Origin of the sequence: Thalassotalea marina (assembly GCF_014656435.1) — a bacterium.
GTDB classification, from domain to species: domain Bacteria; phylum Pseudomonadota; class Gammaproteobacteria; order Enterobacterales; family Alteromonadaceae; genus Thalassotalea_C; species Thalassotalea_C marina.
The window spans coordinates 1-57,671 of the sequence record NZ_BNCK01000007.1 but is presented as its reverse complement, the minus strand read 5'-3'; the positions used below and the strand labels follow the sequence as shown (position 1 = coordinate 57,671).

General features: G+C 38.6%; 48 protein-coding genes (2 of these 48 only partly in view). 29 read left to right on the top strand and 19 right to left on the bottom strand.

The window, feature by feature from the left end; all coding sequences use genetic code 11:
• On the top strand, nt 1-6 hold the 3' end of the coding sequence (locus IE199_RS15050) for a GNAT family N-acetyltransferase (RefSeq protein WP_189772128.1). The gene continues 1,041 nt to the left of window position 1, outside the view; 6 of the gene's 1,047 nt are visible here — the last part of the coding sequence; its start codon lies off the left edge, out of view; it ends in the stop codon at nt 4-6.
• Nucleotides 1-247, top strand: partial view of an acyl carrier protein gene (locus tag IE199_RS15045; RefSeq protein WP_229854754.1) — the 3' portion only. It extends 2 nt beyond the left edge of the window; 247 of the gene's 249 nt are visible here — the last part of the coding sequence; the start codon is cut by the window's left edge — 1 of its three bases falls inside, at nt 1; the stop codon is at nt 245-247. The genes IE199_RS15050 and IE199_RS15045 overlap by 8 nt, the downstream gene beginning before the upstream one ends.
• Nucleotides 247-1,011, top strand: coding sequence for an alpha/beta hydrolase family protein (locus IE199_RS15040; RefSeq protein ID WP_189772125.1), 765 nt, complete (start codon nt 247-249; stop codon nt 1,009-1,011). Before IE199_RS15045 ends, IE199_RS15040 begins: the two co-directional genes overlap by 1 nt.
• Nucleotides 995-1,816, top strand: a complete 822-nt coding sequence (locus IE199_RS15035; protein WP_189772123.1) for a hydrolase 1, exosortase A system-associated — start codon at nt 995-997, stop codon at nt 1,814-1,816. Before IE199_RS15040 ends, IE199_RS15035 begins: the two co-directional genes overlap by 17 nt.
• Before the next feature lie 115 nt (nt 1,817-1,931).
• Entirely contained in the window at nt 1,932-3,209 is a 1,278-nt protein-coding gene (tviB, locus tag IE199_RS15030; protein ID WP_189772121.1) for a Vi polysaccharide biosynthesis UDP-N-acetylglucosamine C-6 dehydrogenase TviB, read from the top strand.
• Nucleotides 3,210-3,229: 20 nt separating this feature from the next.
• A complete protein-coding gene (locus IE199_RS15025; RefSeq protein WP_189772120.1) occupies nt 3,230-4,249 on the top strand; it encodes an NAD-dependent epimerase/dehydratase family protein in 1,020 nt (339 codons plus the stop codon).
• A 32-nt stretch (nt 4,250-4,281) separates the two neighbouring features.
• The gene (wecB, locus tag IE199_RS15020) at nt 4,282-6,543 is read left to right on the top strand and encodes a non-hydrolyzing UDP-N-acetylglucosamine 2-epimerase (protein ID WP_189772118.1); all 2,262 of its coding nucleotides are present in this window, start codon (nt 4,282-4,284) and stop codon (nt 6,541-6,543) included.
• A 111-nt stretch (nt 6,544-6,654) separates the two neighbouring features.
• Entirely contained in the window at nt 6,655-9,396 is a 2,742-nt protein-coding gene (prsT, locus tag IE199_RS15015; RefSeq protein ID WP_189772116.1) for an XrtA/PEP-CTERM system TPR-repeat protein PrsT, read from the top strand.
• 16 nt (nt 9,397-9,412) lie between these two features.
• A complete protein-coding gene (gene prsT / locus IE199_RS15010; protein WP_189772114.1) occupies nt 9,413-12,163 on the top strand; it encodes an XrtA/PEP-CTERM system TPR-repeat protein PrsT in 2,751 nt (916 codons plus the stop codon).
• A 398-nt stretch (nt 12,164-12,561) separates the two neighbouring features.
• Here the strand turns inward: prsT (IE199_RS15010) and IE199_RS15005 are convergent, their stop codons facing one another.
• From IE199_RS15005 to IE199_RS14980, 6 genes are all read right to left on the bottom strand, one after another.
• Nucleotides 12,562-13,287, bottom strand: a complete 726-nt coding sequence (locus tag IE199_RS15005; protein WP_189772112.1) for a PEP-CTERM sorting domain-containing protein — start codon at nt 13,285-13,287, stop codon at nt 12,562-12,564.
• 280 nt (nt 13,288-13,567) lie between these two features.
• Entirely contained in the window at nt 13,568-14,293 is a 726-nt protein-coding gene (locus tag IE199_RS15000; RefSeq protein ID WP_189772110.1) for a PEP-CTERM sorting domain-containing protein, read from the bottom strand.
• Nucleotides 14,294-14,573: 280 nt separating this feature from the next.
• Nucleotides 14,574-15,299 (bottom strand): PEP-CTERM sorting domain-containing protein, encoded by a 726-nt coding sequence (locus tag IE199_RS14995; protein ID WP_189772109.1) that lies wholly within the window; start codon nt 15,297-15,299, stop codon nt 14,574-14,576.
• Between the two features lie 378 nt (nt 15,300-15,677).
• Complete coding sequence (locus tag IE199_RS14990) at nt 15,678-16,409, bottom strand: PEP-CTERM sorting domain-containing protein (protein WP_189772107.1); 732 nt, start codon at nt 16,407-16,409, stop codon at nt 15,678-15,680.
• 215 nt (nt 16,410-16,624) lie between these two features.
• On the bottom strand, nt 16,625-17,587 hold the full coding sequence (locus IE199_RS14985) for an FHA domain-containing protein (RefSeq protein WP_189772105.1): 963 nt from the start codon (nt 17,585-17,587) through the stop codon (nt 16,625-16,627).
• On the bottom strand, nt 17,578-18,831 hold the full coding sequence (locus IE199_RS14980) for a S1 family peptidase (protein WP_189772103.1): 1,254 nt from the start codon (nt 18,829-18,831) through the stop codon (nt 17,578-17,580). Before IE199_RS14980 ends, IE199_RS14985 begins: the two co-directional genes overlap by 10 nt.
• Before the next feature lie 247 nt (nt 18,832-19,078).
• Here IE199_RS14980 and IE199_RS14975 point away from each other — a divergent pair, with 247 nt between their 5' ends.
• Nucleotides 19,079-19,471: an MmcQ/YjbR family DNA-binding protein gene (locus IE199_RS14975; RefSeq protein WP_189772101.1), complete on the top strand. Its 393-nt coding sequence runs from the start codon at nt 19,079-19,081 to the stop codon at nt 19,469-19,471.
• 14 nt (nt 19,472-19,485) lie between these two features.
• On the opposite strand, the gene IE199_RS14970 is transcribed toward IE199_RS14975, so the two are convergent.
• The 3 genes from IE199_RS14970 to IE199_RS14960 form a co-directional block, all read right to left on the bottom strand.
• Complete coding sequence (locus tag IE199_RS14970; protein WP_189772099.1) at nt 19,486-20,016, bottom strand: hypothetical protein; 531 nt, start codon at nt 20,014-20,016, stop codon at nt 19,486-19,488.
• Between the two features lie 397 nt (nt 20,017-20,413).
• Nucleotides 20,414-21,058 carry an outer membrane protein gene (locus tag IE199_RS14965; protein ID WP_189772097.1) on the bottom strand — a complete coding sequence of 215 codons (645 nt, stop codon included), beginning with the start codon at nt 21,056-21,058 and terminating at the stop codon, nt 20,414-20,416.
• A 79-nt stretch (nt 21,059-21,137) separates the two neighbouring features.
• The gene (locus IE199_RS14960) at nt 21,138-21,590 is read right to left on the bottom strand and encodes an Lrp/AsnC family transcriptional regulator (RefSeq protein WP_189772095.1); all 453 of its coding nucleotides are present in this window, start codon (nt 21,588-21,590) and stop codon (nt 21,138-21,140) included.
• Nucleotides 21,591-21,687: 97 nt separating this feature from the next.
• On the opposite strand from IE199_RS14960, the gene IE199_RS14955 reads away from it, so the two are divergent.
• Entirely contained in the window at nt 21,688-22,278 is a 591-nt protein-coding gene (locus IE199_RS14955) for a LysE family translocator (RefSeq protein ID WP_189772093.1), read from the top strand.
• Between the two features lie 3 nt (nt 22,279-22,281).
• On the opposite strand, the gene IE199_RS14950 is transcribed toward IE199_RS14955, so the two are convergent.
• Nucleotides 22,282-24,030 (bottom strand): RluA family pseudouridine synthase, encoded by a 1,749-nt coding sequence (locus IE199_RS14950; protein WP_229854753.1) that lies wholly within the window; start codon nt 24,028-24,030, stop codon nt 22,282-22,284.
• A gap of 89 nt (nt 24,031-24,119) precedes the next feature.
• Here IE199_RS14950 and IE199_RS14945 point away from each other — a divergent pair, with 89 nt between their 5' ends.
• On the top strand, nt 24,120-24,920 hold the full coding sequence (locus tag IE199_RS14945) for a sulfite exporter TauE/SafE family protein (RefSeq protein ID WP_189772091.1): 801 nt from the start codon (nt 24,120-24,122) through the stop codon (nt 24,918-24,920).
• Nucleotides 24,921-24,926: 6 nt separating this feature from the next.
• Here the strand turns inward: IE199_RS14945 and IE199_RS14940 are convergent, their stop codons facing one another.
• The 3 genes from IE199_RS14940 to IE199_RS14930 form a co-directional block, all read right to left on the bottom strand.
• Nucleotides 24,927-25,475 (bottom strand): hypothetical protein, encoded by a 549-nt coding sequence (locus IE199_RS14940; RefSeq protein WP_189772089.1) that lies wholly within the window; start codon nt 25,473-25,475, stop codon nt 24,927-24,929.
• A gap of 87 nt (nt 25,476-25,562) precedes the next feature.
• Nucleotides 25,563-26,618: an SPM autocatalytic domain-containing protein gene (locus IE199_RS14935; protein WP_189772087.1), complete on the bottom strand. Its 1,056-nt coding sequence runs from the start codon at nt 26,616-26,618 to the stop codon at nt 25,563-25,565.
• Between the two features lie 163 nt (nt 26,619-26,781).
• Nucleotides 26,782-29,085, bottom strand: a complete 2,304-nt coding sequence (locus IE199_RS14930; RefSeq protein WP_189772085.1) for a CocE/NonD family hydrolase — start codon at nt 29,083-29,085, stop codon at nt 26,782-26,784.
• Nucleotides 29,086-29,235: 150 nt separating this feature from the next.
• Between IE199_RS14930 and IE199_RS14925 the strand changes: the two genes are divergently transcribed.
• Nucleotides 29,236-31,359 (top strand): winged helix-turn-helix domain-containing protein, encoded by a 2,124-nt coding sequence (locus IE199_RS14925; protein WP_189772083.1) that lies wholly within the window; start codon nt 29,236-29,238, stop codon nt 31,357-31,359.
• Between the two features lie 32 nt (nt 31,360-31,391).
• On the opposite strand, the gene IE199_RS14920 is transcribed toward IE199_RS14925, so the two are convergent.
• Nucleotides 31,392-32,408, bottom strand: coding sequence for a helix-turn-helix transcriptional regulator (locus tag IE199_RS14920; RefSeq protein ID WP_189772081.1), 1,017 nt, complete (start codon nt 32,406-32,408; stop codon nt 31,392-31,394).
• A 182-nt stretch (nt 32,409-32,590) separates the two neighbouring features.
• On the opposite strand from IE199_RS14920, the gene IE199_RS14915 reads away from it, so the two are divergent.
• The 6 genes from IE199_RS14915 (at nt 32,591) to IE199_RS14890 (ending at nt 38,578) form a co-directional block, all read left to right on the top strand.
• Nucleotides 32,591-34,708, top strand: a complete 2,118-nt coding sequence (locus IE199_RS14915; protein WP_189772079.1) for a TonB-dependent receptor domain-containing protein — start codon at nt 32,591-32,593, stop codon at nt 34,706-34,708.
• 177 nt (nt 34,709-34,885) lie between these two features.
• Nucleotides 34,886-35,554, top strand: coding sequence for a class I SAM-dependent methyltransferase (locus IE199_RS14910; RefSeq protein WP_189772077.1), 669 nt, complete (start codon nt 34,886-34,888; stop codon nt 35,552-35,554).
• A 380-nt stretch (nt 35,555-35,934) separates the two neighbouring features.
• Nucleotides 35,935-36,468, top strand: a complete 534-nt coding sequence (locus IE199_RS14905) for a MotA/TolQ/ExbB proton channel family protein (protein WP_189772075.1) — start codon at nt 35,935-35,937, stop codon at nt 36,466-36,468.
• A gap of 2 nt (nt 36,469-36,470) precedes the next feature.
• Nucleotides 36,471-36,821 carry a DUF2149 domain-containing protein gene (locus IE199_RS14900; protein WP_189772073.1) on the top strand — a complete coding sequence of 117 codons (351 nt, stop codon included), beginning with the start codon at nt 36,471-36,473 and terminating at the stop codon, nt 36,819-36,821.
• A 129-nt stretch (nt 36,822-36,950) separates the two neighbouring features.
• Entirely contained in the window at nt 36,951-38,246 is a 1,296-nt protein-coding gene (locus IE199_RS14895; protein WP_229854752.1) for a sensor domain-containing diguanylate cyclase, read from the top strand.
• 20 nt (nt 38,247-38,266) lie between these two features.
• Nucleotides 38,267-38,578 carry a DUF2834 domain-containing protein gene (locus IE199_RS14890; RefSeq protein ID WP_189772071.1) on the top strand — a complete coding sequence of 104 codons (312 nt, stop codon included), beginning with the start codon at nt 38,267-38,269 and terminating at the stop codon, nt 38,576-38,578.
• A 30-nt stretch (nt 38,579-38,608) separates the two neighbouring features.
• Here the strand turns inward: IE199_RS14890 and IE199_RS14885 are convergent, their stop codons facing one another.
• Both IE199_RS14885 and IE199_RS14880 read right to left on the bottom strand, forming a co-directional pair.
• Entirely contained in the window at nt 38,609-39,850 is a 1,242-nt protein-coding gene (locus IE199_RS14885; protein ID WP_189772069.1) for a sensor histidine kinase, read from the bottom strand.
• The gene (locus tag IE199_RS14880; protein WP_229854751.1) at nt 39,847-40,518 is read right to left on the bottom strand and encodes a response regulator transcription factor; all 672 of its coding nucleotides are present in this window, start codon (nt 40,516-40,518) and stop codon (nt 39,847-39,849) included. The genes IE199_RS14885 and IE199_RS14880 overlap by 4 nt, the downstream gene beginning before the upstream one ends.
• Nucleotides 40,519-40,760: 242 nt before the next feature.
• On the opposite strand from IE199_RS14880, the gene IE199_RS14875 reads away from it, so the two are divergent.
• The 4 genes from IE199_RS14875 to IE199_RS14860 all read left to right on the top strand — a co-directional run bounded on the left by IE199_RS14875 (nt 40,761) and on the right by IE199_RS14860 (nt 47,549).
• Nucleotides 40,761-42,347: an alkaline phosphatase gene (locus IE199_RS14875; RefSeq protein ID WP_189772067.1), complete on the top strand. Its 1,587-nt coding sequence runs from the start codon at nt 40,761-40,763 to the stop codon at nt 42,345-42,347.
• Between the two features lie 11 nt (nt 42,348-42,358).
• Complete coding sequence (locus tag IE199_RS14870) at nt 42,359-44,167, top strand: alkaline phosphatase family protein (protein WP_189772065.1); 1,809 nt, start codon at nt 42,359-42,361, stop codon at nt 44,165-44,167.
• Nucleotides 44,168-44,298: 131 nt separating this feature from the next.
• Entirely contained in the window at nt 44,299-45,015 is a 717-nt protein-coding gene (locus IE199_RS14865; protein WP_189772063.1) for a hypothetical protein, read from the top strand.
• A gap of 365 nt (nt 45,016-45,380) precedes the next feature.
• Nucleotides 45,381-47,549, top strand: a complete 2,169-nt coding sequence (locus tag IE199_RS14860) for a TonB-dependent receptor family protein (protein WP_189772061.1) — start codon at nt 45,381-45,383, stop codon at nt 47,547-47,549.
• A 362-nt stretch (nt 47,550-47,911) separates the two neighbouring features.
• Here IE199_RS14860 and IE199_RS14855 read toward each other — a convergent pair whose 3' ends face one another.
• On the bottom strand, nt 47,912-48,883 hold the full coding sequence (locus IE199_RS14855) for a siroheme synthase (protein ID WP_189772059.1): 972 nt from the start codon (nt 48,881-48,883) through the stop codon (nt 47,912-47,914).
• Nucleotides 48,884-48,895: 12 nt separating this feature from the next.
• Complete coding sequence (locus tag IE199_RS14850; RefSeq protein ID WP_189772058.1) at nt 48,896-49,639, bottom strand: substrate-binding periplasmic protein; 744 nt, start codon at nt 49,637-49,639, stop codon at nt 48,896-48,898.
• A gap of 254 nt (nt 49,640-49,893) precedes the next feature.
• Between IE199_RS14850 and prmA the strand changes: the two genes are divergently transcribed.
• From prmA to purD, 6 genes are all read left to right on the top strand, one after another.
• Nucleotides 49,894-50,778, top strand: coding sequence for a 50S ribosomal protein L11 methyltransferase (gene prmA, locus IE199_RS14845; RefSeq protein ID WP_189772057.1), 885 nt, complete (start codon nt 49,894-49,896; stop codon nt 50,776-50,778).
• Between the two features lie 201 nt (nt 50,779-50,979).
• The gene (gene dusB / locus IE199_RS14840) at nt 50,980-51,945 is read left to right on the top strand and encodes a tRNA dihydrouridine synthase DusB (RefSeq protein ID WP_189772056.1); all 966 of its coding nucleotides are present in this window, start codon (nt 50,980-50,982) and stop codon (nt 51,943-51,945) included.
• Nucleotides 51,946-51,962: 17 nt separating this feature from the next.
• Nucleotides 51,963-52,250, top strand: a complete 288-nt coding sequence (gene fis / locus IE199_RS14835) for a DNA-binding transcriptional regulator Fis (RefSeq protein WP_189772055.1) — start codon at nt 51,963-51,965, stop codon at nt 52,248-52,250.
• Between the two features lie 161 nt (nt 52,251-52,411).
• Entirely contained in the window at nt 52,412-54,013 is a 1,602-nt protein-coding gene (gene purH / locus IE199_RS14830; protein WP_189772054.1) for a bifunctional phosphoribosylaminoimidazolecarboxamide formyltransferase/IMP cyclohydrolase, read from the top strand.
• Nucleotides 54,014-54,229: 216 nt separating this feature from the next.
• Complete coding sequence (locus IE199_RS14825; protein WP_189772053.1) at nt 54,230-55,075, top strand: class I SAM-dependent methyltransferase; 846 nt, start codon at nt 54,230-54,232, stop codon at nt 55,073-55,075.
• Between the two features lie 51 nt (nt 55,076-55,126).
• Complete coding sequence (purD, locus tag IE199_RS14820) at nt 55,127-56,410, top strand: phosphoribosylamine--glycine ligase (RefSeq protein WP_189772052.1); 1,284 nt, start codon at nt 55,127-55,129, stop codon at nt 56,408-56,410.
• 51 nt (nt 56,411-56,461) lie between these two features.
• Here purD and IE199_RS14815 read toward each other — a convergent pair whose 3' ends face one another.
• Nucleotides 56,462-57,202 (bottom strand): hypothetical protein, encoded by a 741-nt coding sequence (locus IE199_RS14815; protein WP_189772051.1) that lies wholly within the window; start codon nt 57,200-57,202, stop codon nt 56,462-56,464.
• Nucleotides 57,203-57,671 lie beyond the last annotated feature (469 nt).

Genomic DNA, 57,671 nt, shown 5'->3' with positions numbered 1-57,671 from the left:
GACTGAAGAGTCTGTTAAAAGCACTATCATTACGATACTTACACGCTTAATGCCCTCTTATGAGAGCAATTATTGGTCACAGCAACCTGAGTTATTTGGTGCTGTGCCAGAGTTTGATTCAATGACCATAGTTAATTTAATTGGCGAACTAGAAGATAACTTTGATATTGAATTAGATGATGACGACATAACTGCAGAAAACTTCGCTACCGTTGATTCGGTTGCTGCACTTATTATTAATCAATAATGAAAACTCAAACCGCTGCCTGTTTTTGGCAAGGCCCTTATGAGCAACTTTATTTGCTTGAAAGAGTATGCACGCCATGTAAAAAGGTCGTGGTATTTGCTCCCCCGTTGTTTGAAGATGCTAATACCATACGCCATGTATACACTAAATTGGCGATTGGACTGCATCAACAAGGGGTGTCCTCAATTGTTTTTGATTACAGCGGTACAGGCGACAGTCAAGGTTGCTTAACCCAAGCTAAACTAAATGTCTGGCAAAAAGAGCTAGAACAAGTGTGCCAGCATGCTCAAAAAAAACATAATAGTGCCAATGTTACTCTTGTTTGCTGCCACTCCGCATCGTTAATCCTGACAGAAGCTTCGGTCAATTTGGTTGATCAAGTCGTATTTTGGCACCCTGAATTTAGTGGCAAAAAGTACATTAAACAGTTAAAGCGAACGGCGTTGACTCAACAACAAGGCCAACATGCTAGTAACCCAAACTGTCAACTTTTTGCAGGTTATGAAATCCCAACGTTAATGCTTGATTCGCTACAAGATCTACAAATAAAATTTGCTGAAAGTACAAATACTATATGGTTCGAGTTTAGTGTCGATAATGTTATGGCAGTAAGTAGAGAAAAGTACTTACTTGATTGGCAAACTCACACAGGGTTCGCGTTTGAAACGCTAAACGTAGAAAAGTTTTGGCAAGCTACGGAGCTGATTGTGCCTGATGAGTTGATTGAATCAAGCATAAGGGTGATAAATGACAATGCACAGTGAAGAGCTAGCGGTAAGCTTTGAATGTAAAGGCGAATTATTGCAAGGGATAATGCACTGTCATCCTGCCGCAAAACATGGTGTCATCATTGTTGTTGGAGGCCCTCAAACTCGTCATGGCAGTCACCGTAGTTTTGTTCAATTGGCAAGAGAGTTAAACAAAAAGCAGATAAATGTTCTGCGTTTTGATTATCGTGGTGCTGGCGATAGTAGTGGCATTATTCAACCTTTTACCGAAACAGTTAATGACATTGCTAGTGCCGTAGTTTTTTTCAAAGAAATGTATCCGGATATTGAATACCTGTCGTTATGGGGTTTATGTGATGCAGCGTCAGCAATTGCCATGTACTTAGAGCATGCCCCAAACAAAATTTCGCAGGTAACATTAGTAAACCCTTGGGTCAAATCCAGAGCGATAGAAGCCAAAACCTATATCAAGTTTTATTATGTGCAGCGGCTATTGAGCCTGTCTTTTTGGAAGAAGCTGTTTTTAGGTCGAGTTAATGTAAAACAAAGCGCTGCAGATATAGCGCAGTTTCAGCAGAATGCCCAACAAACATCGACAAACAACTTTGTTGATTCAATGTATTCTGGGCTAAGAGGCTTTAAGGGGAACATAGACATTATTCTCAGTGAAAACGATCTAACGGCACAGGAATTTTCGCAACTCATTCAATCGAACGCGTCATGGAAAAAGCTCGATTTTCACTCGTTAGTACTCGTTAAAGAGGCAAACCATACACTTGCATCACCTAACTGGAAAAACCAGTTAGCTAATTTGAGCATTAATGCGATTATATCTAGTTAATTAATGGCATTATCGATACAATGCTATCCATGTTAACATGGCGAAGATATTGGTATTTGCCATTGAATATAATCAAATTTTAAGAACTAAAATTTCAGTTTGCTAGGTATAAAATATGGATTTAATTTCTAAACCTAAGGTTGCAATAATTGGACTTGGATATGTTGGTCTTCCTCTAGCCGTTGAGTTTGGTAAAAAGTTCCAAACGATCGGTTTTGACATAAACGAAGGTCGAGTAAAAGAGCTCAATCAAGGCATTGATAGAACATTGGAAGTAACTAGTGAAGAGTTAGCGCAAGCGACACATCTTTCATGTACCACGGTGCCATCAGATATTTCTTCGTGTGACTTTTATATTGTTACCGTCCCCACACCTATTGATAAACACAAGCAACCTGATTTAACGCCGCTTATAAAAGCTTCTGAATTATTAGGAAAAGTTATCTGTAAAGGGTCAATAGTTGTTTATGAATCGACTGTTTACCCAGGCGCAACAGAAGAAGATTGTGTGCCAATTCTTGAACGAGAATCTCAATTAACCTTTAATGAAGACTTCTTCGTTGGTTATTCCCCAGAGCGTATCAATCCAGGCGACAAAACGCACCGTTTGCCGAGTATTCTAAAAGTAACATCTGGTTCTACACCTGAAGTTGCTGAAAAAGTTGATGCCCTATATCGAGAAATCATCACTGCGGGCACGTATAAAGCTTCTTCAATTAAAGTAGCAGAAGCTGCTAAAGTCATTGAAAATACGCAACGTGATGTCAATATTGCCCTTGTTAATGAGCTTTCTATTATTTTTAATCGACTAGGTATTGATACATTAGAAGTGTTGGAAGCCGCTGGCACTAAATGGAACTTTTTACCATTTAGACCTGGTTTAGTTGGCGGGCACTGTATTGGTGTCGACCCTTATTACTTGACCCACAAGGCTCAGGCGGTAGGTTATCACCCTGAAATGATATTGGCTGGTCGTCGTTTAAACGATGGTATGGGTCAATACGTTGTTTCTCAATTAATTAAAGGTATGTTGCAAAAGAAAATCCAAGTTGACCAAGCAAATGTTTTGGTGATGGGGTTAACTTTTAAAGAAGACTGTCCTGATTTAAGAAATACGCGTGTAGTTGATATTATCGAAGAGTTAAAAGAATACAATGTCAATGTTGATGTCGTAGATCCACTTTGTGAGAGCCAAGAAGCCTTTGAAGAGTATGGCATTGAATTAACGTCGAACCCTGAAAAAGGGCAATATGACGCGGTGATTCTTGCAGTAGCTCATAAAGAATTTAAAGCAATGGACATTGCCGACATTAAAGCGTTTGGCCGTGAAAATCACGTGTTGTACGATTTAAAATGCGCACTCGATAAAAACTACGTAGATATGCGTTTGTAATTAACAAAAAGGAAAGAGAAGTGACACAGTTTGAGCGTGTAAAAGCTGAATTATTACAGTCGCCAAAAACGTGGTTAGTCACCGGTGTGGCTGGTTTTATTGGCTCTAATTTATTAGAAAACTTACTAAAACTAAACCAAACCGTTATTGGTTTAGACAATTTTGCCACGGGTTATCAAAAGAACCTTGATGAAGTTAAAAATTTAGTTTCAGCACAGCAATGGCAAGGTTTTTCTTTTATAGAAGGTGATATTCGAGATTTTGATACTTGCTTAAAGGCAACACAAAATGTGGATTACGTACTTCATCAAGCGGCGTTGGGCTCAGTACCTCGTTCAATTGCTGACCCTATTACTTCAAATGCGGCTAACGTAACTGGTTTCTTGAATATGCTAGAAGCTGCAAAACAAAACCAAGTAGCGAGCTTTGTATATGCCGCGAGCAGTTCAACCTATGGCGACCATCCAGCGTTACCAAAAGTTGAAGAAAATATTGGTAATCCATTGTCGCCGTATGCCGTCACTAAATATGTAAATGAGCTTTATGCAAGTGTTTACGCTCGCACTTATGATTTTAAGTGTATTGGCTTGAGATATTTTAATGTTTTTGGTCGCAGGCAAGATCCTGATGGAGCATACGCTGCCGTTATTCCAAAGTGGACAGCAGCAATGATCAAAGGTGAACAAGTTTTTATTAATGGTGATGGTTTAACTAGCCGTGATTTTTGTTATATCGATAACACAGTGCAGATGAATATTCTTGCTGCAACAGCTTCAGACGACGTCAAAAATGAAGTGTATAACGTTGCTGTTGGCGACCGCACAACTTTAAATGACTTGTATTCATCCATTAAACAAGCATTAACCGAAAATGACGTGTCGGTTGCACTTGATGCTGAATACAGAGATTTTAGAGCAGGAGATGTCAGGCATTCTCAGGCTGATATTTCAAAAGCCAAAAACAACTTAGGTTACCAACCAAGTCACAAAATTCAGCAAGGTATTTTAGAAGCGATGCCTTGGTATTTAAATAACGTTTAGTCAGTTAAAGGCTGTTCAATAAGGAATTAATTATGAAAATTGGGATAGTTGTAGGAACACGTCCTGAAATTATCAAAATGGCACCCGTTATTCGTCAATGCCAAGAGCGTGATATTCCATATTTTATTATTCATTCAAATCAGCATTACTCTGAAGAAATGGATAGTATCTTTTTTAAGGAATTACACCTACCACAACCTCACTATAATCTAGGTGTAGGCTCTGGGTTGCACAGTAACCAAACAGGTAACATTTTAATCAAAATGGAACCTATTTTATTGGAAGAAAAACCTGACGTAGTGTTAGTGCAAGGCGATACCAATACGGTGTTAGCTGGTGCACTTGCGGCATCTAAACTTGGCATTAAAGTTGGTCATATTGAAGCAGGCTTGCGCAGTTATGACAGAACAATGCCAGAAGAAACTAACCGTATTATGACAGATCACATTAGTGACTATTTATTTGCTGTTGGTCCAAACCAGCACAAAATTCTGTCTAAAGAAGGTATTAGTGCCGATAAAATTTTTACTGTTGGTAATACCGTATCTGACTCCTTGTTCCAGCACTTGGAAATATCAGCTGAAAAAAGCACGATATTACAAGAGCTAGGCGTTACGGATAAATCTTACTTTTTGGTGACGGCGCATCGTGCATCAAATGTTGATATTCCCTCAAATCTGAAAGAATTATTAGCGCTATTTGATCAGTTACATGCAAAATATAGCCAAACTATCGTCTGGCCAATTCATCCAAGAACACAAGCTAAATTAAAAGAATTTAACATTGAGGTTCCTAGTTATCTTAAGCTACTACCACCAATAGGCTATTTGGATTTTATTCAGTTACAGAAACATGCCCGTTTAATCTTGACCGATTCAGGTGGTATTCAAGAAGAAGCGTGCTTATTAGGTGTGCCATGTATTACTTTACGTGAAAATACCGAACGTCCTGAGTCTATAGAAGTAGGCGCGAATGTTCTAGTTGGACGAAATGGTGATAAAGCCGTAGCTGCAGCAGAAAAATGGCTTGCAGCTGATAAATTTAGTTGGGAAAATCCGTTTGGTGACGGCCATGTCGCGGAAACCATTTTAGATATTATTACGGGTACTGAAACAGCTAAAGATGAAACCATTATCGCGCGAAATGAGTCAATAGCCGTCATCGGCATGGGCTATATGGGATTACCCATTTCTAGCTTAATTGCACAAGCGGGTTACTCGGTTACTGGTGTAGATTTAAGCCAAGATAAAGTTGATGCAATAAACCGTGGCGAATGTCCATTTGATGAAGTGGGTATGCCTGAATTAGTGAAAAAGGTTGTGTCACAAGGCTTCTTAAAAGCGTCAACCGACATTCCAAGTGCTGATACCTATTTGGTTGCAGTACCAACGCCACATAAAGACAACAGCTGTGATCGCAGCTACGTATTCAGCGCGGTTGATGCCATTGCTAAAGTAGCTAAAAATGGTCAAACCGTTATTGTTGAATCAACCATCTCGCCGCAAACTAGCTTAGCGGTAGAACAACGCTTTGCCGATGCAGGGTTAACTATTGATGTAGTTCATTGCCCTGAGCGCGCAATTCCAGGTCAAACTCTACATGAATTAGTTCATAACGACCGAATTATTGGCGCTTCAAATGAGCAAGCTCAACAAAAGGTTAAACGAATTTACCAAAGTTTTGTTAAAGGAGAAGTGTTCTTAACTGATTTGACAACCGCTGAGTGTGTTAAGTTAGTTGAAAATACCTCTCGTGACGTAGGTATTGCTTTTGCTAACGAGTTAGCAGAAGTTGCACAAGAGCTTGATGTTGACGTATACGAAGTGATCAAATTAGCTAATCGTCATCCTCGTGTGAATGTATTAACACCAGGCCCTGGTGTAGGTGGTCATTGTATTCCAATCGATCCGTGGTTTTTAGTTGAAAACACTAAAGCTGGCGACTTTGTACGTATGGCGCGAAAAATCAATGATGAGCGTCCGGCAAAAGTAGCAGATCAAGCCATTGAATTACTTAAGTCTGTCAATGGCAAAAGAATTGGCATTTTAGGCGTTGCATACAAAGCAAACGTTGATGATTGCCGTGAAACACCTGCTGACGCAATATTGGAACACTTTGTCAAAAATGGTATAGAAGTGAGTTATCACGACCCATTTGTGCCAACTTGGGACTGTACTCGCATAGAGTCAGTGAAAGAGATAGATGAATGGGCCGACGTACTTATTTTAGTAACAGACCATACTTGCTACAGTAAGTTGGATATTAATAAACCTCTCCTAAATACTCGAGGTTAAGAAATAAAAAGCTCACACTTAGTGAGCTTTTGTTTATTTGAAATGTGTGTGTTTAAGTATAAATAGCACGCTGAATGTTTAAAAATAATAAAAAGACACAGGGAAAAATCAATGAACCCAAGAAAACATGCATTAGCCCTAGCTGTTGTATTGTCACTAACTGCTTGTGGTGAAAAACAAACGGTGGAAACTTATTTAGCGCAAGCTGAGCAACTAGAAAAAGAAAACAAATTTAAAGAATCAGAAATCGCTTTCAAAAATGCTGTGCAGTTAGCACCAAATGACGCAAATTTGCGTGTTAAGTTTGGTCAGTTTTATTTATCCCGTGGTGAAAACTTAGGCGCAATAAAAGAATTAGAAAAAGGCCAATCTCTTAAATATGAAGGTCGAGGTTTAATATCTTCACTTGCAAGGGCGTATTTGGTTTCAGATCAGAACGACAGTGTACTTGAGTTAGGTGAGGCTGCAGAAAAGTTAACATTAGAAGAGAAAGTTGAGTACTTCTCTTATCAAACACTTGCTCTGATCAGAAGTAATGAGTTAGACAAAGCAAGAGAATTGGTTAAACGCATTAACGACATGTTACCTGCTAATGCCCATGCGATATTGGCCAACGCATACGTTGCGCTTGCCGAACAAAAGATGGATAAAGCATCGACATTGGTGGAAAAAAGTCTCAGCGTGTTAGCAGATAACCCAGAGGCTGTAATGCTTCAGGGGCAAATATTTGCTGGCCAATCAGATTATGAGTCTGCTGCAAAAAGTTTTAAACATTACCAAAAGTTGCAGCCCCAATCTAAGCTGATTTATTTATTGTTGGCTGACACCTTAGTCAAAACCGATGATTACTTAGAAGCAGAACAATATGCAGATGCCATTTTATCAGCAGTACCAAACCAGCCTGTTGCGTTATATGTAAAAGCTGTCGTCCGGTTTGCTGAAAAAGACTATAAATTAGCCCAAGAAGTTGCTGAAAAGGGTCTACAAAATGGTTACATGGTGCCACATTTAAGACTTGTTGCCGGTGCTAGTGCGTTTTATCAAGCAAACTATGAACAAGCAAATCATCACTTGGGCAGTATCTTACATCAGTTAACACCTGAACACGCTGCGAGAAAAATGTATGCCGTGAGTCAATTTCACTTGGGCTCTATTGAAAACATTGCTGCGGCATTAGAAAACTACCAACCAGTTACTGAAGCAGATCAGGAGTTCATGTCGTCTTTGAGCTTTAATTTACTTTCTGTTGGCGCCACTGAGCAGGCAAAACAGCTAGTAGGCCAAACACCGACAATTGATAGCCCACTGGCTGCAAGTCGCCAAGGTGTACTTAAATTGTTGATGAGTGATCTATCTGGTGTTGAAGATATAGAAAAAGCAGTTCGTGAAAACCCAGAATTGATCGGTGCTGAATTAGCGCTTTCCTACGTTGCATTAGAGCAAGGGGATACAGAAAAAGCATTGTCAATTGCCAAGAATTGGCAAGAAAAAAATCCTGAAAAAGCTGATGGTTATAACATGGCAGCTGCAGTTTATATTCGACTAAAGAACTTAGATGCGGCAAAGAAGGAATTAGAGAAGAGCTTAGAAGTTGTACCCGATAACATTTTTGCCATGACTGAGCTATCAGCGGTATTTAATGCTCAAGGTGACAAAGAAAAAGCGTCTACTTTAGCAAAACAAGCCGTTGAAAAACACCCTAATCATGTTAAAGCGTTGCGTATTCATTATGCTTTGGAAAAGTCAGAACAAGCATTGGGGTTAATTAAGGCGGCATTTGAACAGGCTGAAAATAAAAACACTTATGCAGTGTTGTATATGGAAGCATTAGCAGACCAGAAAAAGTTAAAAGATCTATTAGCTGTTGCAGATCAGTTAACCCTTAATATGCAAACGCCTAAGAAAGTATGGCAGCTACAATTATTTGCTCATCAACGTATGCAAAAAGGCGATTTGATTAGGCAAACGTTAGAAAAGTGGAATGATGTAAACCCTTATCACATTGAGCCTGTGATGTTGTTGGCTGATTATTTTGTAAAAACAAGACAAATTGATCGTGCATTAACTTCTTTGAACAAAGCTATTAACGGTGTTCATAGCGATAACACAGAACTGAAATTAGTGAAAATGCAGTTATTGCTTGATAGCGGGAAAGTTGATGAGGCAAAACGCTTGTTTGCTGACATCGATAAAACACAAATTAATGACAGTATAACCACAGGTATAATTGGCCGAATTGCGTTTTTGGAAAAAGACTTCGCTAAAGCAGTAAAGCATTTAGGCGAGTATTATCAATCGTTTTCATCAAGTCAGAATGCGGTGTTATATGCATTAGCACTGCAAGAAGCTAGTACAATGACTAAAGCGGTCGAGTTTCTAGAAGAGCATATTGAAAAAAATGCTAAAGATGTTAGAGCTAAAGATTTACTGGCCAGTATGTATGCACAAGTTGATCAAAGTAAAGCACTCGTTTCTTATCGAGATATAGTAAAGTCACAGCCATTAAATGTTGTCGCTTTAAATAACCTTGCTTGGTTAGCAATGGAAGATAATTCTTTGGAAGAAGCGTTAACTCATGCTGAAAAAGCTTATGAATTGGCACCTAAGGTGCCTAATGTTGTAGATACCTATGCTCAAGTGCTAAGTAAACTTGACCGTAAACGAGAAGCGTTAAATAAGTCGAAAGAAGCATATGACTTAGTGAATGGTCGCGACATTGATATCAAGTTACATTACATTGAAATATTACTATTAAACAGTCGCACCAATGAAGCTAAAGCACTGTTGTTGGATGTGAAACCTCAAACAGAAAAACAAAAATCAAAAATATCTGAGTTGTTGAACAAAATTTAGATCTTAAGGAATAAAGATGAAAAAACATAACATTATCAATCTGTCATTTGCAGTCGCCATGGGATTAGGACTAGCAGCTTGTAGTGAAAAAACGTCAGATGAATATTTGGCACAAGGAAACAGCTCTCTCGAACAACAAAAAGTCGCTGATGCCATTGTACAGTTCAAAAATGCGGTTCGAGTTGATCCTAAAAACGCGGCAGCACGTTTGAGTTTAGGTTTAGCCTACCTATCACAAGGTGTATATGTCAGTGCAGATAAAGAGCTAGAACAAGCAATAAAACTTGGAACATCAGACGAAAAAGCCGTTTTGAATTTGGCGGTAGCTAGAGCAAAGCTTGGAGATGTAGATGGCATTAAGTTATTGCTCGAAAATCACAGTTCGCTTAGCGACCAAAATTACCAAGGTGTTTTATTTTATGCTGGTGTAAGTTCATTAAATGCTAATGACAATAGCCAAGGGCAAGATTACCTGCAACAAGCAAAGGGTATCAACCCCTCAACAACCTTTGGCAAGCTATCAACAGCCTATTCGACATATGCTAACGGCAATATCGACGAAAGTTTGGCAACTATTAATGATTTGTTAGCTAACGCACCGTTAAACAGAGAAGCATTAATTTTACAAGGACATTTACGATCAGCCAAACAAGACTATGCTGGGGCAAGTGAAAGTTTTGCTAAACACGTAGAAATTGCACCAAAAGATTACGCTATTACGCTGTTTTTAATTCAAGCGCTAATTCGAGATGAACAATACGACAAAGCCGAAACATTAGTAGATGATATCTTGGCTCGATTTAAAGATGCTCCTTTGGCACATCAATATAAATCGCAGATTGAATTTAGTAAGGAAGATTATCGTTCAGCCATCGGACATGCAGAAATAGCGATAAAAAGTGGATTGCAATTTGATGTTGCACGAATGGTCGCGGGTGTAAGTGCATACAAACTTGGCGAATTAGAACAAGCATATTCTCAGTTAAAAAATATAGAAGACAGATTACCCCCGTCACATCCATTGCAAAAAGTGCTTGCTGTTGTAAAAGCTAAGCTTGGCTATACTGATGAGGCGTTAGAAAATTACGCGATACTGGAAGGGTTAACTCAGTCTGATGTTGATATCCTTAAAGAATCAAGCCTAGCTCTTGTTGCTGCAAATGATTTTAATTCGGCACAAACACTTTTGAATAAAGCACAGGCTTTATCTCCAGATGACCCGTCGATTGCTATTCAGAAAGGGGCACTATTATTATCACAAAAAGATTTATCCGGATTACAATCAATCGAATATGCCTTAAAGCTAGATCCATCACTTGAAGATGTAGAGCTTTCATTGGCTTTACAATATTTGCGATTTGGACTAGACGAAAAAGCACAAGCTATTGCTGATAAGTGGTTAAATGATGATAGCCATTTAACCGCAGGGCAGCTTCTTCAGGGCATTATTGCTGTAAAACATGATAATAAAGAGTTGGCGATAAAATCGTTTGAAACAGTCTTATCAAAAGAGCCGGAAAATTTAGCAGCGTTATATAATTTAGCAATTTTAAGTGAAGAGTCGGCACCCGATAAAGCTAATACATTATATGAAAAAATCATTGAATTATCGCCGAACCATTTAGGTGCGCTAAATCGTTATAGCCTTTTAGCACAAAAAACAAACTCGCTAGATAAGTCGATTACTTTTATTGAACAGTTATCTAAAAACGATAAAAGTAACATTGGTTTAATGTTAGGACTAGCGCAGAATTATCGCTTAAATGGTGAAATTAAAGAAGCAATTAAAGTTCTTGAAAGTATCAAAAATGTTGATAGTTTACCCGATTCTTACTGGATCATTTTAGGTGACAGTTATACGCAAAACAGGCAACTGACAAATGCTAAAGACGTTTTTAGCCAAGCTGTTAAACTGTTTCCACAAAACTACATTCTTCACCTACGAATGATTGGCGTATTAGAAATAGAAGAACAATTTGATGAAGCGTTAACTGCAGGAGAGGAGGCGTATAGGCTGTTCCCTAATAATACGCGCCTTGAAATGCTGTTAGCTTATTATGAAATGCTCACTGGTAACGAGAGCAAATCAAACTTTTACCTCACGAAACTCAAAGATAAGAATGTAGTCCATCCCTTCATTGATTCAGTGAAAGGGCAAACTGCTTTAGCAAATAAACAATATGAAAAAGCGATTACTGAGTTTTCAGAAGCATATAACAAACAGCCAACGTCGAAATACGCAATCCACCTTTCGAGAGCGTTACTTTTCTCTGGCAAAAGGTCTGAAGCAGAAAAGGTCTTAGAGCAACATATTGCTAAATATCCTGATGAGAAGACTCGTATGTTATTGGCAAGTCTTTATTCGGGCGATGACCTTGATAAAAGAATAGAGCAGTATAAATTGGTACTGACTGATTCTCCGAATAACATAATTGCACTAAATAACTTGTCGTGGGCTTTATATCAAACAAACCAATTGGATCAAGCCAAAGTTTATAGTGAAAAAGCTTACAAACTTAATAGTAATTTATTACCTATTTTAGAAACACATGGTGTGATTTTGTCGGAGCTAAATGACAGCGGTAGTTTTGACGTACTAGAAAAGGCGATAAATGCAGGGAGTAAGGATGCCAAAACTAAACTAGCCTTTGCTAATCAATTAATTAATAAAGGTAGCTTGGAGAAAGCCAAAAGAGTTATCGAGGGTATTGAAATTGATAGTAAAGATACGCAAAGGGAAGTTTTAAAGCTTAAAGAACGTTTATAGGATCTTAGGCTAGTCCGATAACCACATAGAGTTAACTAAAAACAAAAAAGGCTAATCAGTTTACTGGTTAGCCTTTTTAGTAACTCTAATAAGATAAAATAATGTACAAGGGACTGATAAATTTTAAATAAGTAGTAAATATAATTTCTTATAAACTCAGAATAACAGCATGAAATATTTTCGAAAATCAGAGAGCTTTATTTAATAGCAACTAACTAAGCCATAATGAATTGTTTACTCACCCTTGTGGCCTAATACAGCGCTATGTTTATAAACTACTCCACTCATTTATTGATACTACAAATACTAGAAATCTGCCTCGTACTTAACCTTGGAAAATAGCATTTCTAAAAATAAAAAAGGCCGCAGAAGCGGCCTTTACATATGAAATTTATTGATTAAGCTTTGCGCTTACGAGCAGCAGCAAAACCTAATAAACCTAAACCTAATAAAGCGATAGAAGTAGGCTCAGGGATAGAGTTACCAGTTAACTCAAAACCACCTTTTAATAGGCCGTTAGGACCACCAGGTTGGAAAGATGAAGAAAGAACTAAGTCAGAGCCACCAGCTTCACCGTTAGTATCAAAGTTAGATGCAGCAATACCGCCTACAACACTTAAGTTTGCAGAGCCAGTACCCGTATCAGAACCAGTACCTAAGTTTGTACCGATACCTGTTAAGTTTGTATCTGCTAATAATGATAACCAAAGTGTACCTTCACCAGCAGTTGCTTGTGTACCAACATAGTTAGGGTTGTGGTCAACAAAAATATCAATTGCTAGGTTTTTGAATTCAAACGTACCCATGTTGCCAGCAATTGGGTTGAAGTCTACTAATTCCATAGAAAAAGTAAATGTAAGCTCACAACCTGGGCAGAACGAATTTACGTTATTAACGTCGCTGTTAAACTGGTCGAAAATACCAAAACCGTTAACAATATCACCAGATTGAAAAGCTGCATTTTCAAAAATGTTACCGCTGCTGAAAAAGTCTTCAGCTGCTGGGAATGAGTTAACTGAATCTGGATCCCAAACAACACCACCAACATTAATTTCAGCTGCTTGAGCTGACATTGATAAACCTAGTGCTGCTAAACCAATTGCTAAACCTTTCTTAAAGTTCATTTAAATATCTCCTGCTATAAATCTTTTACTAGCCCAAAAGGAACTACGTGATATGCCAATGTATAAGCTATTTGTGTGCCAATGTTTTGAAATGTTTTTAAGGTGTTGAATGTTAAAGGAATATTTATTGTTTTGGAATTTGCCTTACAAGGTCAAAAATAGAGAGTGTAAAATTTTTCGATACCGAATGCTTAAATAGTATGCTTTTGAGTTTGAATAAAAAAGAAGAGATATAAAAAAAGGCCGCAGAAGCGGCCTTAATATATATGAAATTTATTGATTAAGCTTTGCGCTTACGAGCAGCAGCAAAACCTAATAAACCTAAACCTAATAAAGCGATAGAAGTAGGCTCAGGGATAGAGTTACCAGTTAACTCAAAACCACCTTTTAATAGGCCGTTAGGACCACCAGGTTGGAAAGATGAAGAAAGAACTAAGTCAGAGCCACCAGCTTCACCGTTAGTATCAAAGTTAGATGCAGCAATACCGCCTACAACACTTAAGTTTGCAGAGCCAGTACCCGTATCAGAACCAGTACCTAAGTTTGTACCGATACCTGTTAAGTTTGTATCTGCTAATAATGATAACCAAAGTGTACCTTCACTAGCAGTTGCTTGTGTACCAACATAGTTAGGGTTGTGGTCAACAAAAATATCAATTGCTAGGTTTTTGAATTCAAACGTACCCATGTTGCCAGCAATTGGGTTGAAGTCTACTAATTCCATAGAAAAAGTAAATGTAAGCTCACAACCTGGGCAGAACGAATTTACGTTATTAACGTCGCTGTTAAACTGGTCGAAAATACCAAAACCGTTAACAATATCACCAGATTGAAAAGCTGCATTTTCAAAAATGTTACCGCTGCTGAAAAAGTCTTCAGCTGCTGGGAATGAGTTAACTGAATCTGGATCCCAAACAACACCACCAACATTAATTTCAGCTGCTTGAGCTGACATTGATAAACCTAGTGCTGCTAAACCAATTGCTAAACCTTTCTTAAAGTTCATTTAAATATCTCCTGCTATAAATCTTTTACTAGCCCAAAAGGAACTACGTGATATGCCAATGTATAAGCTATTTGTGTGCCAATGTTTTGAAATGTTTTTAAGGTGTTGAATGTTAAAGGAATAATTATTGTTTTGGAATTTGCCTTACAAGGTCAAAAATAGAGAGTGTAAAATTTTTCGATACCGAATGCCTAAATAGTATGCTTTTGAGTTTGAATAAAAAAGAAGAGATATAAAAAAAGGCCGCAGAAGCGGCCTTAATATATATGAAATTTATTGATTAAGCATTGCGCTTACGAGCAGCAGCAAAACCTAATAAACCTAAACCTAATAAAGCAATTGAAGTAGGCTCAGGGATAGAGTTACCAGTTAACTCAAAACCACCTTTTAATAGGCCGTTAGGACCACCAGGTTGGAATGAAGAAGACAAAATTAGGTCTGATCCGCCAGCTTCCATATTAGTATCAAAGTTAGATGCTGCTAATCCGCCGACAACGTCTAAGTTGATAGCGCCTGTACCAGTATCAGAACCTGTACCTAAGTTAGTACCAAAACCAGTTAGGTTTGTAGCGCCTGCAAGTTGTAACCATAGGTTACCTTCACTGGCAGTTGCTTGAGTACCTACATAGTTAGGGTTGTGATCTACATAGATATCGATCATCATGTTTGTAAATTCAAATGTACCTGCACCACCACCAAAATCATTGAATTGAACTAATTCCATTGTAAAGGTAAATGTTAATTCACAACCTGGGCAGAAAGATGCTGCATTGTTTACATCGCTGTTGAATTGATCGAAAACACCAAAACCAGTTACGATATCGCCAGGATTAACGGCAAAATTCTCAAATAAATTACCACTCGAGAAAAAATCTTCAGCTGAAGGGAATGAGTTTACTGAATCAGGATCCCAAACTACACCGCCAACGTTAATTTCACTGGCTTGAGCTGATAGTGACAAACCCATGGCTGCTAAGCCAATTGCTAGTCCTTTTTTAAAGTTCATTGTTATCTCCGTTAAATATAAGTTTGTTTAGCTTTAAATAATTTGTTGAGTAAAAGCGTGATGAATAAAGCATCAGTCGTGCCAAAGTTTAAAATTAGACTTAAGTTATAGAAATAAAAGAAAATTTTCAGGGAGTAGATTTGGGCTAAAAATTAAACAATATTAAACTGTAAAATTTTCTGATACTAGATATTGTACTATTGTACAAATATGGTGTGTTGAACATTATGGTCATTGTTAGAACTTCACTAACATAAAAAGTGAAAATGGTTTTTACAGCTCTTGAATGGAATACAAGATTCAATATAAAGGTAGTGAATAAAGTGCCCGTGAATAATTGATACGGGCACTTTGATTGAGAGATTTATACTGGCGGTGCTATTTTCTAGTAACCAATTTTCTCGATGCGCCAAACCCTAATAGTCCAAGTCCTAGCAACGCTATAGAGGTTGGTTCTGGAATTGAATTACCTGTTAATTCAAATCCACCTTTTAACATTCCGTTTGGGCCACCTGGTTGGAAAGAAGAAGATAAAACTAAATCTGTACCGCTAGCTTCGCCATTGGTATCAAAGTTTGAAGCTGCTAACCCACCAACTACATTTAACAAGGCTGACCCTGTACCGGTGTCTGAACCTGTACCTAGATTGGTACCAATACCAGTTAGGTTACTTGCACCTTGAAGTGAAAGCCACAAATTACCCTCAGAGGCTGTTGCGCTTGTGCCTGCATAGTTTGGTGCATGATCTACGTAAATGTTGATCATTAAGTTTGTAAAGTCGAATGTTCCTGTCGTCCCAGAAATTGGAGTGAAAGCGACAAGTTCCATTGAAAATGTGAATGTTAATTCGCATCCTGGGCAAAAGCTTGCTGCGTTATTCGCATCGCTATTGAATTGATCAAAAATACCGAAGCCATTGACGATATCTCCAGGGTTCGCCACAGCGTTTTCAAATAAGTTACCGCTGCTGAAAAAATCTTCAGCATCAGGGAATGCATTAACTGAGTCGGGATCCCATATTACCCCACCCACGTTGATATCAGATGCTTGTGCTGACATTGACAAGCCAATAGAAGTCAATCCTATTGCTAGCGCTTTTTTGAAGTTCATAGTGAATCTCCCGGTTAAGTCGATACAGTTTAAATTTGTCTGCCGTCCTTAGCCTACAAGAGATAATGCCAGTCTCATGCCAGATTAAAAAATAACCACTTAAGGTGTTGAAAAAATGAACAGTTTATTGGGAGGGGTTTTAGGTGAATTGTACAAAAATAATGGCGAGTGTAAAATTTGCTGACACTCGCCGACTAAATAAAATTACCCTAGATTTATTCCTTTTCTTTCGCCGCTTTGTCGACTTTATTAAAGAGCTTATTTGATGCGTCTATAAATTCATCGACACTACTGCTTTCAGTCACTAAGAAGCTAGGTGTTAATAAGGTTGAATCAAATTGTGGTCTAACACTAAAGTCAGGTTTTTTACTTAGTTGAATCAAATAAGTACCGCCAAATAGTAATAGTGTTAAGCCCGCGGCAATTGCTGTTCTTCTTCTATTGCTAACATGAAAGCCAATATAGGTATTTAACCAGAACAAAATAAAAGCTAACGAGATAGGAAGTAACGTCATTAAATAAGCTAACATCGATTGGCTGGAACTATTAAATTTAACAACGGTTTCTAAGAAGTCACTTACCCAAGTTAGGTTGTAAAAAACGAAACATACTCCAAGTTGTGTCCAAATTCTTGCGTCGTGTTTCGTTAGGTGTGAAACCAGAGCGATACCAATTGGCCAGATAGCAAACACCAAAGTAATACCCGCAGCAGGTACAACATATTGTGTAAAATTAATGTCTTTAGGGCTATTAAGGAAATATAACCAACCCGTGATTAATGTGAATAACAACACATTAAAAATTAAAACGGCAGGTTGTTTAGTTGCGTTGATTAAGTTTTCAAACGGACTAAGGCTTATACTGTCGCTTACTGGATGATGTGGGAATAAGATACGTATTTGACTTTTGCCCAAACGAATAACGTCGCCAGAGTTCACAACATGCCCATCGGCTGACTTTTTCCCTTCACCGAGAAAGCTACCATTGATACTGTCTAAATCTTTTACACGCCAATGTTGCCCGTCAAACTCTAAGGTTAAATGATCAGGACAAATATGCGGATCCGATAAAATAATGTCGTTATGATAGGCTCGACCTATAGAGACATGATCGGTAAGAAATTTATCTCTACTGATAACTTTATGGCCGCGACTTACTTCTTCAATAATTATTTCCATGTCACAGATTCCATAAATTGTTTAGTAAACGATTGTGCGCTTTGTTTTGATACACCAGCAAAAGTAAAGTGGCTGATCAAAGCTTGCTGATGGTGGTCTACAGAAATAGCTAAATAAAGCACATCATATAAATCATCAAATTGTTTGTAAGCTCGAGTACAGAAAATTGCTTTGTTGTTGATACCTTGGCTCTGTGGCATGACGATATCATGCTGACACTTAAACTCGGTAACATCTTCTTTATCAGCTTTATTACCTGGCATCACTCGGGAAACCTGGCGCTGGAATAGCTGATAAAATTTAATATCACTTAATTTTTTAGCTTGTAAATAACGAAACTCCATTTCAAGTGAGCCGGTGTAAAAGTTACTATCGATATAGAGGTTCTCTTCCAGTGAACAATTTGCTAATACCATTAACATGACTGCATCTTGTTTATCTGCGTTTGACTCCCCCCAGCAACGAATGAAAGGTACATCAATGGTTGGAACAAGCCCGTAGCCCAAATTTTTAAGTTGCCATGGACTTTCTAACAATTCGGTTACTAACTGATGTTGATAATCGGTTAGTTGACTTTGCATTTGTTGAGCAATATCAGGCAATTCATCATTTTGATACGCTTGGTATAGTGCTAAAAGTTTTTCGTGAGGGACTAAAAAGCCTATTTGGTTACCTGAGGTTGCAACATTAATACCTACAACTTTTGTCTCTTTATTAACAACGGGACCACCGCTCATACCAGAGTTAACTGAGCCGGTAAAATGAATACGATCACTAAAGGATTCACTTTTCAATCCGTTATAGGTGCCTGGCACAACTATCATGCCTAAGTCATGTGGATTACCTAATGAATATATTTCTTCGCCTTTTACTGGGGCAGCTTGTGAAATTTCAAAAAAAGGCATTTCGGTTTCTACTTGACGTTTAACCAATGCTAGATCGTTAACAACATCAATACTTAATAGAGATAAATCACCTTTGTTGTCTTGATCGTCTATATATTCAATTCGATATTTTGCGGGATGACGAGCAAAGCTTGAAATAACATGGTAGTTAGTTGCGACGACACCATCGGCGCTGATTTGAAAGCCAGAGCCAATAGAAGATTTTTCGCCACTGGCTTTATCAATGATTCTGATCTGATATAAAGAAGGTGCTAACTGTTTAAAAATCGCTTCCGCTTGTTCGGCTGCATATGTCCAAGTACTGCCAAATAGCAGTAATATGCATAATATTTTTTTCATCCAACTTCCTAAAATGAACTAACGCTCTTGGCTTCAATACGATGTATTGTGCCACTTGTATTATTTTTGTCACCCTATATCAAAGCTTTTGCTTCATCGAATTGATCGCGTCTATGATATAGCGCATAAATTGATACTATCAAATCGCCTTCGGGCAAGTAACCTGAAATTCAAAACGTTAGGTAAGAAAGCTGGGTAATATTATGGCGAATTAACCAAATTAATCGCCTAGGCTAAGGAGAATAAAATGGATGAACAACAAGTAGAACAATATTTATTATCAAAACCCTATAGCGCTTTTGATTACCCGTTTGGGCCGGAAGTTAAAGTGTTTAAGGTCAAAAATAAAATGTTTGCTACCTTAGCGTTGGGCACTGGCTCAGAAAAAGACTGCGGGGAAAAAATGGCGGGTTTTTACTGTGTTAACTTAAAGTGTGAGCCGGAAGAGGCGATTATGTTAAGAGATATATTTTCATCTGTTATTCCCGGTTACCACATGAATAAAACCCTTTGGAATACGGTGATTTTAGATGGATCAGTACCACAAGGGGAAATAGAGAGAATGATCGATAACTCGTTTCAGCTAGTGGTGAATAAAATGACCAAGAAAGACCAGCAGTCAATCTTGGTACATTTATAAAGGTTTAAATGTCGTTAAGTTACATTCAAAAACCGCTGTTTTAATATTGCAGCGGTCACATGATCCCAAGCTTTGCTGTTGTAACTGGCTTTTAAATCATGATTGATAAAGCGCCATAATTCAGTTGCTTGCGGATCGAGTTTAAAACGGTCAATAAAGTCTTTTTCCACGACAATAAATTGCTGTTTGTAAGGCAATAGCCATTTAATCTGCGGATGTTTTTCTAATACAATTTTAGCTTGTGAATAGTCTGCAAACCATTCGTTAATAAAAACATCATTTTGCTCGGGGTATAAGTAAGTTCCCCAGTTTAACGGCGTATTGTTTTCGCTAATACCTGAAAAAAATTGATGCGCTTGGTGCCAGTGCACAAAGCCAAGTTGCTGTGACACAATAGTTAAACAGTGTTTAAGCTTTAATTCAGTTAAATTAGTGTTTAAACGTGTTAGTTGTTTTTCTATTTTTGCCGTTATCATTTCGCCCGATTTGAGACGTTTGTGTAACTTTTTTGCCTGTAATTTAATTTCGTTTATCGCAAGTTCCATATGCTACTCCACGTTAAGCTCTAATTGACATGACCAGGCCGGGCTAATAACTAAAGAAATTTTTAACGCAGCGTTTAGAGTTGTCTCGCCGTGTGTAGCGTAAAAACAAAACAAGAGCAGACAAAGATATTTATAACCTGTTGTTTGTTGTCGTTTTTCAATAGGGAGATGTGAGATCACAATTCAATTCCTCTAAGTAATGTCGGCGCTCCGCTAAGCCTACTTAGTTCAAATTGAACTGATAAAAATACGAAATGTTCAGAGTGATATCATCTTTGGCGGAATAGGCGTCTCTGCAACCTGCCGCCGATTTTAAGGAATGCTTATTTTTAAGTCAAGTTAACTGTTAACAGAGCTGACATCGCAAAAGATAGGGCGTGTTAGCTCCGCAGTAGATTTAAAAATAATAACTAATGGCCAGTTGTGCGGTCATTGTTTCATAGTCTAGCGAGCGAAAAGCTCCGGGTGCTTTGTCACTGATCAAAGATAAGTTGTTAATCGCGCCATACCTAGCTTCAAATTGCGCTGCCCACTGTTTAGTTAGCTCATATTCAACACCAATAAACAATTGAAAACCATTGTCGCCATCACCACTGTAGGTCATTTTGTTGTTTTCGTCTTTAAGCTCAAGTTCAACGTCCTGAGCCCAAGTTACACCAACGCCAGCGTATGGGTGCCATGCTGAGTTGGTATTAAAATAATAATAACCGTTAATGAGAATAAGACTAGAGTCGTAATGACCATCGTTATATTGCCCACCCATATTTAACTGTATTTCAGCGTCATTACTTCTGTTTTCCCAAGCAAATTCAACGGCTAACACGTCGTTGTATCGGAATCCAAAGGCTAAACCAACGTTGTTACCATTTTCTAACATGATGTCAGCGTTACTAGATAATGCATCTATATTATTAACATTTGCCATCACATCTGACATTTGGCTTACACCTAAAAACGGTTTGATAAACCAATTGTTATCGGCAAGCGCGCGCTGAGGTGCTAATAAGCTTAACGTCGCAAGAGTGAGATAGACTATTTTCATGCGTGATCCATGTTAAAACATTTATTGGTCTTTGTTTTAACATTAGTCTATTGCACAAAATTGATCTAATTTTGCTTAATTAATGTCGATTATCTTTTGCTGAATCCATGACCACATGGGTTTCAATCATACTCACCTGAGGGATAGCGCCTAATACGTCGGCATGTACTTTTTTATAACTATTAATGTCCCGTGTTTCTATGCGGAGCAGGTATTCATAGCTACCTGTCACGTTATGACATTCAGTGACTGCCTCTATTGGCATTAATGCTTGTTCAAATGCATGTTGGGAAGAGGTTGAATGGTCGCGTAATCCTATCGCTACATAAGCGATAAAACCTATGTCTAATTTGGCCGAGTCTAAAATAGCACGATAGCCTTTAATAACTCCTGCTTGTTCTAATTCTTGCACCCGTCTTAAACATGCTGATGGCGATAAACCAACTTTATCGGCAAGTTCGGCATTGGCGATGCGGCCATTGCGCTTTAATTCCTGCAATATTCTTTCGTTAAATTTGTCTTTTTTGAACATATCTTGCGTAAACTCTAATTCTTTAACATTAATAGGCTGAATAATTGTCGTCTACTGCGCGTAAAATTGCTATCGCTTATTTGATAGGAGAAGTTAAATGACGATAGATATCATCATGGCGTTATCACTTTTTGCTTTTGTGTCCTCCATTACACCGGGACCAAACAATTTAATGTTAATGACCTCAGGCGTAAACTTTGGCTTAAAATTGACGTTACCGCACTTATTTGGTGTCGCGATAGGATTTACTGTCATGATAGTGTTAGTGGGGGCAGGTATTGTTCAATTGTTTGATGCATGGCCGATGAGTTATAGCGTGTTAAAAGTGTTAAGCATTAGTTACCTTTTATATCTCGCCTATAAGATTGCAACAGCCACAGCAATAAACAAGCAAGATAACACAGAAGCAAAACCCATGACCCTTGTACAGGCTGCTTTATTTCAATGGGTCAATCCAAAAGCTTGGACCATGGCGTTAACGGCTGTCAGTGTTTATAGCCCAACGGGCAGCATTATTGCGATTTTAATTGTTGCCTTAGTTTTTGGCGCCATCAACTTACCGTGCATTGGGGTATGGGCGATGCTTGGTGACAAAATGCAATCGACATTAAATCAACAGAAATACTTAATTTGGTTTAACCGAATGATGGCTTTGCTGCTGGTTTTATCACTACTTGTTGCGGTTTGATGATCAAAAATCAGGCTCTACTTCAAAAGTCATTCGCTGCTGGCTGATTGGATGAAGAAAGCTCAGTCGCTGGGCGTGAAGTTTGAGTCTGTCATCAGGTGTGCCATATAAATCGTCACCAACGATGGGCGTGTTTAATCCTTCAGCATGGGCACAATGCACTCTAAGTTGGTGCGTTCTACCGGTAATGGGATATAAAAGCAGTCGAGTTTGACCATGCTCTTCTGCTAATTTTTGCCACTTAGTATGCGCAGGTTTACCCGTTTCGACACAGACCATTTGCCTTGGTCTATCGTAAAAATCTAGGGTAAGTGGAAGGGTGATTTCACCTTGTTGCTGTTCAATTACACCATCAATCAGTGCGACATACCGTTTTTGTACTACCTTGCTAATAAACTGTTTTTGAATATGTTTATGGGCTCGTGTTGAAAGGGCGAGTACCAATAAGCCAGATGTTGCCATATCCAATCGATGTAAAATTAAATGACCAGTGGCGTCAGGGTTTTGTTCAATAATTCGTTGATAGACTGAGTCTTGTATGGTTTTACCGGGTACAGATAATAAGCCCGAGGGTTTATTGACAACAACAATGTGTTCATCTTGATAAACAATGGGTAGAGGCAGGTCGGCAGCTGGGTTTTCAAGTAGCGGGTTTTTCTCGACAGTTAACCCCTCAAGCATATGGTTTAGTATCGGCAGGCATTTACCTTGGCAGGCAGGATAAAACTGCAAGTGTTTTCTAACTTCAGATTTTGGTGCATTGCCCCACCAAAACTCAGCCATGCATATTGGGGTAAATTGATGCAAAAAAGCATACTGTAAAAGTTTAGGTGCAGCGCAGTCACCACTACCAGCTGGCGGCTTTGGTATTACCGTGCCTTTAAACAGGGTTAATACGTCTTTGGTTTCGCCTTTTGCGTTGAGCAGTTGATATTGCTCAAATAGCCACTTTTGTAACTTGTGTGATAGTTGCCTGCGACGCTTTTTTAAACCACTGAGTTGCTGATGTAACGTATCATAATTAGCTTGAGCAATTTCGATACGTTGTTGCCAATAGGTTTTTAATTCGGCCAACGCTTTTTTATCAAAAACACTTTGGCGTGATAATTCAATACTCTGCTGTTTAATATGTTCTGCCGAAAGTGTGTTTTGTGCTTCAGCGAGTTGCAATTGTCGGCGTAGCTCTTTGCGCATCACTTTGTTATCAATGTTGGTTTGCTGACGTTTTACTATTTGAACGTCTGCACATTGTTTTTCAGCGTGCAAAAGTTGTGTCGCGTATTGGTATTTGGCACTGTTTTCTAGCGCGGCGATTTCATGATTAATCTGGTTTACATGCTGATGTATCTGTTGTTGTTTCTCGTCACTGGCAAAACCGTCTACTATGTTGGGCACAAAAGCAATATCACTATTTTTGTCAGTTTTTGTATCGATATTGCCTGAAATTGCCGTTAAATAGCCTAACTTTCCCTCAGGTGATTTAACCACTAACACCCCATACATACGCCCCTGATTTGTTGAATTTTCAGGATGAAAATGGGGTAATTTTTGCTGTAATTCTTGTGCTGCAAGTTTAGCTAAAGGATTTGCTTGATAGGCAAATGGGTAGGTAAACTCTGCTGGAATTTTTAGATGAGCTGTAGGCTGAGAAAATTCAGTAAAACAAGCAAGGTGAGTGGTTGGCATAGCGCAGTAATAAAATCTAACAGAAACGGCGCTGTATTTTATCAGAGTTAACCAGTGATTAAACATCAATCATCACAATTTTCTTCAACACCGTTACAACATTTGTGGCACACTAGCGCTCGAATTGAAATCGAATAAATTGCTTGGAAGAAATTATGACCTTGGAGTGGATTGCCATTTACCTTGCCTTAGGGGCTGTTGTTGGTTTTGTTGCTGGCTTATTGGGAGTTGGTGGCGGTGGTATAATGGTACCAGCACTAACCTCTATTTTTATCGCACAAGGTGTTTCGAAAGACCAAGTTGTACATTTAGCTTTAGGCACATCGATGGCTTGCATTGTTTTTACTTCGATTGCCAGTTTAAAAGCTCATCAACGTAATAAAGCAGTGTTATGGCTAATTGTGTCTCGTATGGCCGTTGGCGTGTTGTTTGGCACATTTTTAGCCACGTTTGTTGCGGCTCAACTTAATTCCACCTATTTAGCGATATTTTTTTCTGCTTTTATGGGGTATGTCGCGTTTCAAGCTTTTTTCAAAAATTCAAACTCGTCAGATGCAAAACCTTTAACGACCACACACATGGTTGCCTCTGGGACAGGTATTGGCGCGATTTCTGCGCTGGTATCCATCGGTGGTGGCTCATTAACCGTACCGTATTTAACAGCAAAAAATATTGATATTAAAAAGGCAATTGGCACATCGGCAGCAGTTGGCTTGCCTATTTCTATCGCTGGAACCATTGGTTATTTGTTAAATGGCTGGCAAGTTGAATATCATCGCGAGTGGGTATTTGGTTTTGTTTATTTACCAGCAGTACTGTGTATCGCAACGGTGAGCTTTTTTACCGCCCCCTTGGGAGCAAAGCTTGCACATAGTTTACCAGTAGCAACATTAAAAAAACTGTTTGCCATACTCTTGGCTGCGTTGAGTATCAAAATGTTAATGTCAGTACTGTGATCAAGGTTACAGTGCTTTTTTACGTTTAAATTTTTGTTCAACAACTTGCTGTTGGTAAGTTTGCAAGTCTTGATAACTATCTATGGTTATTTGCTCAATTGGTGAGTTGTAGCTGATATCACGTAACAGCTCGATATTGTAGGGGCATTTGTTAATAAGCTGTTTTATCGCAGACACATCTTCACTTTCAGCCTTGATGAGTTGATAAAACAAGGTTTCGGCAAAGGTTGTTGGCGTCACAATGGTAATACGTTTGCTGTTAGACGCTAAATAATCTGGGTGGTAACTTGAAAGCGCCAAGGTGTGTTTTGGCGTCGGAAAGTCCACAGTCATGTCGCCCAATTGCATGGTTTTGCCGGTTTTTTGTTTAAAACCAAACTGTTGCAAAAACCCTTGTACATACTGGCGTTGTCCAACGGATAACACGTCATAATCATTACGGACAAACCAATTGTCATCATAAACCGTTAACAAAGGTAAGCCATTAACGGCATATAAATGCTTGTCTTTATTAATAGCTAAGGTGTCGGCAATATTATGTAAATCTAACAGCATCTCAACTCACGTTTATCCATTCTTTTCTTTAGTACGTTTTAATGAGCCAATAAGTTTATCAATCGAGATTAATAAACTTATTGGCAATCAAATGGCGACATCAACTTGATGGACACCTCGAGCTTGAAAGTTATTATCGTAAGCAAAACTTGAATATCGCATTTGGGCCTTGATATTGCCTTGCCTGTCTAAAAAGATGAAAGGCGTTTCATGGGCTTGTGTATTGATCCCAGCAATACCTACGTCACTCAGTGACATATAACGTCCAGAGCGTTTGCTTGTCGTTGGTTGCCAAATGTATAGATCATGGTAGGCACTGTCATTTTTATCAATAAATCCATTGCCATCTTGGTCTAACGTCGCTAGCTCACTAAATCCTTGGCCGGTTTGTGGACCAAATAGTTCTGTGCCATCATCGGCTCTACCATTATGGTTTTTATCATAAACTAAATAACCCACATCGCCATTAAAAACCGGCAACGGGTTCAGTGTATTATCGCTATTGACGTCAAACTCTGTTGTGCCTTTAACATTCCCTAATGGTATATCTCCAAATTGAACGATAAGCGGGTCTTTCAATTGCGACAAATCAACTTGTCGATATGATGTATATGTGTAAGCGCTTTCAGCATTATATTGGTAACTCATGGTAATTTGTTTATCACCTTGGCTAAATTCTCCTGCAATAGAAAAGCTTAACGCTTGGCTAAAAGTTTTAAATTCCATGATATGTAGAACATTTTCCTGTTGGCTATCAAGCTCTATCGGTATGACAGCTTCGTTTAACGCACTGAGTTGCTCACTTGTCAGTGTTTTAATATCTTGCTCTAACATTTCAAGTGTTGCGTTGTTTTTATCGTCAGGATTTAAAAATTCTACTAACTTTGCTAACAATAACTTTATCAGTGCTGACTCTTCATCAGCAGGTGAAGTAATCTCTTGTTCTGCGCTTTTTGATGTCTTTTGTGCTGGGGGTAAATTGGTTAACAAGGTGTCTCCAATTTCGTCTGTTGTTAATGGAGAGGGGGCGGAAGCTTGCGCTTTATTTGTCGATAACGGCGGCGCAGCAAGGCGCTGCTCTTTAATTTGAACATGCTGCTGATACTGCACATTGGCACTAATACTCTTAGTGATCATAGCCATGTTAGATTCCTTGCCTAAACGATTGGCGTATTGTGATCATGTTATCGGCACAAATAAAATAAAGTGTATGTTTTTTGCTCAGGTCAGATCTGTTAGTTTAAGACCCATATTTATTGAAGAGATAAAACGAGAGTACATTGACTCTCGTTATACAAAAAGATTTCTAATGCTCGTAATTAAATGGTGTAACCGGCAGGTGAATGACAGAATCAGTAAACCATTTCAAATTTAACTTTTCACCAGCATCTTCAATGGTTTCTATACTCACATCTTTACCCGTGCCCATATTGACTTGAGTCGTGTGATTTTTGTTTACATCAAGTACCAATGCAATACGACTGCCTTTTTCCATTAGTTTTGCATTCATTCTTGCATTAATCAGTGGAATAGTTGTTTTTTGGTCAGGCGTTAAAAGCTGTCTGTTGCTCATATCTTTGGCATAACTTGCACGGCTGCGATAATGGGTTAAATGAAAGGCTTTACCATCTGCTTGTATGTGATAAAGGTTAAAACCAATATCTACATCTTTTTTATTCACCGCAATTGAAAAGTAACCCGTTGGTGCACCTGCGTATTGCATATCCTGTTCAAATGGTTGTGAAAGAAAAACGATGCCAGTCTGTTCTGCAAGTTGATCAGAAATGATATCAACTGCATCGAGGTTGTGTTGAACACTTCTATCTGCCATATCAACAACTTGCTGGTGTGAAGCAATTGTATTAGGTTTAGTGGTACCTAGGATTTGGAACTGGCCTTTTTTTGGCGCCGCTAGATAGAAATCTATGCCATTAGCATTCATTGCCTGATAAGAATCAGCAAATTGCCATGTATTACTTCCCATCAATTGATAATTCACTTTGTTTTGTACTAAAGCAGGTTTTTCTTTGCTGTATAACAGGTGATCAAACCAAGCAAAAACGGTTTCTTCGGTGTCTTTTTCAAGCGCTACTTTATCGAGTTGGTAATTGCCTAAATGACTTCTAGGAATATTTTGTGCACTCCAGTGATTGTATGGGCCAATCAGCAAGCTGTGATTTGCATTTGGATTATGGCGATAATGCTCAGTCATAAAATCAATCGCTGAGATCTGCCCACCGTCGTAGTAGCCCGTTACTGTTAAAACTGGAATGTTAATATTAAGATAGTCTTTGCCGTAGGGCACCATCTGTTGATAGTACTCATCATAACTTGGGTGACTTAACCATTTTTGAAACCAAAGGTTTGCTTTACCTGCAAGCTCATCAATTTCTTTAAAGGCTCTGCCACTGGTAAATAGCTCTTGGTATAAGTTGTTCCAATATTGCCAGTCTCCGTATACGGATTGGTCCATGGTTTTATTGTTGGTCACGTGGAATGACCATTGATAGTTTGCGGTCAGGAAAATATTGTTTTCCATTGGTAAACCCGTTGCTAAGTTTGCCGCAGTATAGGGGGCAATGGCTTTTAGTGCTGGGTGGTGATATTTTGCTGCCGCCCATTGGGTAAAACCATTGTAGCTTCCGCCATACATAACAACACGACCATCACTCCAATCTTGTTTGCTTATCCAATCTATTAAACGAGTTGCATCTTTTCCTTCATGCTCCCACGGGACAATCACGTTATTACTGTTACGTTTACCTCTAGTGTTAGCGACAATTCCAACATAGCCGTGAGCAGCGGCATGTGTTGCGGTTCTTATATGTGAACGTTCGTCAGCATAAATAGTAAATTGAAAAGCTGTAGGGCGTTTTTGTTTATCTGTTTTTGAACGCACAATTGTCGCAGAATGTTCAATACCGTCTTTGGTGGTAATCAACACATCGGGTTCAATGATATAGCGTTTTTGATTTTCTGCCGCTAATAGCGGCTTAGTAACCGGAATTACCTGAGCAACAACATGGTAAATTTCACTGTTTGATACCAATTGAATAACTTGGGCTTCGTTAAGTGACTTGTTGTCTTTCAGTTGTTTAAAAACGTTAAACACGTAATTAAGCGCATTGTTGACTGACCAACCTAGGGCTGCGTCAAGTTTGTAAAGCTGTTCGTTATCAGCAGCTTGTAATTGCTGATTAAATTGAGCAGTTAATGCTAGTTCAAAGTTTTGAGAGCGCTGGCTATTATTTTTTGCCTGATGGAATAACTGGTAGTGATAATATTCCAGAGGGTATTGCTGTTTTGCAATAAGTGCATTGAGTTTATCTTGCTCTTGTCTTATTGAACGTAATGCTGTTTGAGTAAACGTTGATTGTTCGCTGACGATTGCTTCAGGTAATGCTTTAGCGAGTTTAACTAATTGTTGATAAAAATCCTCTGATGTTAACAGTCGCTCTGCATCTTGTTCAGAATTTATGGCGTCGTTTTGAAGCTGTGACAAATTAGCATAGCTTGTTTGTTGTGCTTTAACATTTAAGGCAGATAAAAATAGCACAATAAAATAGATTGTCATTGTTACTATTGGTTTTGTTTTAGGTAGAATTAACATCTTGTGTCACCTCATGTTTAATGATGAGGGCATGATAAAAAATTGCTAAAGTGATGTAGTGAATTCGACATGATTTGTGGTGATTTTAGGTGACCAAGTTATTTTTATTAAATAAAACAAATAAATAGAATAATAAGTGAAATAATAAACATGCGTTGGCAAATTGAACAATTTGTATTTTGTGACCATAAGCTCACCTTAATTAATGGGCAAGAAACACAACAATTAGAGCCTATGGTAGGAGAGCTATTAAAGTTTTTTTGCCAACACCATAGCGATATTATTACCCGTGATCAATTAATCGCAGGCGTTTGGCAAGGACGTGTGATCACTGATAACGCAGTTAATCGAGTCGTCACTAAGCTACGCAAAGTATTTGCTGATGACGCTAAAAAGCCTAAGTTTATCGCGACCTATCCAAAAAAAGGCTACAAGTTTATTGCAAGCGTAACTGCAATAAGTGAAGAACACCTTGATGAAAGCGTCGACGCCCTGAAAGCTATAGAAGACAATATACCTGATAACAATTTATCTAATACTAATTCACCTGAAATTAGGTCGTTAAAACATATCTCACAACAAAGACGTCAGCTTTTAATTGTCTCTGCGATTCTGGCATTTGTTATGTTGTTCATGACCGTTTGGTTGGGTCAGTCTGTATGGCAGCCAGCAGAGAAATCAGCGGAAATTTTCACACAATCAAAAGCGTTAACACGAAATCCAGGCCGAGAATCACAGCCTCATGTTTCACCGGATGGTAATTACCTGATGTTTACAGAATTTCTATCGGGCAAAATTCACTTGCGAATAAAATCACTTGTTGATGGATCACAAATATCTGTTGAACACGGAGCTGAAAATTGGGTTGGCCCAGGTGATTGGAACAAAACTGGTGATAAGCTGGTTTATCTGACGACAACTAAAGACAGTTGTCAGTATTATTTACGTGACTTTGTCGATATGACGTTGGGAGAGCCGAAGTTAATTCATAATTGCCCTGCAGGCAGCTTTGGCAAAATTATTTTTACTCACGATGATGATTTGCTGGTGTTTAGTGAAGCAAGTTTTCGAGGTGAGCCCTTTACCTTATTTAGTTTACGTTTATCGACAGGGGAAAAACGCAAGCTTAATCAACCTGAACTTGTATTAGGAGGCAACAGCCAATACGATTTGCATCCGGTTGAAAACAAATTGTTATTGTCCTCGCCCGATAAACAGCAGTGGGAGGGATTTTATTCACTGGATCTAACAACCGATCAGCTAACCCTGTTATTTAAACAAGATGCCTTTATCTGCTGCGGGATATGGGATCACACGGGTGAGCGAGTGGTGTTGCTTGGTGAGCATCCAGCTTATGAGTTTGTTAGCTATGATTTAACGGGTGAAGATCGAGAAGTGGTGTACTCTGGCAACCAACAAGTATCACCGCCAATGCGTCATAGTAATGGCATAGATTACCTATTTGGCTCCGGGTTTAGTAACCAAAATATAAAGTTATTATCATTAGATAACGGAAAAAGTCAGCTTGTTGCTGAGTCATCTGTTGATGAACGATTGGCAAGGTTTTCTCAATCTGGCGATAGCATTATTTATCTTAGTGTTGCTTCAGGCCATGAGGAAATTTGGTTTTATGATCTTGAGCAAAAAACAACGCGTCAAATCAGTCATTTTAACGATGCAAGACACTATGTTGATCTTCACTGGAGTCCCGACGAATCTTTCGTAGTTGCCTTGAGTCTTAACGAAATTCATATCATCGACTTTACCACAGGCCTAGCCAAAGTGGTGAAAATGCCACAAAGAGAAATTACTGGTTTATCACTAAAAGATAACCGCACCTTAGCATTTAGCATCAAGGTGGGAGAAAATTGGCAAGTACATCATTACGATTTAGCCTCAGAAACGTTAAAGCCAATTGACGCTAAATGGCAATTTGTTCGCTATCAGGCGGAGCAAGACGACATTATTTGGCAAGATAAAGACGGCCAATATTATGTAGGCGAAGCACAAATAATGTTAGATGATGAGTACCTTAGTACCATTAACTTTATTGAACGTCGCCACTTTAATATACAAAAGGTTGGTTCTCAATTCTTATACCAAGAATTTAATGAGGGTAAGTACCAGCTTACTTCTTATGATATAAATAGCAAAGAGAGAGTAGTTGTTTCAGCTAACGATAGCAGCTACTTTAATCGAAATAAGCAGTCGATATTGTTGAGTGAGGCGGTTAGATCAAATGCTGATATCTTTAAAACGATTGCCAGTAACTAACGTTTTATTGCTGTAAATGTGAACATATAAGCTTACCTGTTATTACCCAAATGTTGTTTTCGCAGTTGGGCTGGTGTTACGCCAAAATGTTTTTTAAAAGCAGTGACAAAATTGGCGACATGAGTATAACCCGCTGCATAAGCCGATTCGCCAATAGATAAACCGTCAATAATGATAGCGATTCGTGCATTTTCCAAACGTTGTATGCGCAAATACTCAATCGCTGTCACTTGATAAGCTTCTTTAAACTTTCGTTGCAATGTACTAACGCTAATTCCTAACTGCAGAGATAACTCTTTGAGACTAATGTTATCGTCTACAATAGCTAATAGTGCATCTTTTAATTTGTTATCTGCAACTTGCTCAATCTTTTTCGTTTTATTTAAGGCGCCTGAAGTGACGCTATAAATTTTATGCTCTTTGAGCGTTGGCGACAGTAATAAAGGTAAAATAGAATTGATGAACTGTAGTGTTAACTGTTCTGCATGTAGCTCATTTTTCACACCACCAGCTAATTTATATTTTAATAATTGCCCAGCAATAACTTTTATATTATCGGTAACATCCAGTTGATAAACGCCGACATTATGAGAAAAAATAGCGTTAATTTGCGCTCGATCATTTGCTGTTTGACATCGTGACAATAACCAAGATTTTTCAATGGTGACATTGGTTTTACAAACGGCGTGACCATGAATTAAATGACGGGTGAACACCTCTGGTTGACCGATAACATTGACAAATAAAATAGGCCGCTCATTCGCATTAAACTCAAATGTGTTGTCACTTAAACTAAAGTTTACTTGACCATTAAATAACAAATTAATGCTTATACACGGTAATAATTGAGAAGAGCAGCTACCATTTTTATTTTCAACAATATCGCAACAATGTACCGATAAGCCCGAGGGAAACCTATCAAATAATAGGTCGCCATTAATAACAACTTGATTAACTTCCTGAAGATTTTGAAAGCGCATTTGATGGTGTTGATACCGTTTACTCATCATATGCCTTAAGTCATTTAAACTGACCGTTTTATCCCGCATCACCCTAAGTCCTGTAATTCGTCGCTAAACGATAGATGATCTGACGATTTTGCAAAATAGTTTGCAGATTTCGCAAATTAATTAATGCACAAGCAACCATAGCACATTGATACAATAATGAGAACAATTCTTATTTAAATTGCTAATAACTACATTATTTAACGTATTAACAAGGATCTATCATGTTTATTTCACGTTTCAACAAAAGCGTGCTTGCAATTGCGGTATCGTCAATGTTTTCGTCAACTGTTTTTGCAGATGAATTAAAGGATGATGATATTGAACGTATTTCTGTATGGAGTACTCAAGTTAAAACATCGTCACTTTACTTAAAAGGTGAAGAAATTGCCGACAAGCAAGCTGATCATATTTCTGATCTGTTGCGCTCTATTCCTGGTGTCGATGTTGGTGGTGCACATTCATTAAATCAGCGCATTACCATCCGTAGTATGGATGATAAAGATTTAAACATTACCATCGATGGCGCAGCACAAAATAGCTATATGTATCACCACATGGGGAACTTGCAAATTCATGCTGATATTCTGAAATCTGTTGATATTGAAATAGGTTCTAACTCTATTGTTAACGGTGGTTTAGGTGGTGCGGTTCGTTTTGAAACCAAACAGGCTCGTGATTTACTAGCACAAGACCAGCGTTTTGGTGGCCGTGTTCAGGTAAGTGCAGGCGATAACTCAGGTAGTAATTATTCATTAACGGGTTATGGTCTAATTGGTGATTCTTTTGATTTTCTTGGCTATTACAACGCAGTTGAGCGCGATAACTATGAAGTTGGTGGTGGAAAAATTAAGGATCATTTAGGTGAAGTTGTTGAAAATACCGATGGTAAAGTGCGTGGTTTGTCAGGTGACCTTGATGATGCATTGATCAAATTTGGTTGGAATATCAGTAATGATCAGCGTGTTTCTTTAGGTTATGAAACCTATAAAGATCAGGGGGATTATACTTATCGACCAGACATGGGGTTAGCTACGGATATCGCAGCAACTCAAGCGCTAAAACTGCCATTACTTTGGCCTACCGAATTTACCCGCGATACCTTGACCTTTAACTACGATGTAACTTGGGGCGAATCTACCCTAAAAGCTACTGCTTATACCAATACTAGTGAGTTATGGCGAGACCAAACAGGCTGGGCTCAAAATGAAAGGTTTGCAAATAGGGCAGCAATTGTTACGGGGGAAGCTAAAAATAGTGGTTTAAATGTGTTAGCTGAAACAGCAATTGAAAGCGACAATATTAGCCATGAACTTACCTACGGTTTTAACTATTTAGTACATGAAACACACTATGAATCAAAAACTACTTCAGCGGTAGATACTTCGGAAGAAGAATCATCAACCGTGTCATTTTTCATTCAAAACCGTGTCACCTTTGAAAACGGTATTACCTTGATCCCCGGCGTTCGATATGACAATTATGATATTGACTCTTCAGTAGTAGATGATAGTTATGATCAAGTGTCTTTTTCATTAGCTGCTGAGCTGTCAATCTCTGACAATACATTGTTAAAGGTAAGTAGCACAGAGATATTCAAAGGCCCAGAAATCAGTGAAGTATTTGTCGGTGCTGGTCAAGGAGAAACCGAGAACCCACACATAAAAGCTGAAACTGGCTTAAACACAGAAATTGCGATTGCTTATCAAGATGCTGTGTTGGGCGCAGATGCTTTTTCAATGGGTGCTACACTATTTCGCACAGTGATAGATGACTACATTTACGATTACGCTTCAATCCCAAATGATCCTAATCCACGTGCGTCGTGGAAGGACAATATTGGTGATATGGAAATAGACGGTTATGAAGCGTATGTAGGCTATCAGCTGGGCAACTTCAATGGTCAAATTACCTTTTCTTCTGCTGAGAGTGATTTGGATGCATTTAGTCAATACAAATTAGCTCATGACGGTGCACGTTTAGATCGCCAGCAAGGGGATACTATTAGCGTTAATTTTAGTTACGCTATTGATGCACTGAATCTTGATGTTAATTGGGAAACCATGCAGGTCAGTGACGTCACTAAGGGTATAGATTTAGGTGGTGCTACAGAAAACAATGCTAAACAGGGCTTTGTTGTTCACAACATTTCTGCTCATTGGGAGCCAGATTCTTTAAAAGGTGTGACGGTAATTGTCGGTGTTGATAACGTGTTTGATGAGTATTATGCTTCACAATCTTCACATACAGGATTATCTAAACATTTCCTTTTTGGTGATTTGTATCTGTTTGATTACGAGCCGGGACGCAATATCAAGGCGACAGTTTCATATCAATTTTAAACTTAGTTAATTTGTTTTGATATTAAGGCCAAGAACGCAAGTAAGTATATGGCCTATTTGCGTTTTCTTTTATTTTTCTTGAACTTTTTACTAGTTGTATTTTCCAAAAGGTTTTATATTTTATTGAATGTAAACAATTATCGTTAACTTTTAATTGTTAGATTTACAGGAAAAGTAATGTCCAGATTTGAAGGAACAGCTGCCGTAGAGTATGACGATCGTATTAGTATGCTTGTACCCGGCTATCAAATTATGCATGAAGCAACAGCAAGTTTAATGGCAGCACATTATACAGAAAAGGCGACTATTTTAGTGGTTGGCGCAGGGACAGGCAGTGAAATATTAACTTTATCTCGTATAAACCCCAATTGGAGTTTTGTTGCCGTCGATCTCTCTCAAGATATGTTAGATATTGCTTCAGTTAGATTTCATGAAGCAGGTATTAGCCATCGAGTCAGTTGCTTTTGTGGCGACCTATCGCAATTAAGACGAGTTAAATTCGACGCTGTAATTTGTTTATTAGTGATGCACTTTATCAAGGGCCTAAACGATAAACAGGAGTTTTTAATTGAAATCACCATGCGGTTAAAACACCATGGCCAGTTATTTATCGCGGACTATATGAAGTTTAGTCAAGACGAAGTGGCTTTGGCACAGGTTAATATGTCAATGTTGCAAGGAATGAATAGAGACTCCGTTGCGCAAATGCAGGCAAAAATGTCACTTGATTTTGATGCTCTATCAGCCAACCAGTTATATAAGTTGGCGCGTGAAGTAGGGCTTAGTCGGCCAAAAACATATTTTCAATCATTGTGCTATCAAGCCAATATGTTAACCCGCTTGTAATTCCTCAACGTTTTCATTTTTTACACCACCAACAAAATACCACCAGGATTTTTACGACTCTGGTGGTAATTACTTCAATTGCTATCAAGCGTTTATAAGGGATAGATAAGGCAAGTTAAATAGAGGTTAATAAGAAAATTATAAATAGTTGGAAAAAATACCAACACCGCATGTTTGCTAGTTAAGTTTAGCAGGGGGGATTGCAAATCACCTTAAATAGCAAACAACGTCTGCGGCTTGGGTATTACTTTGGGCTTTTCTAATCAATCGTTGCCTATCATACATCATAAAAAATAAAAGTAAACACAAATAAGAATGGTTTTCATTTAAGTGGTGTTTGTGTACAATTCTCCAGCATTATTAATTTGAGGTACGATGCTGTGAATATTCAATTTCTAGAAATAACTATGGCGCAAGTTGCAGAGTTACTAATGGCTCCAGTAATTGTTGCTATATGTGTTTTGGTTGTTTACGCCATTTTTGCTCTTGGGCGTTTTTTATCACAATGGTTGATTAGGCGACAGCATTTGCTGACCTATACTCGTCAAATATCTGATAGTCAAACCCCAGCTAAGACCGTTGCTGGTTATCCAGTTCACAATTATTTTATTGTTAACCCAGAAGCCAGTGATGATGAGTTGGAAGTTGTTGCACTTAAAGAATTGGAAACCTTACGTATTGTAACGCGTGTCGCTCCGATGTTAGGACTGATTGCTACCATGATCCCAATGGGACCAGCACTTCAAGCTTTGGCTGATGGCAATATTCAAGGCATTAGTGAAAATTTAATCATTGCTTTTGCTGCAGTTATTTGGGGGCTAGTGATATCTACACTGACTTTTTGGCCTGCATCAGTAAAAAAACGTTGGTGTGCAGACGAGTTAATAAACATTCGTAAGGTTAAAGAGAAATAACAATGCGTTTTTTAGATGAAGATGAAGAGTTAAACCCAATAATCAGTGCGGTCAATTTAGTCGATGTATTTTTGGTGATAATCGCTGCATTGCTGATTGCACTAGCGCAAAATCCTCTTAACGTGTTTTCTGCGGATGATGTGACTGTTGTTAAAAACGCAGGAAAGCCAAACATGGAAGTTATCGTTAAGCAGGGAAAAGAAATAAAACAATATAAATCTACGGGAGATATCGGCTCCGGAGAAGGTATGAGAGCAGGTGTAGCATACAAAATGGCTGATGGTAGTTTTGTTTATGTGCCTGAAGATAACAAGGACATTGATAAATCAAACAAGTCAGCAATGACTAAATGATACAAAAGTGAAGCTATTTGTTCATATAGTTGTTTTAGCGCAAATTTTATTTTTATTGAAATAACCAGTATCGCTTTTAAATTCGTTATAATAAAGCTATACGTTCAATTGAAATGATAGGTTGTCGCGTTGTCCGATCAAAAAAATTTAAATGCGCCGTTACCACAGCAAGTTGCGATGCTGTCAGAGATTCTAAATACTGTTGGTGCTTTTATTTATGCTAAAGATTTAGCGGGCCGGTACACCTACGCGAATCAACTTGTTTTAGATTTATTTGGTCAAACTCAAGAACAGGTGATAGGGAAAGACGACAGCCACTTTTTCGACTTAGCGCTTAACAAAGGGCTTACTGATAATGATCAACGGGTAATGCAACAAGGGCAGGTTGTCGAAGTAGAAGAGTCGAATATATTGAAGTCGACTGGTGAACTACGCATTTACCAGACGGTAAAAAAACCACTCTATGATACCAACGGTAACATTATTGGTATGTGTGGAGTCTCTACAGATATCACTGAAAGAAAGCGCTTAGAAAATTTAGTCAAAGAACAAAATCAACTGCTTGATGTTGTGCTAAATAATGTTGATGCTCATATTTACATGAAAGATAACCATCGAACATTTAAATATGTGAATAGTCATGTGGCTAAACTTTTTGGTTTGCCTGCAAAGGAGATCATTGGCAAAAAAGAAACCGAAATATTACCAGACGATGTAGCAGAACACTTTTATCAATCGGATAAAAAGGTGTTTGAAACAGGAAAACGCCAACGTATTGAAGAAACCGTTATTGATGATGATGGTAATTTACATCACTACTTGAGTGTTAAAATACCTTTTAAAAAGGAAGGTCAAGAGCCTGTTTTAATTGGCTTTTCAACTGAAGTTACTGAGTTATTTAAGTTAAAAGAAGAGTTTAAGAAGCAAGCTAATACCGATCCGCTAACTGGCCTGTATAACCGACGTTATTTTGTTGAACATGCAGAGCGAGAGTTTAAGCGCGCTCAACGTAACGGGCAGCCATTGGCGGTTATTTCCCTCGATATCGATCACTTTAAAAATATTAATGATAAATATGGACACCCTGTAGGTGATCAAGTGCTAATCGAAGTAAGCAAAAACTTGTTACCTAATTTGCGCAGTGAAGACGTACTTGCTCGTATTGGTGGTGAAGAATTTGCCATCGTATTGCCTGAGACTGACCTAGATAAAGCTACGGTTATCGCTGAAAGGATTAGACGTCAGCAAGAAGAAATTTGCCTTACTGGTAACTGGTCAGGAGAGATCAAGGTATTTGTAAGTGTTGGTGTGGCGGTGAAAGAGTCGAGCGATAGTGATTTTGACTCACTTTTTTCTCGCTCTGACCAAGCGCTATATAACGCTAAAAATAATGGTCGAAATCAAGTATATTGTTGTAGCAAATAGAGCATAAGTTGTAAAAACACATGGATAGAGTGTATGTATTTTTAGCCTTTATTGGCTTTGTTATTCCTTATAGCGTTTTCATTTCATGGATGCTTAATCACGGTTTAGACTTCAGTTTATTGTGGCAAAGCATCATGGATGAGCCTATCAGTTTGTTTGCGTGGTTAGATGTGTTGATTGCGGCTGTTGCAGTGCTCGTTTACACCTTTCACCAACGAGCAAATTACTCAAATATTCAAATAAAATGCATAGCATTTGGGACATGTTTGGTAGGAGTTTCTTTTAGCTTACCTTTGCTGTTGTATTTCAATGAAATTAACCAAAAAATTTAAACAAAATAATAATTAAAAATTAACACCGCATTATTTAAAATACAGTGTTATCGCAAATGTATTATTGTCTGTATGTAACGTTAGTTTCCAGCCCATATTCTCTGCGATGCGTTGACTCAAAAATAGACCATGACCTAAACCTGTGCTTTTTTCACTTCGTATACCTGATGATAAAAGATGATCAGTAGGTACTGTAAATAATGAATCTTCAAAAGCATTTGCAATAATAAAGTGTTTTTCTGTGAGCGTGATTTGAATGGTATGTTCAGTTGAATAACGCAACGCATTAGTAAGCAAATTATTAAGTAATAGTTTGGTTAAAGTTTGATTTCCCATTGCCTGTGCTTTCTCAAACAAAGACATATCTAAAACTATCTTTCTTTGTTCAATTTCTTGATACAAATCCATTACGACCTGCTCGAAAATCGCAGTCAGATCGATTATTTCACTTTGCAGTGACTCTGCTCTAGCAAGGGCAAATAGTACGCTAATGGTATTGTTAATGTCATTGAGTGCCTCATGCATGCGGTTGACATTAGTATGTTCTTGCATTTGTGAATTTAACAGCTGCAACTCATTAGCAATAATCGTCAACGGCGTTCTTAATTCATGACTAACGTCTCGAGTAAAGTGCTTTTCTCGACGCAAAGTAGTACGCAAATCATTCATGTTTGATTGTAAAGTACTTGCTAAAAATCCTATTTCATCTGGATAATTGGCGAGTTGGACAGGTTGCTGAACGTCGTTAGCGTCGCTTATTTCTTTGGCTAAATTTACAATAGGTTTTACTGAAAGAATACTTATCCAATATGCAAAAAAGATTGCTAGCAATAAGCAGCAGATAAACACTATGGTAAATAACAGCATCAATTGTTTAGACATCCTTGAAACCACCAACAAGTGTGGGACATCAGCCAGTAACAATGCGCTTGTATGGTCATAAAACTTTAATTTAATGATATGAAAATGATGGCCATCATCGGTGAAAAACTCTTTTGATCGTTCATTTATTTTTAATTGATTCTGCACGGCGATCGGTAATGAAGTTTGATCTTGATGAATCGATATAAAATCTGCTCGAGCATTAGGTAACTTTTGGGTTGTTTTATAAGTTTGTTGTACATAAGACGCTTCATTGTTAAGTACTGCATAGATAACTTCATCTTCGACAACAAATGCGATCACCCAAGTGAAAGCTAAAAACAGTAAGCTAGTGATGATGGTAAATAAGGTTAATTGTTTAAAGACTCGTTTTTTAATACCACTAATCATGAAATATCCAACTTAAATCCTAGGTTTAATATCGTTTTAATTAGCGCTTTATCAAAAGGTTTGTCGACAACATTGCGTAAACTGTACATATGTGATTTTAAAGCATCAGAGTCGGGAATATCGTCCCCCCAAATATTGTGCATTAACACTCTGCGTGATACCGCTTCAGGATAAGCTTCCATCAAGGTTTTAAGAATAATAAACCCAGTTTGAGTAAGTTTTAATGGCTGACTGTGACGAAATGCAGTTCTATCAGCTGTGTGTAGTGTCAACTCACCGATTTGCAGTGTATTGCTGCGTAGTAGATCTTGTCGGCGGGTTAGTGCCTGACAGCGCAAGGCGACTTCTCTTAGGTCGTAAGGTTTGGTTAAATAGTCATCGGCACCCGTTGCAAACCCTTTGGCTTTATCTTCAAAGGCGTCGCGAGCCGTTAACATCAATACAGGTGTATTGCGTTCGGCTTTATGCTTTATTGCCTGGCAGACCGCAAGACCATCAATGCCAGGTAAATTTAAATCTAATAATACGATATCAAAGATTTCCTGCTGACATAGTGATATTGCTAGTTCCCCTGTAGTTGCGAGATCTACAGTCCAACGTTGTGCGTTGAGAAACTCTACTAACTGTTTACCTATGACGGGATTATCTTCAACAACTAATATTTTCAATGACTTGGCCTTACTTCTTTGTATTGATAGCTATGGTATCGAATATTAGGTGAAAATGAAGTGATGATATTAGACTTTTCATAATTCTGTCATTTTTTATCTATTAAACGTTAACCTGTTGGTCACATTGCTTAAATCCTACCGTCATTTTTTCTCAGTAGCATCGTGCAATCTTTTGCGAGTGTTCGTACGAAGAATTTTAAAAACAAAAAAACCTTAACTTCTTACCTGAGGAAAGCGACATGAACTCTACACGGGTTTCACTTTCAGTTATTTCTTCTCTTTTGATTGGGTCATCAGCAGTAGCAGATGTTTTACCTAATGTGCAAAAAGAAAGTAGCTGGTATGCAGATGCTAAAACTGCAGTTATCAATAAAACACAACAAACAACCACAACGAAAGCTAAAAACGTGATTTTGTTTGTCGGTGATGGGATGGGTGTTTCAACCTTAACTGCTGCCCGGATATTAGAGGGACAATTGCAAGGTAAATCAGGTGAAGAAGGGTATTTAAGCTTTGAAAAGTTTCCATATTCAGCACAGGTAAAAACCTACAACGTTGATGCACAAACACCGGATTCGGCGGGCACAATGACAGCTATGATGTCAGGTGTTAAAACTGATGCAGGTGTCATCGGTGTTAGCGAAAAAATTGAACGTGGTAACTGTGCAACCGTTGCAGGCAACGAACTTATTACAGCGATCGAAATTGCTGAAATAAAAGGCTTATCAACAGGTGTTGTGTCAACAGCACGAATTACTCATGCGACGCCAGCAGCCACGTATGCAAAATCAGCAGACCGCAACTGGGAAGATGTGTCTGATATGCCATCTACTGCGGTACAACAAGGATGTGAAGATATTGCTTCACAATTAGTTAACTTTGAAAAAAACCTAGAAATGCGTTTTCCAGGTATCAATGTTGATGGCTTAGAAGTCGTCATGGGTGGTGGTCGTCGTCATTTTTTACCGAAAGATGCATCACACAATTCTGCAGACGCTCGTAGTAGCGTTGAAGGCGATCGCACTGACGGCCGTAACTTAACTGCTGAATGGCAAGCAATGTACCCTAATGGTAAGTATGTGATGGATCAAGCCGGCTTTGATGCCATTGACGCCGCTACAACGGAACGAGTATTTGGCTTGTTCAATGAATCACATATGCAATATGAAGCAGACCGCGAAAACGATATTTCTGGTGAACCTTCTTTATCTGAAATGACCGCTAAAGCTATTGATGTACTAGATAATAATGATAAAGGTTATATGTTAGTGATCGAATCTGGTCGTATTGACCACGGTCATCATGCCGGCAGTGCCTACAATGCACTAACCGATACTATTGAATTTGCTAAAGCAGTAAAAGCAGCGGTAGATTCAACAGATCCCGAAGAAACATTAATTTTAGTGACTGCTGATCATAGCCATGTGTTTACCATTGCAGGTTATCCTAAACGTGGAAATCCAATACTAGGCAAAGTTGTTAACATTGGCAAAACCGATCCAGCCATGGCCGCTGATGGTATGCCTTATACAACATTAGGTTACACCAATGGTTTAGGTTTTAGAAATCTACAAACAGAAACTGATGCTGACGCCTCTTATAACGATGCTCCGCTTACCGGAAGACAAGATCTAACAACTGTGAATACTAATACTTCAGGTTATCACCAAGAAGCCATGATCCCAGCAGGTTCAGAAACGCATGCCGGCGAAGATATTTCGTTGCATGCCATGGGGCCAGGTGCACACCTTACTCAAGGTGTTATTGAGCAAAGTGTAGTCTTTCACATTATTAGTAAGTCACTTGGCTTAATTGAAAACCAGTAGGAGCGATAACAATGAAATCTTTAAAATATATCTCTTTATCTCTACTAGTCGCACTTACCGGTTGTAATGGTGATGACGGTAAGGATGGCACCAATGGTGTTGACGGTGCTGATGGTTTTAATAGTTTAGTGAAGCAGTCGTTTGTTCCAGTAGGCAATGCTAATTGTTTGAATTCCGGTATCCGAATTGATTCTGGTGTAGATAGTAATCGCAACGAAACATTAGATGATGGTGAAATTACTGCGACGGAATATGTGTGCTCTGCTATGTCAGGCAGTGTGGCGACAACGGTAAACAATCCTTGGTTTGCTAAAGGCTCACAACGCATGGCGCAAGCAGTGATGAACAGTGACTCTTTGATTAACGAACAAGGAAAGGCAAAAAATGTCATCTTGTTTGTTGGTGATGGTATGGGTATTTCAACGGTAACCGCTGCACGTATTTTAGCTGGCCAAAAAATGGGTAAAATGGGTGAAGAACATAACTTAAGTTTTGATAACTTCCCATTTTCAGGCTTTGCAAAAACCTACAACGTTGATGGTCAAACTCCTGATTCAGCAGGAACTATGACAGCAATGATGTCAGGTGTAAAAACCGATGTTGGTGTTATTGGTGTAGCGGAAGGTATTGAACGCGGTGATTGTGGTTCTGTATCGGGAAATGAGTTAGTTACTGCGTTAGAGCTAGCCGAAATTGCTGGCAAGTCAACTGGAGTTATTTCTACAGCTCGAATTACACATGCTACGCCTGCGGCTACTTATGCCAAATCTGCCGATAGAAATTGGGAAGATATTTCAGATATACCAGCAGATGAGGCGGCAAAAGGTTGTGAAGATATTGCTTCACAATTGGTCAACTTTGAGCAAAACCTCGAAGCACGTTTTACTGGCGTTGATGTAGACGGTATTGAAGTGGTAATGGGCGGTGGTCGTCGCCACTTTTTACCAAAAGATGCAGCGCATAATAGTGCCGATGCTTTAAGTGCCGTAGAAGGTGACCGCACCGATGGTCGTAACCTAACAAACGAATGGAAGACTGCTTACCCTAATGGCCAATACGTAATCGATCAAGCTGGCTTTAATGCGATTAACGCGAATGCAACTGAGCGAGTGTTTGGCTTATTTAACGAGTCGCACATGCAATATGAAGCTGATCGTCAAAATGATGTTGCTGGAGAGCCTAGTCTTAGCCAAATGACAGGTAAGGCGATTGATATCTTAGATAATAACGAAAAAGGCTTCTTCTTGATGGTTGAGTCGGGTCGCATTGACCACGGACATCACGCGGGCAACGCTTATAACGCGCTTGAAGATACTGTTGAGTTTGCAAAAGCCGTTCAGGCGGCAGTTGATGCAACAGATCCTGAAGAAACTTTAATTATCGTAACAGCTGATCATAGTCACGTATTTACTATTGCTGGGTATCCAAAACGTGGTAATCCAATTCTTGGAAAAGTAGTTGGTGTTGGTAGTGATTCACCTTCACTGGCTGCTGATGGTATGCCATATACTACATTGGGATACACTAACGGGTTAGGTTTTAAAGACTTAGGTGAAGAAACAGACGCAGACGAAGGTTATAATCATGGTTTAAATAACGACCGTCAGGATTTAACTAACGTTAATACCCAAGCACCGGGTTTCCATCAGGAGGCCTTAGTGCCAATGGGATCTGAAACACATGCTGGCGAAGACGTTGGCATTTATGCAACCGGCCCTGGCTCCCATTTAGTCAGAGGCACCAATGAGCAAAATATCATTTACCATGTGATTAACTACGCTGCTGGGCTAGAGCAAAAAGCAGCCGCCGCGATACAATAAACTCTATAGGCGCTTAACAACTCTTTTAAATGTTAAGCGCCTTTTCAATTATCTGCGCTTTGTCAATAAAGTGTCATTTTATCTTGGTATAAATGACGTATAAGTTTAATAAAACTCTATAAAAATCAACAATGAAAATACCTTTATTCACTCTGATGTTAAGTGGTGTGCTCTCATTTCACCTGCTAGCTGAGACTTGTAATGTTTCTCCAGAACAATTAATTGCCAAATACCAAATAAAGCAGTTAGATAAGCAAGGCCAATTACAATCAAGTCAGCTTGATTTGTATCGGTATAATCAGGCTGTTGGTCATTATTTTCCAGATCAAACTTATGGTGATTGGTGGAGTAAAAACCAAAATGACCAAGTGATGTTGATGAGATATTTTCCTCGCTATCATAAAGCGATCGAATATCAGGCTGAAGATTTAAAAGATAAAGCACTTAACAGAAAGTCATTCTGGCAAAAGAAACAGCAACTTATTTCAAGTTCTTTGTTGTCGAAAATGCAAGTAGAGCAAGTGACAGGGCATGGTTGTTATCAAGTTGAAATATTAAATTTACGCGAAGATGGTAAAACATATCAAGTCCGTTGGCTGCCGCGCTTACGACTAATTGAAAGGTTTGATGTATTGAAAGGCAGCAAAGTGCAGGCTAGCTGGCTTTTAAAAGAGATCGTCAATGACAAAGCATTGATCAACACCTATGTTGCTAACATTCATCAATACCAAACTACTGATTATGCTGATATTGGTGATAACGAACAGGATCCGTTGCTATCAAAAATGATTTATCAAGGCTTTACAATAAAAACAGATGTCACTTCTGAACACGAACATGAACATTAAGTGATTTGACAAAATACTATAGGAAAGGGCGAAGGGTAATAACTTCGCCTTTTTTATAAGCTTTATGGCAGTGTTAGCCGCTATTGGCTTAACACAGTTAATTTTCTATGCGCCGTGTGCGTGTCTTACTTTATTAATGAGAGTTGTTCGCATTTGGAATTGTGGATAAGTGTTGAAAACTTTTGTCAATCCAATGTTTAGGTCAATAAAAACAAGCCAGCCAGTGTTAATAGGCTAACAGTATGCTTTTTATGGCTGGAATCACTAATGAAAATAGTTTCTATTTGTAACACTATTGTTATGTGTGTTATTCTTGCGCCAATTTAATTTCATACACATTTACCAGTTTAATAAGGTTAATCAAAGTGAATCTTTTATCAGTAAAACCTTCGTATCTAGCGCTTGTTGTTTCTTCTGCCATCGCTTTTAACGCTTCGGCAACCAATAACAAAGAAATTGAGCACATCTCAATTTTTGGTTCAGAGAAAAACGTTAATGTAATCCCTGGTAGTGCTCACGTGCTGTCAGAAAAAGACTTAGAAAAATTCGACTACAGCGACATTATGCGTACGTTAACATCAATACCTGGTGTTTATGTGCTTGAAGAAGATGGTTACGGTTTACGTCCAAATATTGGTATGCGTGGCACAGGTCAAAACCGAAGTGAAAAAGTGACAGTAATGGAAGATGGTGTTCTAGCTGCTCCAGCACCTTACGCTGCACCTTCTGCATACTATTTTCCTACTTCAGGTAGAATGCAATCTATAGAAGTTTTAAAAGGTACTTCAAGTGCGATGTATGGACCTCGTACAACGGGTGGTGTTGTTAACTTCTTATCGCGTCAAATCCCTCAAGAAGATCTAGCCGGAAAATTTAACCTATCACTAGGACAAGACGGCTTCAAAAAAGTACATGCATTTGTTGGTGGTACAGGCGACAACATCAGCTCAGTGGTTGAAGCTTATCGTTATCAAGCTGATGGTTTTAAAGATATTAACCATAGCGACAGAAGCACTGGCTTTATTAAAAATGATGTCATGGCGAAAGTGAAGTGGAATGCGGATTCAACAGCTGACTACTATCAAGAACTTGAAGTTAAAGTAAAGTATGCTGACGAAGTATCTGATGAAACATACATGGGATTAACTGCGGAAGATTACAAGAACAATACTTACACACGTTATTCATCTTCACAGTTAGATGAAATGACAACAGAACACAAGCAATTACAATTAAACCATGTAATTGAATTATCAGAGCGTTTTTCTTTAGGTACTTCTGCTTATTACAACGACTTTTCACGTAACTGGTATAAAACTAGCAAAATTGGTGGCAAGAGTCTTGGTAGTGGCGGTATTGAATTAGCTGCTGATTTTGACAAAAATGCGGCTGCTGGCGAAACCCTTTCTTTTGACGTAAAAGCAAATAACCGTTCATATTTAGCACAAGGTATTCAAACTGTATTAGACGCAGATTTTGATGCTCACCAAGTGAAGTTTGGTGCACGTTACCATGAAGACGAAATGGACCGTTTCCAATGGGTTGATAAATACACTCTAACTAGTAACTATGATGTTGAATTGAATGCTGCTGGTATTCCAGGTACTGATTCAAACCGTATTGATAGTGCCAGATCATTAGCACTATTTGTACATGATCAATTTTCAGTAGGTGGCTTCATTATTAACGCAGGGTTACGTTACGAAGACATCACAGTGGAACGCGATGACTGGGGTAAATCAGATGTTGCACGCACTGGTGAAGCAAAATACAAAAAGAACTCGGTTGACGTAGTTTTACCTTCTGTAGCTTTCACTTACAGTGTAAGTGAAGAGTTTTTAGTGATTGGTGGTGTTCAAAAAGGTTTTGCTCCGCCTGCGCCGGGTAATGAAGATAGTAAAAATGAAGAAAGCATCAACTATGAATTTGGTTTCCGTTACCAAGACCAAGTATTAAACGGTGAAGCTATTCTATTCTTATCAGATTATGACAACATGCACGGTAACTGTACTGCAAGTCAAAACTGCGATGAGAGTAATATTGGCAACCAATACAATGCAGGCGAAGTATCCGTATCAGGTTTAGAAATTAAAGCTGGTTATGAGTTTGCCTTAGGTAGCGTGTTATTGCCTTTAGACTTAAGCTACACCTTTACAGAAACAGAGTTTGAAAATAGCTTTAAATCAGATTTTTGGGGTGATGTAAACTCAGGTGACGAGTTACCTTATGTACCAGAGCAACAATTCCAATTAACGTTTGGTGTAGTAGGGGACAACTGGCGCAGCGATTTACTTGTTCGTTATCTAGGTGAGATGCGCACTGTTGCTGGTCAAGGTGCAATTTCAACTAACGAATCTATTGATAGTCGCACAATTGTAGATTTAGCAGCGAGCTACGATATTGACAATCAACAAACAGTTAAGTTTAGCGTTGATAATCTGTTAGATGAAGAATATATGGCTTCACGTACTCACGGTTCTATTATGGTTGGCAAACCGAGAACTATGACTGTGAGCTACCAATACAGTTTTTAATTGTAAGTTAATCTAAAGCACAAAAACCTGGTACCTAGTTATCAGGTTTTTTTTACTCTACAATCTAAATAAAAATAATTATCATTAGTGTTGACGTTATTGGAATCAATTGCTAGTATAACAACCACTTGATGACAGCCCTTATGCTTTTCTTCCACATAGCCAGGACGACTAGCAAACATCAAGTACATTGCATTGAAGTCAAAATTAGTCAACTGCCCTTTTAGATTAGTTTTGTACTTTTAATGGTTGTTGTACCTGTAGTTTCTGGTACTACTTTCCGGGAGTACGGGCGTGAATTTTGCTCTGTTTGCGTCATCGTATTTTTAGCCCCATTCTCTTTTGAGTGGGGCTTTTTTTATTTATATATTTGTCCCACAGATTAATTCTTTAACTTGAATATTACTTTGAACAAGTGAGGAGTTGTGCGGCAGGGTTGTATGACCTGGTAACAAATAAATCACTTTCTTTCCTGATTCGGCAAGTTCTATGGCATGCTGAAAATTAATCATAATCTCAGACGCTATTTCCTGTGGAAATTTATCGGCATCACGTCGCACATATTCAATAAAATTTGGATTCACTTGTGCATCATAAAAAACAGCATCGGCGAACTGCATTTCTCTATGTGCTGCTAATGTAAGTGTGTCGGGATCACCCATTAATGTATGGATAAAAACAATTTCTCCCTGAGGTGGAGGAATTTCATCTTTTAATGATTGAATTAATTGTTGCTCGGCAATTTCTATATCACCAGATAAAACCTGTTGCCCAATTGGCCCTCTGAGAATGTTTTCCCAAAAGGTTCTTCTATTTCTGATTGTTTTAACCCTAGCTTTGACATGGTCTCGAAATTTAAAGCTAAAATCAGCAAGTTTGCCATAACCATCGGGCAAGGTTTTTTCAACTTGCTCTCGTAACATCCTAACGAGTAACGGCGCTTTTCCTGAGCTAGACATAGCTATAATCATAGGATCCCTATCGATAATACTAGGGGTAATCCAGCTACAAAGCTCTGGCTGATCAACAACGTTGACTAAAATATTATGTTGCTCTGCTTCCTGTGCAACAGCTTTATTAACACTTTCATCGTCAGTAGCTGCAATGACTAAATTAAAATCGGTTAAATGTCCTGACTGGTAATTAAAAGACAGCCATTTCAAGTCATTTTCACTAATTAGACGCTCAACACTATTACAGCAGTGTTCACTCAGTACGCTAATGCGACATTTGGCTTTTAACAATAATTCAATTTTGCGGGCTGCTACTTCTCCGCCGCCTATAACTAGCGCGTGAATACGATCAGCTGTCAGAAAGATAGGAAAATACTTCATTGAGTCGAAACTTTACAATTGCCACTTTTCCAAGATTTTATCATAACGTCCATCTGCTTTTATTTTTTCTAAGCTTATTTTTACTTTATTAACGAGTGAGGGGTCTGTTGTGTTACTGGCTGCTAAGTACATTTGAGAATCAAAGTCTTTAACTTTTAAAACTAATGCTATTTCAGAAGGATTTATACCGGCCTTTTCAACTTGAGGCGCCCAAATGATATGGTTAGTAAATGTCATATCAGTATGACCATTTAATAAATTATGCCATAGCGCACTATAAGTTGGGCTGGCGTACATATTTTTGTTATTAATAAAACCTAGTTTTTTTAAGTAAGTTTCTGCTAAAGCATCTCTTGTCACACCTATTTTGAACTTTTTAGCATCTTCGATAGAAGCAATAGAGATATTTTTATTAGACAAAGCTGCTAAATAAGCTTGGATTGTATAAACATGCCCAACCCATTGAAATAACTGTTCTCTATCTTTGCTTCTGAGCATTGAAAAAATAAAGGTATTTTCCGTGTTTTGTGCGATGTTATACGCGCGAGCCCAAGGTAAAATGACAATAGAAGCGTCAAGTTGTAGATCATCAATGATCAAATTAATTAATTCTATCATCGCACCAGTAGGCTCTGAACCTGGTGTATTGATTTGTAAAGGGGGCAAATCCTCTGTGACAAAGGTTATGTGTTGAGCATTGCTGGCTAAGGTTACAAAAAGCAATAAGCTACACATTAATAATTGCTTTACTTTCATAAGTTCCCTTTTTGCTATAACTGACTAAATATTGTACTGCCATTTGGAAAATAGCAATTTTTTAATCAGATTGTTCAAATTAAAAGGTATATAAAGTTACTGAACTATATGACTAAAAGATGACAATGCTGATGTGAAGGCTCATATATAGTGGCAACTTTTAGCGCTAATCAAAAATTAGTAGATGAATTAACGATGAGTTTTTTCTAAGAACAATGATAAAATACCGCCAACATTAATGAATGAGCAATACTATGCCTTGGATTCAGCTAAGATTAAGTGCAAACGAAGAAACAGCAGAAAAGTACAGTGACTGGTTAATGGCTTGTGGAGCACAGGCCGTTACTTTTATCGATGCCAAAGACACACCGATATATGAACCATTACCTGGTGATGAAATCACTTATTGGAGCAATACTGTTGTCATGGGTTTGTATGACGCATCTCATGATATGGACAAAGCGATTAGCTATCTGCAAGGCATTCATCCTGAAGGCAAAAACCTTAAATATAAGCTTGAGCAGTTAGAAGACAAAGATTGGGAGCGGGAGTGGATGGATAATTTCCACCCTATGAAGTTTGGTGAACGGTTATGGATTTGCCCAAGCTGGCGAGAAGCTCCAGAACCTAATGCGGTTAATGTTATGTTGGATCCTGGCTTAGCCTTTGGCACAGGTACTCATCCAACAACAGCACTATGTTTAACATGGCTTGACAGCTTGGATTTAAGTGGAAAAACTGTGGTGGATTTTGGCTGTGGCTCGGGTATTTTATCTCTTGCAGCGTTAAAGCTTGGCGCGGAAAAAGTCATAGGCATTGATATTGACCCTCAAGCACTACAAGCAAGTTTAGAGAATGCAAAACGAAATGGTGTAGAGGACAGACTCGAACTTTTTCTACCAAAAGACCAACCAACATTAAAAGCAGACGTAGTTGTTGCAAATATATTAGCGGGTCCTTTGCGAGAATTAGCACCGACGATTATAGAATTTGTTGCCGATAATGGATTATTAGCATTATCTGGTGTGCTCGAAAATCAAGCAAATGATCTGCAAAATCTGTACGGACAATGGTGTAATATGTCTCCCATTGCTGTTCAAGACGAATGGGTAAGGCTCTCTGGTCAAAAAAGGCCATAACGCTGTGGCTAATATTTAGCTGACTTGTGTGCAGAATATAGTATCTTTTCGAACAAAATCTGCACACACCAACAGTTTGCAAAATGTCAATATCAAAATGTTGAAAAAAACCAACATTTGTTCAATTTCTATGCTTTTCAATCGAAAAAAAAACGCGTAAACTTAGCGCCCTTTTGAAAGGTAGCTCAAAAAAGCATCAGTGTGAAAATCGGTTCATATCAGTTAAACAGTCAAACAATGCTAGCGCCAATGGCGGGTATTACTGATCAACCAATGAGACAATTATGTTGTCGAATGGGAGCAGGTTTGGCAGTTTCCGAAATGGTTTTGGCTAATCCAAAAGTTTGGAATACTGAAAAGTCGAAACGCAGATTAGTACACAATGCAGATGCTGGTATTCGCTCAGTGCAAATTGCTGGGTGTGAACCACAAGAGTTGGCCTTTGCTGCAAAAGTTAATGTTGATAATGGTGCACAAATAATCGATATCAACATGGGCTGCCCAGCGAAAAAAGTAAACAAAAAATTGGCAGGCTCAGCGTTATTAAAAGATCCTCGCTTAGTAGAACAGATTGTAAATGCTGTTGTCGAAGCGGTGGCTGTTCCCGTAACGTTAAAAATTCGTACCGGTTGGTGTGAAGATACAAAAAATGCTGTCGACATTGCTCAAATTGCTGAGCAAGCTGGTATTCAATCACTTGTAGTGCATGGCCGTACGCGCAATGATTTCTATAAAGGCGATGCAGAATACGACACCATCAAATCGGTAAAAGAGTCTGTTAGTATCCCTGTGGTGGCTAATGGTGACATTACATCGGCTCAAAAAGCTAAGTATGTACTCGATTACACCGGAGCTGATGCCATTATGGTTGGCCGAGGCGCTCAAGGGCGTCCATGGATATTTCGAGAAATAAACCATTTTCTTGAAACTGGCCAGCTGTTGGAAGCACCTTCATTAGAAGAAGTGCGCTCAATAGTTGTTGAGCATGTAAAGGAATTACATAAGTTTTATGGTGAGTTTATGGGTGTAAGGTTCGCACGTAAGCACACATCTTGGTATACGCAAACGCTAAACCAAGGAAAAGAATTTCGTTCTATATTTAATGCGCTCGAAACGCCAAATGAGCAAATTGACGCATTAAATAAGTATTTTGATCATTTAAATTAACTAAGAGTCTGAACTATATGTTTGAACAAAATATTTCATCTCCATTTGTTACAGGTAACGTACAAACACAAACTGAAGCTTCGCCGTTACGCACTCAAGCTAAAATTGCAATCAGCAACTATTTATCTCAATTAAACGGTAACGACGTTGATGATATGTATGAGTTGGTACTTTCTGAAATCGAAGCTCCTATGTTAGAAGAAGTGATGAAGTATACTCGTGGCAACCAAACTCGCGCGGCTAACCTTTTAGGTATCAACCGTGGCACACTTCGCAAGAAGTTGAAAAAATACGGTATGAACTAATACTGCGCAGGTTTAACCTGCTTCAAAAAAGCACCTTAGGGTGCTTTTTTACTTATAAAAGACGTAAACTGACCAAAAGGTCAAAAATTAACGGATAATTCGCCAAGGACATGTGTCAAAGGCCAGACAAGACAAATTAATCAAAGGTAACTGAAACGACAATGGATACCCCACGCCCAATTAAACGTGCACTTTTAAGTGTTTCTGATAAAACTGGTATTGTAGAGTTTGCTCGTAACTTAGCACAGAAAGGTGTTGATATTCTATCAACTGGCGGTACAGCTAAATTACTTGCTGACAATGGCATTCAAGTGACAGAAGTGTCTGATCACACAGGTCATCCTGAAATTATGGACGGCCGAGTTAAAACTCTTCACCCAAAAATTCATGGCGGTATTTTAGCACGCCGTGGTACAGATGAAGGCGTAATGGCTGACAACAACATTGATGCAATCGATATGGTTGTTGTTAACTTGTACCCATTTGCAAATACAGTTGCTCAAGAAGGTTGTTCTTTAGAAGATGCAATCGAAAACATCGATATTGGTGGTCCAACTATGGTGCGCGCAGCAGCGAAAAACCATAAAGACGTAACAATTATTGTAAATGCTAGTGATTATGATCGTGTATTAGCTGAAATGGACGCTAATGCTGATTCATTAACATATGCCACACGTTTTGACTTGGCTATCGCTGCCTATGAGCACACAGCAGCGTACGACGGAATGATTGCAAACTACTTTGGTCAAATGTTATCTGCCCACGGTGCAGAAACTAAAGAAGTTAACTTCGACGAGAAAAACAAATTCCCGCGTACTTTTAATAGCCAGTTTATTAAGAAACAAGACTTACGTTACGGTGAAAATTCACACCAAGCAGCGGCATTCTATGTTGAAGCACAGCCAGAAGAAGCGTCAGTTGCTACTGCCACTCAGTTGCAGGGTAAAGAATTGTCATATAACAACATTGCTGATACCGATGCGGCGTTAGAGTGTGTTAAAGAGTTCGATGAACCAGCGTGTGTAATCGTTAAACATGCAAACCCTTGTGGCGTAGCTATTGCTGATAATATCTTAGCAGCATATGAATGTGCGTTTAAAACAGATCCAACGTCTGCATTTGGCGGCATTATTGCTTTCAACCGCGAATTAGATGCAGATACAGCTGAAGCGATTGTGTCTCGTCAATTTGTTGAAGTGATTATTGCGCCTTCAGTCAGTGAAGCAGCTGCTCAAATAGTAGCAGCCAAACCAAACGTTCGTTTATTAGAATGTGGCCAGTGGGAAACACAGACAACTGGTTTTGATTATAAACGTGTAAACGGTGGTTTATTGGTACAGGACAGAGATCAAGGTCGAGTAACTAACGATCAATTGAAAGTTGTTACTAAGCGTCAGCCTACTGAAGAAGAGCTACGTGACTTAAGTTTCTGTTGGAAAGTTGCGAAATTTGTTAAATCAAACGCAATTGTTTATGTAAAAAACAATATGACTATTGGTGTTGGTGCTGGCCAAATGAGCCGTGTTTATTCTGCTAAAGTTGCTGGTATTAAAGCGGCAGATGAAAACCTAGAAGTTAAAGGTTCAGTGATGGCTTCTGATGCATTCTTCCCATTCCGCGATGGTATTGATGCGGCAGCTGAAGCAGGTATTACCGCTGTTATTCAGCCAGGCGGCTCAATGCGTGATGAAGAAGTTATTGCAGCGGCAGACGAGCACGGTATGGCGATGGTATTTACCGGTATGCGTCACTTCCGCCACTAATATCTTTAGAGTGCTTAGCTATTATAGAGCAAAGCACTAGGATATTCGTTGAGTTAAATAGTTTGGTTATAACTATGTAACGCAACTTTAACGCTAGTGGATTTCCACTAGCGTTTTTTAATAAAAAATAATCTTACATAAATGAACTAAGTTAGCGCTGATATCGTTCTTATATTTTGCTATAACATACACAGTTCAACTTTATGGAAGAAAATCATGAAAAAAATAAGAAACAAAATCATTAGTGCAGTCATCGCTTCGGCCTCTATCACCGGTTTGAGCGCATGTATTCCTGATAACAACAGCGATACGACACAAGTACAATCACAAGCCAGCTCTGTGTTGATGTCTGCGGTTAATAGTGCGCACAGAAGTGCTGAAAACAAAGCACGCGATCAGTATCGCAACCCTGTTGAGACATTAGAGTTTTTTGGTTTCAAACCTGATATGACGGTTGTTGAAATTACCCCAGGTGGTGGTTGGTATACTGAAATTCTTGCACCAGCGGTAAAAGGTAAAGGCAAACTTTACGGTGCACATTATGCTGATTCAGGTGATGACAGCTACTACAGCCGTTCGCGCCGTGGTTTAGAAAAAATGTTAGCCAGTAACGCTATTTTTAATGAAGTTGAATTAACAGACTTCGATCCTAAAGCGGGTAGTGAATTGGCGCCAGCTGGTACGGCTGATTTAGTATTGACCTTTAGAAACCTACATAACTGGGGTGAAGAAGGCATGCAGCAAGTATTTAAAGACGCTTATAAAGCATTGAAAAAAGGTGGCGTATTAGGTGTTGTTGAACATCGTATGCCGGCTTCACAATCTTGGTCTGAAAATAAGAGCAGTGGATATGTACCGCAAGATCTAGCTGTAAAATATGCTGAAGCAGCTGGCTTTAAACTGGCTGCGTCCAGTGAAGTCAATGCTAACGCAAAAGATACAGCAAATCATCCTAAAGGCGTTTGGACATTGCCACCACGCTTAGCATTAGGTGATCAAGATAAAGAAAAATATTTAGCGATTGGTGAAAGCGATCGCATGACTTTAAAATTTGTAAAATAGTAAACCGCTGCTAGCCTCAGGCTAGCAGCTTATACAATCAGGACTTATATAATGAAGGTATTAGTAATTGGTAGTGGTGGTCGTGAACATGCTTTGGCATGGAAAGCAGCACAGGCTGAGCAAGTAGAAAAAGTATTTGTGGCACCTGGTAATGCAGGAACAGCCACTGAAGATAAACTTGAAAATGTTGCTATTTCTGTTTCAGAAATTGATGCACTAGTAGAATTTGCAAAAACCAATGAGATCACTTTAACTATCGTTGGTCCTGAACAGCCACTGGTTGATGGTGTTGTTGATGCATTCCAAAAGGAAGGTTTAAACATTTTTGGTCCGTCAGCTAAAGCGGCGCAATTAGAAGGCTCAAAAGCATTTACTAAAGACTTTTTAGCACGTCACGACATTCCAACAGCAGCTTACGCTAATTTTACTGAAATTGAACCTGCTCTAGCGTATGTACGAGAGCAAGGTGCGCCTATTGTTGTTAAAGCAGACGGCTTAGCGGCTGGTAAAGGTGTAATAGTTGCTATGACATTACCTGAAGCTGAAGATGCGATCAAAGATATGTTAGCGGGTAATGCTTTTGGTGATGCTGGTCACCGTGTGGTTATCGAAGAATTCTTAGAAGGTGAAGAAGCTAGCTTTATTGTTATGGTTGACGGAAAAAATATTCTTCCGTTTGCAACTAGCCAAGACCACAAGCGTGCATACGATGGTGATCAAGGACCTAACACTGGTGGTATGGGGGCATATTCTCCTGCGCCTGTGGTAACACCTGAAATTCATGACCGCATTATGAACGAAGTGATAATCCCAACAGTTGAAGGTATGGCAAAGGAAGAAGCACCTTATACGGGCTTTTTGTACGCAGGTTTAATGATTGCAGCTGATGGTACACCAAAAGTAATTGAATATAACTGTCGTTTTGGTGATCCTGAAACACAACCAATTATGATGCGTTTAAAATCAAACATAGTTGAACTGTGCTTAGCGGCATGCGACGGTAAGCTAGACACTCAAACTATTACATTTGACGAGCGCGCAGCAGTGGGTGTAGTACTTGCTGCTGGTGGTTACCCTGGTAGTTATGCTAAAGGTGATGTGATTTCTGGTCTTGATGTTAATACTGAAAGTGATAGAAAAACATTCCATGCGGGTACAGCGTTAAAAGACGGCAACGTTGTTACTGCTGGTGGTCGAGTATTATGCTCAACAGCATTAGGCGAGTCGGTAACGGCTGCTCAAAAATCAGCGTATGAACTGCTACATCAAATTTCTTGGGACGGTGTTGAGTTTAGAACGGATATTGCTTACCGAGCGATTGCGCGTGAAAGTTAAATATTGAAGCTAAAAAAAGGGAGCAGGTGCTCCCTTTTTTAACTGATTAAATTAATTGTTCTTTGCTAACTGCTCTTTCGAAACTCCAGCTTCAAGCGCCGCATTTATAGCATCTTCTTCTTTCATTCCGGCCGCTACGGCACCAGCAACAATTTTTTGCACATGTTTCTGCTCAAGTTGTTTAATAGTTTCAGATACTAATCTGCTATTTTCTTCTGGTGTGATGTTCATTGCACTTTTTATAAAGGCGGCAACCTGCTCAGGCATAACATCAATAGCACTTGTTAAAATAGCTACAAGTTTATCAGGGAAAGATTCCATAGTTTTATCAACAACTGATTCTGACAATAAAGGTTCGGTTGTTATCGCTATTCTTAGAATATTTTCAAGATCACCTGGAAGTTTGGTTGCTGCAACACTTACTAATTCTTGTGCATAGGCCGGTTCCGCTTCTATAGCTAAAGCTACTAGCTCTTCTACTGGTGCAACGTTTGCTTCTAACATAACATCTAGCACTTCACACACTAACACCGGTTCAGCATCCATCGCCGCAATCATAATTTCTTTATATTGATCTGGATATCTGTCTAGCGCAACACTTAAAAACAGCTCTGCTTTTTCTGGATATCGTGTGATTAGTGATTTGACACTACTTGCAACGGGTATTTGTTGTTTTACTTGTTGGCTAATTAACTTGGCGGCCAACTTTTCCTGTCGTTCTTTAGCAAAATCCTTTGCAATAACACCTGTACTTAAACCGCAAAGTATCAACAAAACAATTAATCTATTCATTGTTTGCTCTCTAACTTATGCTAAATCAAGACAACCTGACGTGATTTAGTCGTTCTTATTATTATATTGGCCACTCACTATAGGTTAAAAATGACTGATTATCTCCTGTGTATTTATACATAAAATGACCAGTCCTTTGTTTGTTTAGTTTATAAATAATACGTAAAGTTCAATTTGTGACCGAATAAACGTTTTTTTCAAAAAAACACTTGCACCTTTTTCAGAGATCTCTACAATGCGCATCCACTTCCCAAGGGCAACCTGAGAAGCAGTTAAGATATTTATTTTTACTGGCTTACAGCAAAAATAAGCAACACAAAAATTTAATCAAAAAGTTAAATAAAAAGTGTTGACATCAAAACTGAGATGCGTAAAATGCGCATCCTCGCTTGAGGCAACGGCCACAAGCAACATTGATAAGCGAATGTGACTTATCAATTTATTTGAAAGAATAAGTTCTTTAACAATT

What these genes read in the sequence shown, in the direction of transcription:
- IE199_RS15040 (WP_189772125.1), top strand. Translation starts at nt 247, where the DNA reads ATGAAAACTCAAACCGCTGCCTGTTTTTGGCAAGGCCCTTATGAGCAA.
- IE199_RS15035 (WP_189772123.1), top strand. Translation starts at nt 995, where the DNA reads ATGACAATGCACAGTGAAGAGCTAGCGGTAAGCTTTGAATGTAAAGGC.
- tviB (WP_189772121.1), top strand. Translation starts at nt 1,932, where the DNA reads ATGGATTTAATTTCTAAACCTAAGGTTGCAATAATTGGACTTGGATAT.
- wecB (WP_189772118.1), top strand. Translation starts at nt 4,282, where the DNA reads ATGAAAATTGGGATAGTTGTAGGAACACGTCCTGAAATTATCAAAATG.
- prsT (WP_189772116.1), top strand. Translation starts at nt 6,655, where the DNA reads ATGAACCCAAGAAAACATGCATTAGCCCTAGCTGTTGTATTGTCACTA.
- prsT (WP_189772114.1), top strand. Translation starts at nt 9,413, where the DNA reads ATGAAAAAACATAACATTATCAATCTGTCATTTGCAGTCGCCATGGGA.
- IE199_RS15005 (WP_189772112.1), bottom strand. Translation starts at nt 13,287, where the DNA reads ATGAACTTTAAGAAAGGTTTAGCAATTGGTTTAGCAGCACTAGGTTTA.
- IE199_RS15000 (WP_189772110.1), bottom strand. Translation starts at nt 14,293, where the DNA reads ATGAACTTTAAGAAAGGTTTAGCAATTGGTTTAGCAGCACTAGGTTTA.
- IE199_RS14995 (WP_189772109.1), bottom strand. Translation starts at nt 15,299, where the DNA reads ATGAACTTTAAAAAAGGACTAGCAATTGGCTTAGCAGCCATGGGTTTG.
- IE199_RS14990 (WP_189772107.1), bottom strand. Translation starts at nt 16,409, where the DNA reads ATGAACTTCAAAAAAGCGCTAGCAATAGGATTGACTTCTATTGGCTTG.
- IE199_RS14985 (WP_189772105.1), bottom strand. Translation starts at nt 17,587, where the DNA reads ATGGAAATAATTATTGAAGAAGTAAGTCGCGGCCATAAAGTTATCAGT.
- IE199_RS14980 (WP_189772103.1), bottom strand. Translation starts at nt 18,831, where the DNA reads ATGAAAAAAATATTATGCATATTACTGCTATTTGGCAGTACTTGGACA.
- IE199_RS14975 (WP_189772101.1), top strand. Translation starts at nt 19,079, where the DNA reads ATGGATGAACAACAAGTAGAACAATATTTATTATCAAAACCCTATAGC.
- IE199_RS14970 (WP_189772099.1), bottom strand. Translation starts at nt 20,016, where the DNA reads ATGGAACTTGCGATAAACGAAATTAAATTACAGGCAAAAAAGTTACAC.
- IE199_RS14965 (WP_189772097.1), bottom strand. Translation starts at nt 21,058, where the DNA reads ATGAAAATAGTCTATCTCACTCTTGCGACGTTAAGCTTATTAGCACCT.
- IE199_RS14960 (WP_189772095.1), bottom strand. Translation starts at nt 21,590, where the DNA reads ATGTTCAAAAAAGACAAATTTAACGAAAGAATATTGCAGGAATTAAAG.
- IE199_RS14955 (WP_189772093.1), top strand. Translation starts at nt 21,688, where the DNA reads ATGACGATAGATATCATCATGGCGTTATCACTTTTTGCTTTTGTGTCC.
- IE199_RS14950 (WP_229854753.1), bottom strand. Translation starts at nt 24,030, where the DNA reads ATGTTTAATCACTGGTTAACTCTGATAAAATACAGCGCCGTTTCTGTT.
- IE199_RS14945 (WP_189772091.1), top strand. Translation starts at nt 24,120, where the DNA reads ATGACCTTGGAGTGGATTGCCATTTACCTTGCCTTAGGGGCTGTTGTT.
- IE199_RS14940 (WP_189772089.1), bottom strand. Translation starts at nt 25,475, where the DNA reads ATGCTGTTAGATTTACATAATATTGCCGACACCTTAGCTATTAATAAA.
- IE199_RS14935 (WP_189772087.1), bottom strand. Translation starts at nt 26,618, where the DNA reads ATGGCTATGATCACTAAGAGTATTAGTGCCAATGTGCAGTATCAGCAG.
- IE199_RS14930 (WP_189772085.1), bottom strand. Translation starts at nt 29,085, where the DNA reads ATGTTAATTCTACCTAAAACAAAACCAATAGTAACAATGACAATCTAT.
- IE199_RS14925 (WP_189772083.1), top strand. Translation starts at nt 29,236, where the DNA reads ATGCGTTGGCAAATTGAACAATTTGTATTTTGTGACCATAAGCTCACC.
- IE199_RS14920 (WP_189772081.1), bottom strand. Translation starts at nt 32,408, where the DNA reads ATGCGGGATAAAACGGTCAGTTTAAATGACTTAAGGCATATGATGAGT.
- IE199_RS14915 (WP_189772079.1), top strand. Translation starts at nt 32,591, where the DNA reads ATGTTTATTTCACGTTTCAACAAAAGCGTGCTTGCAATTGCGGTATCG.
- IE199_RS14910 (WP_189772077.1), top strand. Translation starts at nt 34,886, where the DNA reads ATGTCCAGATTTGAAGGAACAGCTGCCGTAGAGTATGACGATCGTATT.
- IE199_RS14900 (WP_189772073.1), top strand. Translation starts at nt 36,471, where the DNA reads ATGCGTTTTTTAGATGAAGATGAAGAGTTAAACCCAATAATCAGTGCG.
- IE199_RS14890 (WP_189772071.1), top strand. Translation starts at nt 38,267, where the DNA reads ATGGATAGAGTGTATGTATTTTTAGCCTTTATTGGCTTTGTTATTCCT.
- IE199_RS14885 (WP_189772069.1), bottom strand. Translation starts at nt 39,850, where the DNA reads ATGATTAGTGGTATTAAAAAACGAGTCTTTAAACAATTAACCTTATTT.
- IE199_RS14875 (WP_189772067.1), top strand. Translation starts at nt 40,761, where the DNA reads ATGAACTCTACACGGGTTTCACTTTCAGTTATTTCTTCTCTTTTGATT.
- IE199_RS14870 (WP_189772065.1), top strand. Translation starts at nt 42,359, where the DNA reads ATGAAATCTTTAAAATATATCTCTTTATCTCTACTAGTCGCACTTACC.
- IE199_RS14865 (WP_189772063.1), top strand. Translation starts at nt 44,299, where the DNA reads ATGAAAATACCTTTATTCACTCTGATGTTAAGTGGTGTGCTCTCATTT.
- IE199_RS14855 (WP_189772059.1), bottom strand. Translation starts at nt 48,883, where the DNA reads ATGAAGTATTTTCCTATCTTTCTGACAGCTGATCGTATTCACGCGCTA.
- IE199_RS14850 (WP_189772058.1), bottom strand. Translation starts at nt 49,639, where the DNA reads ATGAAAGTAAAGCAATTATTAATGTGTAGCTTATTGCTTTTTGTAACC.
- prmA (WP_189772057.1), top strand. Translation starts at nt 49,894, where the DNA reads ATGCCTTGGATTCAGCTAAGATTAAGTGCAAACGAAGAAACAGCAGAA.
- fis (WP_189772055.1), top strand. Translation starts at nt 51,963, where the DNA reads ATGTTTGAACAAAATATTTCATCTCCATTTGTTACAGGTAACGTACAA.
- purH (WP_189772054.1), top strand. Translation starts at nt 52,412, where the DNA reads ATGGATACCCCACGCCCAATTAAACGTGCACTTTTAAGTGTTTCTGAT.
- IE199_RS14825 (WP_189772053.1), top strand. Translation starts at nt 54,230, where the DNA reads ATGAAAAAAATAAGAAACAAAATCATTAGTGCAGTCATCGCTTCGGCC.
- purD (WP_189772052.1), top strand. Translation starts at nt 55,127, where the DNA reads ATGAAGGTATTAGTAATTGGTAGTGGTGGTCGTGAACATGCTTTGGCA.
- IE199_RS14815 (WP_189772051.1), bottom strand. Translation starts at nt 57,202, where the DNA reads ATGAATAGATTAATTGTTTTGTTGATACTTTGCGGTTTAAGTACAGGT.